Annotated in this window: 50 protein-coding genes and 1 riboswitch (1 of these 51 running past the window's edge); of the genes, 20 read left to right on the top strand and 30 right to left on the bottom strand. The window is 54.9% G+C overall.

Features of this window, described 5'->3' with window-relative positions:
• Positions 1–55: 55 nt before the first annotated feature.
• The gene (gene ampE, locus HX778_RS12380) at positions 56–910 is read right to left on the bottom strand and encodes a beta-lactamase regulator AmpE (protein WP_176982169.1); all 855 of its coding nucleotides are present in this window, start codon (positions 908–910) and stop codon (positions 56–58) included.
• Positions 907–1,470, bottom strand: coding sequence for a 1,6-anhydro-N-acetylmuramyl-L-alanine amidase AmpD (gene ampD / locus HX778_RS12385; protein ID WP_038475533.1), 564 nt, complete (start codon positions 1,468–1,470; stop codon positions 907–909). Before ampD ends, ampE begins: the two co-directional genes overlap by 4 nt.
• 83 nt (positions 1,471–1,553) lie before the next feature.
• Between ampD and nadC the strand changes: the two genes are divergently transcribed.
• The 4 genes from nadC to hofC all read left to right on the top strand — a co-directional run bounded on the left by nadC (position 1,554) and on the right by hofC (position 5,662).
• Positions 1,554–2,444 carry a carboxylating nicotinate-nucleotide diphosphorylase gene (gene nadC / locus HX778_RS12390; protein ID WP_176982170.1) on the top strand — a complete coding sequence of 297 codons (891 nt, stop codon included), beginning with the start codon at positions 1,554–1,556 and terminating at the stop codon, positions 2,442–2,444.
• Positions 2,445–2,629: 185 nt separating this feature from the next.
• The gene (gene ppdD / locus HX778_RS12395; RefSeq protein WP_176982171.1) at positions 2,630–3,085 is read left to right on the top strand and encodes a prepilin peptidase-dependent pilin; all 456 of its coding nucleotides are present in this window, start codon (positions 2,630–2,632) and stop codon (positions 3,083–3,085) included.
• Positions 3,082–4,461, top strand: coding sequence for a type II secretion system protein GspE (gene gspE / locus HX778_RS12400; protein ID WP_176982172.1), 1,380 nt, complete (start codon positions 3,082–3,084; stop codon positions 4,459–4,461). Before ppdD ends, gspE begins: the two co-directional genes overlap by 4 nt.
• Positions 4,454–5,662 (top strand): protein transport protein HofC, encoded by a 1,209-nt coding sequence (gene hofC, locus HX778_RS12405; RefSeq protein WP_176982173.1) that lies wholly within the window; start codon positions 4,454–4,456, stop codon positions 5,660–5,662. Before gspE ends, hofC begins: the two co-directional genes overlap by 8 nt.
• A 29-nt stretch (positions 5,663–5,691) precedes the next feature.
• On the opposite strand, the gene HX778_RS12410 is transcribed toward hofC, so the two are convergent.
• Positions 5,692–6,735, bottom strand: a complete 1,044-nt coding sequence (locus HX778_RS12410; protein ID WP_038475546.1) for a GMP reductase — start codon at positions 6,733–6,735, stop codon at positions 5,692–5,694.
• 275 nt (positions 6,736–7,010) lie between these two features.
• Here HX778_RS12410 and coaE point away from each other — a divergent pair, with 275 nt between their 5' ends.
• Genes coaE through yacG form a run of 3 tightly spaced genes read left to right on the top strand, consistent with a single transcriptional unit; the run spans position 7,011 to position 8,581 of the window.
• On the top strand, positions 7,011–7,631 hold the full coding sequence (gene coaE, locus HX778_RS12415) for a dephospho-CoA kinase (protein ID WP_038475549.1): 621 nt from the start codon (positions 7,011–7,013) through the stop codon (positions 7,629–7,631).
• Positions 7,631–8,374, top strand: coding sequence for a cell division protein ZapD (zapD, locus tag HX778_RS12420; protein ID WP_038475552.1), 744 nt, complete (start codon positions 7,631–7,633; stop codon positions 8,372–8,374). Before coaE ends, zapD begins: the two co-directional genes overlap by 1 nt.
• 9 nt (positions 8,375–8,383) lie before the next feature.
• Complete coding sequence (gene yacG, locus HX778_RS12425) at positions 8,384–8,581, top strand: DNA gyrase inhibitor YacG (RefSeq protein ID WP_038475555.1); 198 nt, start codon at positions 8,384–8,386, stop codon at positions 8,579–8,581.
• Here yacG and mutT read toward each other — a convergent pair.
• The 3 genes from mutT to secM all read right to left on the bottom strand — a co-directional run bounded on the left by mutT (position 8,578) and on the right by secM (position 12,305).
• Positions 8,578–8,967: an 8-oxo-dGTP diphosphatase MutT gene (gene mutT / locus HX778_RS12430; protein WP_038482955.1), complete on the bottom strand. Its 390-nt coding sequence runs from the start codon at positions 8,965–8,967 to the stop codon at positions 8,578–8,580. The genes yacG and mutT overlap by 4 nt on opposite strands.
• Before the next feature lie 62 nt (positions 8,968–9,029).
• Entirely contained in the window at positions 9,030–11,735 is a 2,706-nt protein-coding gene (gene secA, locus HX778_RS12435) for a preprotein translocase subunit SecA (protein WP_038475558.1), read from the bottom strand.
• A 63-nt stretch (positions 11,736–11,798) separates the two neighbouring features.
• Entirely contained in the window at positions 11,799–12,305 is a 507-nt protein-coding gene (gene secM, locus HX778_RS12440) for a secA translation cis-regulator SecM (protein ID WP_176982174.1), read from the bottom strand.
• 22 nt (positions 12,306–12,327) lie between these two features.
• Between secM and HX778_RS12445 the strand changes: the two genes are divergently transcribed.
• Entirely contained in the window at positions 12,328–12,843 is a 516-nt protein-coding gene (locus tag HX778_RS12445) for a DUF721 domain-containing protein (RefSeq protein ID WP_038475565.1), read from the top strand.
• A gap of 8 nt (positions 12,844–12,851) precedes the next feature.
• On the opposite strand, the gene lpxC is transcribed toward HX778_RS12445, so the two are convergent.
• The 20 genes from lpxC to leuO all read right to left on the bottom strand — a co-directional run bounded on the left by lpxC (position 12,852) and on the right by leuO (position 36,024).
• Complete coding sequence (gene lpxC, locus HX778_RS12450) at positions 12,852–13,769, bottom strand: UDP-3-O-acyl-N-acetylglucosamine deacetylase (RefSeq protein WP_038475568.1); 918 nt, start codon at positions 13,767–13,769, stop codon at positions 12,852–12,854.
• Positions 13,770–13,870: 101 nt separating this feature from the next.
• Positions 13,871–15,022 (bottom strand): cell division protein FtsZ, encoded by a 1,152-nt coding sequence (gene ftsZ, locus HX778_RS12455; protein WP_008461800.1) that lies wholly within the window; start codon positions 15,020–15,022, stop codon positions 13,871–13,873.
• 63 nt (positions 15,023–15,085) lie between these two features.
• Positions 15,086–16,342, bottom strand: coding sequence for a cell division protein FtsA (ftsA, locus tag HX778_RS12460; protein ID WP_008461798.1), 1,257 nt, complete (start codon positions 16,340–16,342; stop codon positions 15,086–15,088).
• Positions 16,339–17,175, bottom strand: coding sequence for a cell division protein FtsQ (ftsQ, locus tag HX778_RS12465; protein ID WP_038475571.1), 837 nt, complete (start codon positions 17,173–17,175; stop codon positions 16,339–16,341). The genes ftsA and ftsQ overlap by 4 nt, the downstream gene beginning before the upstream one ends.
• A 1-nt stretch (position 17,176) precedes the next feature.
• Positions 17,177–18,097, bottom strand: coding sequence for a D-alanine--D-alanine ligase (locus HX778_RS12470; RefSeq protein WP_038475575.1), 921 nt, complete (start codon positions 18,095–18,097; stop codon positions 17,177–17,179).
• Positions 18,090–19,565: a UDP-N-acetylmuramate--L-alanine ligase gene (gene murC, locus HX778_RS12475; RefSeq protein ID WP_038475578.1), complete on the bottom strand. Its 1,476-nt coding sequence runs from the start codon at positions 19,563–19,565 to the stop codon at positions 18,090–18,092. The genes HX778_RS12470 and murC overlap by 8 nt, the downstream gene beginning before the upstream one ends.
• A 70-nt stretch (positions 19,566–19,635) precedes the next feature.
• Positions 19,636–20,703 carry an undecaprenyldiphospho-muramoylpentapeptide beta-N-acetylglucosaminyltransferase gene (gene murG, locus HX778_RS12480; RefSeq protein WP_038475580.1) on the bottom strand — a complete coding sequence of 356 codons (1,068 nt, stop codon included), beginning with the start codon at positions 20,701–20,703 and terminating at the stop codon, positions 19,636–19,638.
• Positions 20,700–21,944: a cell division protein FtsW gene (ftsW, locus tag HX778_RS12485; RefSeq protein WP_038475584.1), complete on the bottom strand. Its 1,245-nt coding sequence runs from the start codon at positions 21,942–21,944 to the stop codon at positions 20,700–20,702. The genes murG and ftsW overlap by 4 nt, the downstream gene beginning before the upstream one ends.
• On the bottom strand, positions 21,944–23,260 hold the full coding sequence (gene murD / locus HX778_RS12490) for a UDP-N-acetylmuramoyl-L-alanine--D-glutamate ligase (protein ID WP_176982175.1): 1,317 nt from the start codon (positions 23,258–23,260) through the stop codon (positions 21,944–21,946). Before murD ends, ftsW begins: the two co-directional genes overlap by 1 nt.
• Positions 23,261–23,262: 2 nt before the next feature.
• A complete protein-coding gene (mraY, locus tag HX778_RS12495; RefSeq protein WP_038475590.1) occupies positions 23,263–24,345 on the bottom strand; it encodes a phospho-N-acetylmuramoyl-pentapeptide-transferase in 1,083 nt (360 codons plus the stop codon).
• Positions 24,339–25,697: a UDP-N-acetylmuramoyl-tripeptide--D-alanyl-D-alanine ligase gene (murF, locus tag HX778_RS12500; protein WP_038475593.1), complete on the bottom strand. Its 1,359-nt coding sequence runs from the start codon at positions 25,695–25,697 to the stop codon at positions 24,339–24,341. The genes mraY and murF overlap by 7 nt, the downstream gene beginning before the upstream one ends.
• A complete protein-coding gene (murE, locus tag HX778_RS12505; protein WP_176982176.1) occupies positions 25,694–27,181 on the bottom strand; it encodes a UDP-N-acetylmuramoyl-L-alanyl-D-glutamate--2,6-diaminopimelate ligase in 1,488 nt (495 codons plus the stop codon). Before murE ends, murF begins: the two co-directional genes overlap by 4 nt.
• Positions 27,168–28,934, bottom strand: coding sequence for a peptidoglycan glycosyltransferase FtsI (locus HX778_RS12510; RefSeq protein WP_038475599.1), 1,767 nt, complete (start codon positions 28,932–28,934; stop codon positions 27,168–27,170). The genes murE and HX778_RS12510 overlap by 14 nt, the downstream gene beginning before the upstream one ends.
• Before the next feature lie 15 nt (positions 28,935–28,949).
• Complete coding sequence (gene ftsL, locus HX778_RS12515; protein WP_038475601.1) at positions 28,950–29,312, bottom strand: cell division protein FtsL; 363 nt, start codon at positions 29,310–29,312, stop codon at positions 28,950–28,952.
• Positions 29,309–30,250: a 16S rRNA (cytosine(1402)-N(4))-methyltransferase RsmH gene (gene rsmH / locus HX778_RS12520; RefSeq protein ID WP_038475603.1), complete on the bottom strand. Its 942-nt coding sequence runs from the start codon at positions 30,248–30,250 to the stop codon at positions 29,309–29,311. The genes ftsL and rsmH overlap by 4 nt, the downstream gene beginning before the upstream one ends.
• Before the next feature lie 2 nt (positions 30,251–30,252).
• The gene (gene mraZ / locus HX778_RS12525) at positions 30,253–30,711 is read right to left on the bottom strand and encodes a division/cell wall cluster transcriptional repressor MraZ (RefSeq protein ID WP_038475605.1); all 459 of its coding nucleotides are present in this window, start codon (positions 30,709–30,711) and stop codon (positions 30,253–30,255) included.
• Positions 30,712–31,273: 562 nt separating this feature from the next.
• Positions 31,274–32,278 carry a catabolite repressor/activator gene (cra, locus tag HX778_RS12530; protein WP_038475607.1) on the bottom strand — a complete coding sequence of 335 codons (1,005 nt, stop codon included), beginning with the start codon at positions 32,276–32,278 and terminating at the stop codon, positions 31,274–31,276.
• A gap of 176 nt (positions 32,279–32,454) precedes the next feature.
• Positions 32,455–32,946, bottom strand: coding sequence for an acetolactate synthase small subunit (gene ilvN / locus HX778_RS12535; protein WP_038475609.1), 492 nt, complete (start codon positions 32,944–32,946; stop codon positions 32,455–32,457).
• Between the two features lie 2 nt (positions 32,947–32,948).
• Positions 32,949–34,673: an acetolactate synthase 3 large subunit gene (gene ilvI / locus HX778_RS12540; RefSeq protein ID WP_038475611.1), complete on the bottom strand. Its 1,725-nt coding sequence runs from the start codon at positions 34,671–34,673 to the stop codon at positions 32,949–32,951.
• Between the two features lie 406 nt (positions 34,674–35,079).
• The gene (gene leuO, locus HX778_RS12545) at positions 35,080–36,024 is read right to left on the bottom strand and encodes a transcriptional regulator LeuO (RefSeq protein WP_176982177.1); all 945 of its coding nucleotides are present in this window, start codon (positions 36,022–36,024) and stop codon (positions 35,080–35,082) included.
• Between the two features lie 618 nt (positions 36,025–36,642).
• On the opposite strand from leuO, the gene leuA reads away from it, so the two are divergent.
• Genes leuA through leuD form a run of 4 tightly spaced genes read left to right on the top strand, consistent with a single transcriptional unit; the run spans position 36,643 to position 41,331 of the window.
• Positions 36,643–38,220, top strand: coding sequence for a 2-isopropylmalate synthase (leuA, locus tag HX778_RS12555; protein ID WP_038475613.1), 1,578 nt, complete (start codon positions 36,643–36,645; stop codon positions 38,218–38,220).
• Positions 38,220–39,311, top strand: coding sequence for a 3-isopropylmalate dehydrogenase (gene leuB / locus HX778_RS12560; RefSeq protein ID WP_176982178.1), 1,092 nt, complete (start codon positions 38,220–38,222; stop codon positions 39,309–39,311). Before leuA ends, leuB begins: the two co-directional genes overlap by 1 nt.
• 2 nt (positions 39,312–39,313) lie before the next feature.
• Positions 39,314–40,714 (top strand): 3-isopropylmalate dehydratase large subunit, encoded by a 1,401-nt coding sequence (gene leuC, locus HX778_RS12565; protein ID WP_176982179.1) that lies wholly within the window; start codon positions 39,314–39,316, stop codon positions 40,712–40,714.
• An 11-nt stretch (positions 40,715–40,725) separates the two neighbouring features.
• Complete coding sequence (gene leuD, locus HX778_RS12570) at positions 40,726–41,331, top strand: 3-isopropylmalate dehydratase small subunit (RefSeq protein WP_176982180.1); 606 nt, start codon at positions 40,726–40,728, stop codon at positions 41,329–41,331.
• A 38-nt stretch (positions 41,332–41,369) separates the two neighbouring features.
• Here leuD and HX778_RS12575 read toward each other — a convergent pair whose 3' ends face one another.
• Both HX778_RS12575 and sgrT read right to left on the bottom strand, forming a co-directional pair.
• On the bottom strand, positions 41,370–42,548 hold the full coding sequence (locus HX778_RS12575; RefSeq protein WP_038475621.1) for a sugar efflux transporter: 1,179 nt from the start codon (positions 42,546–42,548) through the stop codon (positions 41,370–41,372).
• Positions 42,549–42,661: 113 nt separating this feature from the next.
• Positions 42,662–42,841: a glucose uptake inhibitor SgrT gene (gene sgrT, locus HX778_RS12580; RefSeq protein WP_038475623.1), complete on the bottom strand. Its 180-nt coding sequence runs from the start codon at positions 42,839–42,841 to the stop codon at positions 42,662–42,664.
• A gap of 87 nt (positions 42,842–42,928) precedes the next feature.
• Between sgrT and sgrR the strand changes: the two genes are divergently transcribed.
• From sgrR to thiQ, 4 genes are all read left to right on the top strand, one after another.
• On the top strand, positions 42,929–44,587 hold the full coding sequence (gene sgrR / locus HX778_RS12585; protein ID WP_038475625.1) for an HTH-type transcriptional regulator SgrR: 1,659 nt from the start codon (positions 42,929–42,931) through the stop codon (positions 44,585–44,587).
• Positions 44,588–44,636: 49 nt separating this feature from the next.
• Positions 44,637–44,738, top strand: a riboswitch (TPP riboswitch).
• A 31-nt stretch (positions 44,739–44,769) separates the two neighbouring features.
• Positions 44,770–45,753 (top strand): thiamine ABC transporter substrate binding subunit, encoded by a 984-nt coding sequence (thiB, locus tag HX778_RS12590; RefSeq protein WP_176982181.1) that lies wholly within the window; start codon positions 44,770–44,772, stop codon positions 45,751–45,753.
• Positions 45,729–47,339, top strand: coding sequence for a thiamine/thiamine pyrophosphate ABC transporter permease ThiP (thiP, locus tag HX778_RS12595; protein ID WP_176982182.1), 1,611 nt, complete (start codon positions 45,729–45,731; stop codon positions 47,337–47,339). The genes thiB and thiP overlap by 25 nt, the downstream gene beginning before the upstream one ends.
• Positions 47,323–48,021, top strand: a complete 699-nt coding sequence (thiQ, locus tag HX778_RS12600) for a thiamine ABC transporter ATP-binding protein ThiQ (RefSeq protein WP_176982183.1) — start codon at positions 47,323–47,325, stop codon at positions 48,019–48,021. Before thiP ends, thiQ begins: the two co-directional genes overlap by 17 nt.
• Here thiQ and HX778_RS12605 read toward each other — a convergent pair.
• On the bottom strand, positions 48,018–48,785 hold the full coding sequence (locus HX778_RS12605; protein ID WP_176982184.1) for a DedA family protein: 768 nt from the start codon (positions 48,783–48,785) through the stop codon (positions 48,018–48,020). The genes thiQ and HX778_RS12605 overlap by 4 nt on opposite strands.
• Before the next feature lie 209 nt (positions 48,786–48,994).
• On the opposite strand from HX778_RS12605, the gene polB reads away from it, so the two are divergent.
• The 3 genes from polB (at position 48,995) to rluA (ending at position 55,279) form a co-directional block, all read left to right on the top strand.
• On the top strand, positions 48,995–51,355 hold the full coding sequence (gene polB, locus HX778_RS12610) for a DNA polymerase II (protein ID WP_176982185.1): 2,361 nt from the start codon (positions 48,995–48,997) through the stop codon (positions 51,353–51,355).
• Positions 51,356–51,577: 222 nt separating this feature from the next.
• Positions 51,578–54,484: an RNA polymerase-associated protein RapA gene (gene rapA / locus HX778_RS12615; RefSeq protein ID WP_176982186.1), complete on the top strand. Its 2,907-nt coding sequence runs from the start codon at positions 51,578–51,580 to the stop codon at positions 54,482–54,484.
• Positions 54,485–54,619: 135 nt separating this feature from the next.
• Positions 54,620–55,279, top strand: a complete 660-nt coding sequence (gene rluA, locus HX778_RS12620; RefSeq protein WP_038475639.1) for a bifunctional tRNA pseudouridine(32) synthase/23S rRNA pseudouridine(746) synthase RluA — start codon at positions 54,620–54,622, stop codon at positions 55,277–55,279.
• A gap of 30 nt (positions 55,280–55,309) precedes the next feature.
• On the opposite strand, the gene djlA is transcribed toward rluA, so the two are convergent.
• Positions 55,310–56,122 carry a co-chaperone DjlA gene (gene djlA, locus HX778_RS12625; protein WP_038475641.1) on the bottom strand — a complete coding sequence of 271 codons (813 nt, stop codon included), beginning with the start codon at positions 56,120–56,122 and terminating at the stop codon, positions 55,310–55,312.
• A 181-nt stretch (positions 56,123–56,303) separates the two neighbouring features.
• Here djlA and lptD point away from each other — a divergent pair, with 181 nt between their 5' ends.
• On the top strand, positions 56,304–57,671 hold the 5' portion of the coding sequence (lptD, locus tag HX778_RS12630) for an LPS assembly protein LptD (RefSeq protein WP_038475643.1). The gene runs 996 nt beyond the window's last position; the window shows 1,368 of its 2,364 coding nt (coding positions 1–1,368); it begins with the start codon at positions 56,304–56,306; its stop codon lies beyond the right edge, outside the window.

Genomic DNA, 57,671 nt, shown 5'->3' on the forward strand with positions numbered 1-57,671 from the left:
ACTTTTGGGGTGCAGTCCAAATTATGCGGGGCGTTTTGTTACAAGCGTTCTGAACCTAGACCAACGTGCCGTAAATCGTCAGCAATGCGACGACAACGACAATCACCAGCGAAACCTTTTTCGCCAGAGAAACCGCAGCCTTCGGCGTTTTCATCTTATCCTGATGAGGTTCTCGTGCCAGCGAGTACTGCGCCAGCTGCGTCAGGACCTGATACTGAGAAGTATGCCTGTCGGCAAGAGAAGCAAACCACGCGGGAAGCGCTCGCTCGCCGTGGCCCAGCAGGGCATAAGCGACCCCAACCAGGCGAACAGGCACCCAGTCCAGAACGTGAAGAATGCCATCAATCCCCGAGAGCAGGCGCTCATGCGGTGTATGATGCCGGGCAAGCCAGGTCTGCCATGCACGTAAGAAAGCATAACCCGCAAGCGTGACCGGCCCCCAGACTCCGCCAACCACGAACCAAAATAGCGGGGCAAGATAGAAACGGAAGTTAATCCATAGCAACGCGTTTTGCAGCTCGCGAAGGTATTCGCGCTCGCTACATTCCGGCGGAACACCATGAATCAGCGTAAGTTCGCTCGCCATTGCATCACGCGCATGTACGTCATCATGGCTCGCGGCTTTAAGGTAAGAATGGTAATGCAGCCTGACCTGTCCTGCACCGATGCACAGCACGCCGAGCGCAATCCAGAACACCAGCAACGGGACGTTAAACAGCAGCCCATGCAAAGCGCGGGTAATCAGGAAAACCGCGGCCATAAACGCGGCGGTCATCAACAGCGTTTTTAACAGAGAAAAATGCTTCACCCGCCCAAAAAGCACTTCAAGGCGGTGATCTAGCTGCCAGTGCTCGCCCATCTTGAACAATCGCTCGCCCATCAGGACCAACAGCAGGGTAAACAGGGTCATGTGCTCTCCTTGTCGGTAGCCTTTTCAACCGCACCCAGAAAGCGCGGCCAGTCAAACGAAGGGCCTGGGTCGGTCTTACGACCGGGAGCAATATCGCTGTGGCCCGTCATGTTTTTCGCTATATCAGGATAGTGCTGAATCAGTAACTTAGCTAAAGCTGTCAGTTGCTGATACTGCGCCTCGGTGTAGGCCAGCGTATCGGTTCCCTCAAGCTCAATACCGATAGAAAAGTCGTTGCACTTTTCTCTTCCCTGATAGCTTGAAACGCCCGCATGCCACGCACGTTTATCGAAAGGGACATACTGAACAATTTCGCCGTCGCGGCGAATCAGGCAATGGGCAGAGACGCGTAAATGTGAAATACCGGCAAAGTAAGGATGAGCCTCAGGGTCGAGCGTCCCGGCAAAGAGTGCGTCAATCCAGGGGCCACCAAATTCCCCCGGCGGCAAACTGATATTGTGCACCACCAGCAACGAGGGATTTTCCTCTTCCGGTCGGCCGTCAAAATGCGGGGATGGCAGATGTTTTACCCCCACCAGCCAGCCGTCTTTAAGCTGCATGAGAGGTTCTCCTTAGAGTGGTACTTGAAGTCGCTTCAGAGTAGCATGAAACGATACTAACTTATTCATTCTGGAGTTTTATCATGCCGCCCCGCCGTTATAATCCTGACCGCCGACGTGACGAGCTGCTCGAACGAATTACCCTCGATATACCTCTCGCCGTAGCGCAGGCGCTGCGGGAAGATCTGGGGGGTGAGGTCGACCCGAACAACGACATCACGGCGCAGTTATTACCCCCAGAAAGCACGTCGCACGCGGTCGTCATCACCCGCGAAAATGGCATTTTTTGCGGTAAACGCTGGGTAGAAGAAGTCTTTATTCAGCTCGGTGGGGATGTGACGGTGACCTGGCATGTTGAAGACGGCACGGAAGTCACCAGCAATCAGCCTCTGTTTGAGCTTAACGGCCCGGCACGTGTTCTGTTAACCGGCGAACGAACCGCGCTAAACTTTGTGCAAACGCTGTCCGGCGTAGCCAGCGAAGTTCACAGCTACGTTGCGCTGCTTGAAGGCACTAAAACGCAGCTGCTTGATACCCGTAAGACGCTTCCTGGCCTGCGTACCGCGCTGAAATATGCGGTGCTTTGCGGCGGAGGCAGCAACCATCGTCTGGGACTGTCCGATGCTTTCCTGATAAAGGAAAACCACATTATCGCCTCCGGCTCTATTCGCCAGGCGGTAGAAAAAGCGTTCTGGATGCACCCTGACGTGCCGGTAGAAGTGGAAGTCGAGTCGCTTGATGAACTGGAGCAGGCGCTGAAAGCCGGGGCTGATATCATCATGCTGGACAACTTTACCGTCGACCAAATGCGTGATGCCGTCGCGCTGACGCAGGGGAAAGCGCGCCTGGAAGTCTCAGGCAACGTAACCAAAGAGACGTTGAGAACCTTCGCTGATACCGGCGTGGATTACATCTCTGTTGGCGCCCTGACCAAACACGTGCGTGCCCTCGACCTGTCTATGCGCTTCCGCTGACTCTCCATTGCTGCGGGCGTGCCTCCGGTTACGTCCGCAGTTTTGCGCGCCCGCTTCCATTTCGAATGTTGATCAACACAATCGCTATAACTACTGCGGAAGCTATTTCCCGAATCCTGATTTCCCCATTCGCTATTGCCTAACCCGTTTAGCACAGTGCTGCTCTCTAACCAAAGGAGCGGCAAATGAACAAGCAAAAAGGGTTTACGCTAATCGAACTCATGGTGGTGATAGGTATCATCGCTATTCTTAGCGCCATCGGCATTCCGGGGTATCAAAACTACCTTCGTAAAGCGGCATTGACCGATATGCTGCAAACCTTCTTACCCTATCGTACCGCCATTGAACTCTGCGCGATTGAACGGGGCGGAATCAGCAGCTGTAACGCAGGCAGTAACGGCATTGCGGAAACCAGAACGACGCGCTACGTCGGGGCAATGAGCGTAGCCAGCGGTATCGTGACGTTAAGCGGACAGGAATCGCTGAACGGGCTGACGGCAACATTCACCCCACAGTGGAGCGACACCAGCGGCGTAACCGGTTGGGTCAGGAGCTGCAATGCCGAAAACGGCTCCCCTCTAAAACAAGCCTGCGAGGACGTTTTCCGCTTTAACGAAAGCAAAGCAGGAGCTGGCGAATGAACGCAAAAGAGCAGCTTCATTCCCTTTGCCAACACTACAATGCCGTACTGGTAGAAGAGACCCAAAACGTATTACGGATTGCGACGCTTGAAGCCCCAAGTGAGCAGCTGTATGAGGCATTACGCTTTTTCTGTAACAAGCATATTGATGTAGAGATATGGCCCGCTGAAAAGCTGGAGAAATGGCAAACCCACGAATTCACACAACCCTCAGAGAAAGATCACGGCAGCTCGGTGGTCACGCTATTAAATACAACCCTCGCCGCCGCAGTGCAGCAGCGGGCCTCCGATATCCATTTTGAACCCTTCGAGAACGCCTTTCGCATTCGACTCCGCATTGATGGCGTCCTTCAGTGCCAACCGCTGCTGCCGCAGGCAATGATTGCGCCCGTCACCGCCAGGCTCAAAATTTTGGCGAACCTGGATATTGCTGAAAAGCGATTGCCGCAGGACGGACAAATGGATTATCTCGCCGAAGGCGTGAAAGCCTCGTTCCGCGTCTCGACGCTACCTTGCCGCCATGGTGAAAAAGTTGTTTTAAGGATCCTCCAGCAAGGCAAACAGAGTATGGATATGCACTCGTTGGGCATGTCGGAAGGCGAAACAGAGCAATTCAGGCATTCACTCGATGCCCCTCAGGGCATGATTTTGGTTACCGGGCCTACCGGCAGCGGAAAGACCATAACGCTTTATAGCGCCCTGGCGGCGCTTAACCGGCCGGACATAAACGTCTGTAGCGTGGAAGATCCGGTAGAAATCCCTCAGGAGGGACTCAACCAAACGCAAATAAACCCCAAGGCCGGGCTCACCTTTCAAAGCGTCCTTCGCGCCTTATTGAGACAGGATCCGGACGTCATTATGATCGGTGAAATCCGGGACGGAGAAACGGCAGAAATCGCCATCAAGTCGGCCCAGACCGGACACCTGGTTTTGTCGACGCTTCATACTAACTCTACCGTTGAAACGCTTGTTCGGCTGGAGCAAATGGCGGTTCCTCGCTGGATGATTGCTTCAGCCGTGAATATCATCGTGGCCCAAAGGCTGGTGAGAAAACTTTGCCCCAACTGCAAAAAACGTAGCGAAACGCCCATCAGATTACCCCGCCATCTTTGGCCTTCTGAGTTGCCACAATGGCACGCTCCTGGATGCGAAAGATGCTACGGGGGATATTATGGGCGTACGGCGTTATTTGAACTGCTCCCTTTATCTGCAGCCCTGCGGGTAGCAATAGCTCAGGGTGAACCTGCGGCTAAGATTGAAGCGTTAGCCAAAGAGCAAGGCATGCGTACGCTGTTCGAGAGCGGCTGCCTTGTGGTCGAACAAGGGCACACCTCTTTGGCAGAGGTTTATCGGGTGTTAGGAGTGCCAAATGCCTAAGCCCCAGCTCTGGTCCTGGGAAGCCATTGACGCCGAGGGGCAGTTGAGGACCGGCGTAATGCTAGCCGGTGAACGTACCTTGTTGGAGGAAGAGCTTCACAAGCAGCAGCTTCAGCTACTCAGTGTTAAAAAATCCTTTATAGCAGGAAGTGCCTGCTGGCACATTCAGCAGAAGATAGACGTTATCCGGCAGCTTGCGGCTCTGCTTCACGCCGGCATTGCCTTAACGGACGCGCTGCGGCTCATTGCGCGTCAGCACCCAAAACCTGAATGGTCAGCTTTATTGCAGCATATTGAACAGCAGGTATCACAGGGCATTCCGCTTTCAGAAACGCTTAAACAGTGGCTCCGTATCTTCCCGCCACTCTTTATCGCCTTATTGCATACCGGTGAACTGACCGGCAGGCTTGCAGAATGCTGCGAGCGGCTGGCCGAGCAGCAAGAACAGCAATATAAACTCACCAAAAAGGTGATGAAAGCCCTTCGCTATCCGCTTTTTATTTTTCTGGTCGCACTGCTGGTTACCGCAGGCATGGTGGGGTTTGTTCTGCCAGAATTCGCTAATATCTACCGCTCTTTTAATGCTCCCCTACCCGCCATTACCCAGGCCGTCATGAGCATTTCAGCGTGGGCAACGACGCAGAGTGGCTGGTGGATTTTGGCCGCTATCATTCTTGCCGTTACAGGCTGGTGGCTTCGTCGTACTCGCCCCAGTCTTCGGGATAAAGAGCAATTATTGCTGCTAAAAATACCGGTGATTGCGCCATTGAGGCGCGGTCAATTACTGAGCCAGATATTCACCGTGCTTACGCTCTCACAACATTCCGGCGTGCCCCTGTTACAGGGGCTTGAGGCGGTTGAGAAAACGCTAACACAGCTTTTCTGGCAACGACAGATAGCGGACATACGCAAGCAGGTTTCCGAGGGCCAACCATTATGGCGAGCGCTGGAGCAGTCGGGCCATTTCACGCCGCTTTGCCAGCAGTTGGTTCGCATCGGTGAGGAATCAGGGTCGCTGGATTTGATGCTCGAACGCTTAGCGCGCTGGCATTATGAGAAAACGCAGGAACTGGCCGAAAACCTTGCCGCAACGCTGGAGCCAGTCATGATGCTGGTCATTGGCTTGATCATTGGCACGCTGGTGATTGCGATGTATCTGCCTATTTTCCAGATGGGAGAGGCCATGAGCGGAGGAGGATGACGCAGCCGCAGCTGCGCCATCAATGCTTATCAGAGGCTATTGAAAACGCGGTTTTCCTGCTCCGCCACGCGGATGAAGGTGGTGCGTTTAGTCAGCTCTTTCAGGCGAGATGCTCCCACATAGGTGCAGGCTGAACGCAGGCCGCCGAGAATATCACGAGCGGTATTTTCAACCGGGCCACGCAGAGGCAGCTTAACGGTTTTTCCTTCTGCGGCGCGGTACTGCGCAACGCCACCAACGTGGCGGGTCATTGCAGACTCAGAGCTCATGCCGTAAAACAGCATAAATTTCTCACCGTCCTGCTCAACAACGGTACCGCCGCTTTCTTCGTGCCCTGCCAGCATGCCGCCCAGCATGACGAAGTCTGCGCCGCCGCCAAAAGCTTTAGCTACGTCGCCAGGGACCGTACAACCACCGTCGCTAACGATCTGGCCGCCAAGTCCGTGTGCTGCATCAGCACATTCAATTACCGCAGAAAGCTGAGGATAACCCACGCCGGTTTTAACGCGGGTGGTGCATACGGAGCCCGGCCCAATGCCGACTTTAACAATATCAGCGCCGGACAGGATCAGCTCTTCGCACATCTCACCGGTCACTACGTTACCGGCACAGATAACCTTCTCAGGCCAGGCTTCGCGAGCTTTGCTGACAAATTGCGTAAAGTGTTCTGAGTAGCCGTTTGCCACGTCGATGCAGATAAATTTCAGCGCCGGATTAAGGGCAAGAATCTGCTTAGTTTTGGCAAAATCTGCATCGGAAGTGCCGGTTGAAACCATGATATGACGCAGCAGGTTTTCCGGGGTCGTCTTAACAAAGTTGCTCCACTCTTCAACCGAATAGTGCTTATGTACTGCGGTTAGAATGTCGAAAGAGGCCAGCGCTTGCGCCATCGCGAAGGTGCCGACGGTGTCCATGTTTGCCGCAATAATTGGCACACCAGACCACGCAATACCAGAATGCTTGAATGTGAATTGGCGTTCCAGCTCAACGTCAGAACGGCTTTTGAGGGTGGAGCGTTTTGGGCGGATTAAAACGTCTTTAAAACCTAACTTCAAATCTTCTTCAATACGCATGTTGCAAATCCCTGGGTCGAATGGCGATGAACACATAAATACGATCGGCGAAACAACGGCCAACCCCAGTGACGCTATCATACGCAGTAATAATGGCTCCGCAAGACTGCGAAAACCGACTTTTTTACGCTACAATCGTTTAAATTTACCTGGTAAACGGTAAAAAGACCGTAGACGGGAAATTCTTTGTTTTTACGTGATGCCAACTCGCCTAAAAACATTCGCCAGAACGAATTTTATCTTATTGATAAATAAAGCATCAGGATCGATTATTTATGGTTTATACGGTTGCACTTACGGGAGGTATTGGCAGTGGTAAAAGCACCGTCGCCGAAGCCTTTTCCCGCTCAGGCATTACCGTCATCGATGCAGATGTGATTGCCCGCCAGGTTGTTGAACCCGGCCAACGTGCGTTAGCTCTCATTTCTCAACATTTTGGTCCAAAGATCCTTCTGGAAGATGGCTCTTTAAATCGCCGGGCGCTACGAGAAGAGATCTTTAGTTCCCCGCAGCAAAAGCAGTGGCTCAATAATCTACTGCATCCCTTAATCCAGCAGCAAACCCGCGATGAAATTGCTCGCGCCACCTCACCTTACGTGCTGTGGGTCGTTCCGCTGCTGGTCGAAAACAATCTGCAACAAAGAGCTAACCGGGTTTTAGTGGTGGACGTCTCCCCTGAAACTCAGATTGCGCGTACCATGCTGCGGGACAATGTCTCTCGCGAGCACGCGCAGCAGATCCTGGCCGCTCAGGCGTCCCGGGAAGCTCGTCTCGCCGTTGCAGATGACGTAATTAATAATGACGGCAGCCCACAAGACGTTGTCGTGCATGTTGACCGCCTGCATCGCCAGTACCTGAAACTGGCTGCACAGGCCGCACAACAGGAAACAAAATAATGAACACTCAGGTTCTTTTCGAACATCCACTGAATGAGAAAATGCGCACATGGCTGCGTATTGAATTTTTGATCCAACAGCTACAGTCCGCGCTCCCCGTCAGCGACAGCGCTAAGGCACTGCATTTTTTTCGTAACATCGGCGACTTACTGGATGTGTTTGAAAGGGGCGAAATCCGCACCGAGATCCTTAAAGAACTGGGCCGGCAGCAGCGCAAACTGTTGAGCTGGTCGGAAGTCCCTGGCGTTGATATGCAGCGTATCGACACGCTGCGCAGCCAGCTGGAAAGTTGCGGCAGCGTGTTAATGGCCGCGCCGCGTATCGGGCAAGTACTGCGAGAAGATAGGCTGATTGCGCTGGTAAGACAGCGTCTTAGCATCCCTGGAGGCTGCTGTAGCTTTGATCTGCCCACGCTGCATATCTGGCTTTATCTGCCGCAGGAGCAGCGAGATGCTCAGGTCGATTTCTGGCTGAAGACCCTCGAACCGGTAAAACAATCGCTCGATCTGCTGCTGGATATCATTCGTAACTCGGCGCCGTTCCGTAAACAAACCAGCCTTAATGGCTTCTACCAGGATAACGGCGATGATGCCGACCTGCTGCGCCTGCATCTTAGCCTTGGTGACCAGCTTTATCCGCAGATTTCCGGCCATAAAAGCCGCTTTGCGATTCGTTTTATGCCGCTGGACTCGGAACACGGCCTGGTGCCTGAACGTCTCGATTTCGAACTGGCCTGCTGCTAAGGAAAAAACATGAGCGAAGAGACCATCGTCAACTGCCCCGGCTGCGGTAAAGCCGTTATCTGGAACGAGAGCAGCCCTTATCGGCCATTCTGCAGCAAACGCTGCCAGCTTATAGATCTTGGAGAATGGGCCGCAGAGGAAAAACGTATTCCAAGCAGCGGCGACCTTTCTGAAAGCGAAGGCTGGAGCGAAGAGCAGGAGCGCTAAGCGTTCAGCAGCTTTAAAATAACGGGCTCATTGGCTGGCGGAAACTCGTCGGCGATGAGCTCACTTTGAGCAATCCAGCGCCCAGGCTGTCCTTCTTTTCCCCAGGGTTCCCCTTCCCACTGTTCAACCAGATAAAACCACAGCGAAATATGGCGATCGGGAAACTGATATTCCAGGGTTTCAAACAGGCTGGCACTTTGCGCCACAATGCCGGTTTCTTCCTGTAGTTCACGGATCACCGCCTGCTCTGGCGACTCTCCAGCCTCAATTTTCCCGCCGGGAAATTCCCATTTATTAGCCATGTGTGCATCGGCAGCACGTTGCGTAATGAAGATTTCACCCTGTTGATTACGGATAATGCCGACGGCGATTTGCAGTTGCTTCATATTCTCAAACTCCACGCGTAAAAAAGGCGCAGCAAGCTGCGCCTTTCCAGGGTTGTCAGACCTTAGCTCAGACGGCCATGGCACTGTTTGTATTTTTTACCGGAACCGCATGGGCAAGGATCGTTACGCCCAACTTTACGATCGCCGGTTTCAGCTGCCAGCGCCTGCGCAGCCTGAGTTTCATCATCCACATGGCTCAGCTGCTGCATACGTGCCAGACGCTCAGCTTCTTCGCGACGCTGCTGCTCCATCGCTTCCACTTCTTCCGGCATGCGCACCTGGACTTTGCTCAGGGTGCTGATCACTTCATATTTCAGTGACTCCAGCATCGCGGCAAACATAGAGAAGGACTCACGCTTATATTCTTGCTTCGGATCTTTCTGCGCGTAGCCACGCAGGTGAATACCCTGACGCAGGTAGTCCATCGCCGCCAGGTGCTCTTTCCACAGAGAATCCAGCGTTTGCAGCATGACGCCTTTTTCGAAGTGGCGCATCATTTCAGCCCCGACAACTTCTTCTTTGCGCTGATAAAGCTCAATTGCCGTCTGCAGAATACGCTCACGCAGCGTTTCTTCGTGCAGTTCAGGCTCTTTATCCAGCCATTCTTTGATTGGCATCTCGAGGTCGAAGTCGTTTTTCAGGCGCTCTTCCAGACCTTCTACGTCCCACATCTCTTCCAGAGACTGAGGCGGGATATGCGCATCAATGGTGACCTTAAAGACGTCTTCACGAATGCTGGCGATGGTTTCACTCACGTCGCTAACGTCGAGCAGCTCATTACGCTGGGTGTAGATTGCCCGGCGCTGATCGTTCGCAACGTCGTCGTATTCCAGCAGCTGTTTACGAATATCAAAGTTACGGCTTTCGACCTTACGCTGTGCGTTAGCTATCGCCTTGGTCACCCATGGGTGTTCGATAGCTTCACCCGGCTTCATGCCCAGCTTACGCATCATGTTGGAAACGCGGTCTGAGGCGAAGATGCGCATCAGAGCATCTTCCATCGACAGGTAGAAACGGGAAGAACCGGCATCACCCTGACGACCAGAACGGCCACGCAGCTGGTTATCGATACGGCGAGATTCATGACGCTCGGTACCGATAATATGCAGACCACCTGAAGCCAGCACCGCATCGTGACGAACCTTCCAGTCCGCTTTAATTTGGGCAATTTGCTCTGGCGTTGGATTTTCCAGCTCGGCAATCTCTTCCTGCCAGCTGCCGCCCAGCACGATATCCGTACCACGACCCGCCATGTTAGTGGCGATAGTTACCGCAGCAGGGTAGCCCGCCTGAGCAACAATACCCGCTTCGTTGGCGTGGAACTTGGCGTTCAGAACATTGTGTTTGATACCGGCTTTAGTCAGCTCATTGGAAACCACTTCAGATTTCTCAATGGAGATGGTCCCCACAAGCACCGGCTGACCATTCGCGGTACGCTCTTTAATGTCTTCAATGATGGCGCCAATTTTATCCAGCTCGGTCATGTAGACCAGATCCGGCATGTCCTTACGGATCATTGGGCGGTTGGTCGGCACGACAATGGTGTCGAGCTTATAAATGGAGCTGAATTCGAACGCTTCGGTGTCTGCGGTACCGGTCATCCCTGCCAGCTTCTCGTAAAGACGGAAGTAGTTCTGGAAGGTAATAGAAGCCAGCGTCTGGTTTTCGTTCTGAATATCGACGCCTTCTTTCGCTTCAACGGCCTGGTGAAGACCGTCGGACCAGCGGCGACCCTGCATGGTACGGCCGGTGTGTTCATCAACGATAATGACTTCGCCATCTTTTACGATGTAGTCAACGTCACGGGTGAACAGCGCATGGGCGCGCAGTGCAGCGGTTACGTGGTGCATTAACATGATGTTGGCAGGAGAGTACAGAGACTCACCCTCTTCCATCATACCTTCTTGCACCAGCAGTTCTTCAATCAGCACCAGACCACGTTCGGTCAGGTTAACCTGGCGAGACTTCTCATCCACGGAGAAGTGGCCTTCACCCTGGAAGGTGTCGGAGTCTTCTTTTTCCTGGCGTATCAGGTGCGGGATGATTTTGTTTACGCGTTTGTACAGCTCAGAACTGTCTTCAGCCGGGCCGGAGATAATCAGCGGAGTACGTGCTTCATCGATCAGAATGGAGTCAACCTCATCCACCAGCGCATAGTGAAGTTTACGCTGCACGCGCTCTTCCGGGCTGAAAGCCATGTTGTCGCGAAGGTAGTCAAAGCCGTATTCGTTGTTGGTACCATAGGTAATGTCCGCGGCGTAAGCTTCACGCTTGGCCGGAGCAGGCATGCCTGGCAGGTTGATACCTACGCTCAGGCCCAGGTACTCGAACAGGGGACGGTTGTTTTCGGCGTCACGCTGTGCCAGATAGTCGTTCACGGTAACTACGTGAACGCCTTTTCCGCTCAGGGCGTTCAGGTAAGCCGGCAGCGTCGCGGTCAGGGTTTTACCTTCACCAGTACGCATTTCTGCGATACAACGGTCGTTCAGGACCATACCACCAAGCAGCTGTACGTCGAAGTGGCGCATGCCGAAGACGCGCTTACTCGCTTCGCGAACCACGGCGAAGGCCTCTGGGATCAGGTTTTCCAGCACTTCGCCCTTTTCCAGACGAGCACGGAACTCATTGGTTTTAGCCTTCAGCTCATCATCAGTGAGCTTTTCCATCTGTGGTTCCATGCCGTTAATCATGGTCACCACTTTGCGCATACGGCGCAGGGTACGATCGTTACGACTACCGAAAACTTTGGTTAATAATTTGATTAGCATAATAAATTCTCAAACGCCTGCCGTCAGTGCGGTCAATAAATTGTTGTTAGTTAAGAAGATGAGTTAACTGAGGCGAAGCGGACCTGCGCGGATGCCCTGCATCTGACGGATCCACGCAACGGTGCTGAAAACTTCAGCCGCTGGCGATGCCTGGAACGCAGTCTGGCGAACAATTACGGGAGGTTTGCTTTCCTGCGTCAGCAGTGCGCTGAGCGTGTCCAGCAGAGCAAGGTGTTGTGCCTGAAGCGGCACGCTTTCCTGGGCCACCGGCAAAGCCTGGGGGACCATAGCAAAGGAAAGATGACGGATAACGGTGCGGATTGCATGCTGCTGCCAATAGTCCACACTGAAGGAAGGACGGCGCGTGCTCTCCTGCAATAAAACAAGGCTATCAAAACGTAGCTGACGCGCAGGATCGTGGCGACTGGCTGAAGCTTCAGCGGGGATACCGGTTTCTGTGTTACCGTTGAGCGCAGGCATGCCAAAACTCGCCGCGACCATCCCCAACAGGAGATGCGGCCAGAAATAACGTCTGCCAAATTGTCGCCAACGATTTAGAATACCAATCACTTTTTCCGCCGGAGCTTAATGTATGCGCGACAGTCGCCCGCAATCTTTAGAAAATCTGTTCGACGATGCCGGCCAGGAAAGCATGCTGCAGAACGTTCAGCAACGCGCCGTTGTTCTTCTGCGGCTAAACCGGGCAGTGAAAGGCATTTTGCCTGCTCCACTGCACCCCTGGTGTCGGGTTGCCAACTTTCGCCAGGGCATTCTGGTACTTGAAACTGCAAATGCCAGCTGGCTGATGCGTTTACGTTATGAGCAAGCCACGCTGCTCAGTGCATTACGCGCCCAAATCTTACCATCATTGACTTCAATCGACATCAGGATTAATCCATCGCTGGCGGTAAAAGGGCAGGAATCAGTACAAGAAAACACCACTCAGACAGGGAGTGAGAAATACGAAGTGAACCGTCAACTGAGTGAGCAGAGCGCGGAAGCGTTGAGAGAAGTGGCTAAACGTAGCCCGGAGAAATTGAGAGCAACAATAGAACGACTGGCTTCACTGGCCGGAGAGGGTACCAGCAAAACCAGTCGTAATAGATAGCTTAAGCGTTACGCCAGCACCAGGTTAGGTGCTTTAAACGCCAGCGGAAGTTCGGCTTCATCTTCGAAGGTCGCCCATTCCCAGGCTTCCTGCTTAGCCAAAACAGCCTGCAGCAGTTTGTTGTTCAGCGCGTGACCCGATTTAAAGGCGGTAAATGCGCCGATAATATTGTGGCCGCACATGAACAGATCGCCAATGGCATCCAGCATTTTGTGACGAACAAATTCATCTTCAAAACGCAGGCCGTCTTCGTTCAATACGCGATAATCGTCAACAACGATGGCACAATCGAAGCTGCCGCCCAGGCACAGGCCGCGGGACTGCAGATATTCGATATCACGCATAAAACCGAAGGTACGCGCACGGCTAATCTGACGCATAAATGCTTCAGCAGAGAAGTTCATGGCGTAGCGCTGGGTGCTTGCATCAATCGCCGGATGGTTAAAGTCGATGGTAAAATCCAACGAGAAACCATTAAACGGTGACATTTCAGCCCATTTATCGCCATCTTCCACGCGAACCGTCTCTTTAAGACGTATAAATTTCTTGGCCGAGTTCAGCTCGTCAATCCCTGCATCAAGCAGCAGATAGACAAACGGCGCCGCACTGCCGTCCATGATAGGAATTTCTGGCGCATCAACTTCAATCACGATGTTGTCGATGCCCAGCCCTGCCAGGGCAGCGTTGAGGTGCTCTACGGTAGAAATCCGCACATCATGCTCATTGACCAGACAAGTACAGAGCATGGTATCACGCACGGATTTGGCATCAGCCGGGAAATCTACCGGAGGATTCAAGTCAGTGCGACGATAGATGACCCCGGTATTTGCCGGCGCAGGGCGCAACGTCAGTGTGACCTTCTTGCCGGTATGTAAACCGACGCCAGTCGCCTGAACGATACGTTTAAGTGTCCTTTGTTTGATCATCGTATAATCTCGCCATATTACTAAGCTAGCCGAGAGTGTATATCACTAACGGCAGGCCAGTTTAGCACAAAGAGCGGATATGCCCAACTTCCGGTTTATTCTTAATCAGCTTGCTTACGCAGGAACGCTGGAATATCCAGATAGTCAGGCTCTTTCGCTGTTTGTGGCGTATTGTCGTTAACCACTTTAGCGGCCGGTTTCTGCTCTTGAGTCAGCGGAGCCATACCGTGCTGCTGGTAGCGATCCATCACCGGCTGCTGTACCTGCTTGTTAGTCACCAGGGTAATCTCAGGACGTTTATCCATGCCGATACCGGTAGCAACAACGGTTACGCGCAGCTCGTCGTTCATCTCTGGATCCAGAGAAGTACCGATAACCACGGTTGCATTGTCGGACGCGAACGCACGAATGGTGTTACCCACGGTTTCGAACTCATCCAGACGCAGGTCGAAGCCAGCGGTGATGTTAACCAGCACGCCGCGAGCACCAGACAGGTCGATATCTTCCAGCAGCGGGCTGGAGATAGCCATTTCTGCCGCTTCTTCAGCACGGTCTTCGCCACTAGCCACGCCGGAGCCCATCATGGCGTAACCCATTTCGGACATCACGGTACGCACGTCCGCGAAGTCAACGTTCATCAGGCCCGGACGAGTGATCAGTTCGGCGATACCCTGCACCGCGCCTTTCAGCACGTCGTTTGCCGCACCGAACGCGTCAAGCAGAGAGATACCACGACCCAGCACTTTCAGCAGCTTGTCGTTCGGGATAGTGATGAGGGAGTCAACGTGCTTGGACAGCTCAGCGATGCCCTGCTCGGCAAAAGCCATACGCTTTTTGCCTTCGAAGTTGAAAGGCTTGGTCACGACCGCAACGGTCAGGATCCCCAAATCTTTAGCCACTTCAGCCACAACAGGTGCAGCGCCGGTGCCGGTGCCACCGCCCATACCTGCGGCGATAAACACCATGTCTGCCCCGTCCAGCGCAGCGCGTAAAGCTTCGCGGTCTTCTTCCGCAGCATTACGACCCACTTCTGGATTTGCGCCCGCGCCCAGACCTTTAGTGATCCCATTACCAATCTGGATCGTCTGGCCGACTGCCGTTTTACGCAGCGCCTGAGCGTCAGTATTAACCGCAAAGAATTCAACGCCTTCGATGCGCTCGCGCACCATGTGTTCAACGGCATTACCGCCGCCGCCACCGACGCCGATGACTTTAATCACCGCGTCGTTGGTCAGTTCCATAGGTTCAAACATAGTTTCTCTCCGTTTTGTGCCTGTCGCCTGAGACCGCTAATTGTCTCCGGTCTCTTATAAAAATTAAAATTCTTTTCTCAGCCAGCTATTCAGTCGCTTAAACCATGAGCCAACAGAGGTCCTTTTTTCCACTTCAGCCTCACCACTGAGATGCGATTCCTTCCCGTAGTGCAACAACCCTACTGCGGTCGAGTAATACGACTCCTGGGCATAGTCAGTAAGGCCAGTAATATTCAACGGCTGACCGATACGCACCTGCGTATGGAACACACGCTGAGCACAGGCTGCCAGGCCTTCAATTTGTGCCGCGCCGCCGGTTAACACAATCCCCGCCGCCAGGTGATGTTTAACACCCTGCTGGCGAAGCTGTTCCTGTAGCTGCAAAATCTCTTCGTTGACCAGGTTGAGCAGCTCGGTATAACGAGGCTCAATCACTTCGGCCAGCGTCTGGCGCTGCAGGCTACGAGGTGGACGACCACCAACGCTCGGGACTTCGACGTTCTCGTCTTTCCCGACAATAGAGCCCAGCGCACAACCATGACGCACTTTAATCGCTTCCGCATCGCTCGGTGGCGTGCCGAAGGCGTAGGCGATATCGCTGGTCACCACGTTCCCCGCATAAGGGATAACTTTGGTGTGACGCAAAGCACCGCCGGTATAGACCGCCATGTCCATGGTACCACCGCCGATATCGACAACACAGACGCCCAGCTCGCGCTCATCTTCGGTCAGTACCGCATAGCTCGCGGCCAGACCGGCAAAAATTAATTGGTCAACTTTCAGACCACAACGTTCAACCGCTTTAACGATGTTTTTCGCCATATCGTTATGGCAGGTAATCAAATGCACTTTCGCCTGCATACGAACGCCGGACAGCCCAACCGGATTCTTGATCCCTTCCTGGTAATCAATAGCGTATTCCTGTGGAATCACATGCAGAACGCGGTGTTCATCACGAACACGCACTGATTTTGCCGTATGCACCACATTTTCCACATCTTCCTGCGTCACTTCCTCTTCCGAAATCGGCACCATGCCTATCTCGTTTTGGCAGCTGATGTGCTTGCCCGACAGCGCCAGATAAACAGAAGAGATCTGGCAGTCTGCCATCAATTCAGCCTGGTCAATAGCCCGCTGTACGCACTTAACTACCGACTCGAGGTCATTTACCCCGCCTTTGTCCATACCACGCGATGGGCAGCTACCCACGCCAATAATATTGACCATACCGTCGGGCAGAACTTCCCCTACTAAAGCGGCAACCTTGGCGGTGCCAATCTCCAGTCCAACTACCAGTTTTCTGTCCGTCGCCTTGATCATTGTTGTTCTGCCTGTGCCTGATTCTGTTGCTGATTCGGATTAGGTACCGGAGGAGGAAGAGCCTCCCAACCTACCGCGGCGCCTGAATCGTATCGCAGGTCGACATAACTGATCCGTTTGTTATCAGCCTGCGCCTGCTGCTGCAGAACCGGATAAAGTTCTACAAAACGATCCAGACGTTTCATCGTATCGCCCCGACCAAGGTTGAGCTTAATTCCGTTATTCAGCGTCAACTGCCAGGAGCGGCGGGCGGTCATAGCCGCCTGTTTCAACGTAAACTTATCCTTTGCCAGCACTACGCCCATGTCACGGTAACCTTGCAGAACTTCATTTTCGCTGCCTTCCGGGCCGGAGAGCATCGGTAAAGTCTGCTTGCTGGTGCGTTCTGCTGGCACGCTGAAGGAATTTCCCTCCGCGTCAACCATATGCTGGTCATTCCAACGTGCTATCGGCACATATTCAACCAGATGAATCTTCAATTCGTCCGGCCACTGCTTTCTAACGCTTGCTTGTTTGATCCACGGCAGGCGTTCTATCTGCTGTTGGATAATATTCACGTCCTGGGTCATAAAAGTACCCGGCGGCCCCAGGGCCAGAATAGACTGGCGAATATCATCATTGCGCGTGTAGTGACGTTCTCCCGTCACCACCAGCCTGGAGAGCGGCAAACGCTGGGCGTCTTCCATCCAGCCCACCACAATCCAACCGCCGATAAACACGCTCAACAGTACCGCGCACAGGAAGATCATTCCTGCCAGACGGGACCCATTGCTGCGTCTCGAGCTGGTATTTTCCTCGGCACGATTACGCGCATTCAGTGCAGCCTGCGACATATCAGTCCGCCAGTTCCAAAATACGTACAACTAATTGTGAGAAGCTCATCCCCGCCTCGCGAGCCGCCATCGGCACCAGGCTATGGCTGGTCATCCCTGGAGAGGTATTCACTTCTAACAGGTAAAATTGCCCGTCGCTGTCCAGCATCACATCGACACGGCCCCAGCCGCTGCAGCCAATAACCTGCCACGCCTGCAGAACTAATGCCTGTAATTCCTGCTCTCTTTGCTCAATTAATCCACCCGGGCAGAAATATTGAGTTTCATCAGAGAGATACTTCGCTTCATAATCATAGAAGGTTCCAGCGGGTTGGATGCGAATAGACGGTAAAATTTCATCGCCTAAAATCGCAACCGTATACTCCGGGCCGCTCAACCACTTTTCAATCAGCACTTCTTCATCGTGTTCAAAGGCAAGCTCAAGCGCCGCAGGCAGGGCCTCTGCGTGGTCGACCTTCGACATGCCGACGCTGGAACCTTCACGGCTCGGCTTGACGATAACCGGCAATCCCAACGCGGCAACACGCTCAACCAACGCGCCGCTCAGGCCCGCAGCAATATCCTGGCGATTAACGGCAACCCACGGCGCAACAGGTAAGCCAGCACCCTGCCACAGCAGTTTGCTGCGCAGCTTATCCATCGTTATCGCCGAAGCCATCACGCCGCTGCCGGTATACGGCAGCGCCAGAAACTCCAGCAGCCCCTGCAAAGTACCGTCTTCACCACCGCGACCGTGCAGCGCGATAAAAACTTTGTCAAAGCCCTGAGCCTTCAGCTCCAGCACCGACTGGCTTTGCGGGTCGAACGCGTGAGCATCAATGCCTGCTTCTTTTAACCCGGCCAGCACCGCGCTGCCGGACTGCAGGGAAACCTCGCGTTCTGCGGAATTGCCCCCCAGAAGAACGGCGATCTTATCAGCCATGATGCCCTTCCTCTTTAGTTTGAGGCTGCAACTTGATTTCAGCCAGGTTTCGGGCGATTTTGCCGATATTCCCGGCACCTTGAACGAGAATCAAATCATTTCCCGTCAAAACAGGCGCTAAAATTTCAGCCACTTCTGCATGATCGGATACCAAAATAGGATCAACCTTGCCGCGGCCGCGAATTGTGCGGCATAAAGAGCGGCTGTCGGCGCCAGGAATCGGCGCTTCACCAGCGGGATAAACTTCCAGCATCACCAGGGAGTCAACCTGGGACAGCACGCCAGCAAAGTCATCGTACAAATCACGCGTACGCGTATAGCGGTGCGGCTGGAAAACCATTACCAGATTTTTGTCTGGCCAGCCGGCACGTGCTGCTTTAATCGTGGCATCCACTTCCGTTGGGTGGTGACCATAGTCGTCCACCAGCATGGCGGTGCCTGTTTTACCGTTGACCGACTCCAGCGGATATTCGCCCAGGAAGTCGAAACGGCGACCCGTCCCCTGGAAACTTTCCAGCGCACGAAGAATGGCTTCGTCTTCGATGCCCTCCTCCGTTGCGACAGCAACCGCCGCCGCCGCATTCAGCGCGTTATGGCGGCCCGGGGCGTTCAGCACCACATGCATGTCAGGCTTGTCCTGACGCACGATGGTGAAAAATCCCTGCGCGCCTTTCTGCTGGTAATTCTCAACGCGCACGTCCGCATCGTCGCTGAAACCGTAAGTGGTAGTCTGACGGCCAACACGCGGCAGCAGCTCGCGAATCACCGGATCGTCCACACACATCACTGCTCGACCATAAAACGGCAAATTGTGCAGGAAATTAATAAACGTCTGCTTTAAATTTTCGAAGTCGCCCTGGTAGGTATCCATATGATCGGCTTCGATATTGGTCACAATTGAGACCATCGGCTGCAAATGCAGGAACGAAGCATCGCTTTCGTCGGCCTCTGCAATAAGATAACGACTGTGCCCCAGGCGAGCATGCACGCCAGCCGCTTTCACCAGGCCACCGTTCACAAACGTCGGATCCAGACCTGCTTCGGCATAAATGCTCGACACCATCGCCGTCGTTGTCGTTTTGCCGTGCGTACCCGCGACGGCAATGCCGTGGCGGAAGCGCATCAGCTCGGCCAGCATTTCAGCACGACGGATAACCGGAATACGGGCTTCATGGGCGGCAACAATTTCCGGGTTATCCGCAGAAATTGCTGTGGAAACAACAACAACGCTTGCATCACGCACGTTTTCCGGGCGATGGTTGAAATAAATCGTGGCACCCAGTGCCGACAACTGCTGCGTGACCGGGTTCGGCGCCAGGTCGGAACCGCTGATCTGATAACCTTCGTTAGCCAATACCTCAGCAATGCCGCCCATACCGGCGCCGCCGATGCCAACAAAGTGAATGTGCCGGACGCGACGCATCTCGGGCACGATTGAACGCAGTTTCGCCAGTTGTTGTGTATTCATTCTCTAAACCTGCAAGCGGCATGCCGCCATTACATCAAATTTACAGGGGGCAATTTGCCTCCCACAAGTATTACGCGCGCGCTGCGGCGCTGACTTCATTTGCTACACGTTCGGTTGCATCAGGGATGGAAGCAGCACGCGCCCGCTCGGCCATTGCCAGCAGCGTTGCTCTGTCCCATTCGGCCAGGGTACGGGTAACGGCATCCACGGTAAACTGCGGCTGCTCCAGTATTTTCGCGGCTCCGGCCTTTTCCAGAGGCAGCGCATTCCAGTACTGCTGCCGATCTTTGTGCTGGAACGGAACAAACAGCGCGGGCAGGCCCGCTGCCGCGATTTCACTCACGGTTAACGCCCCTGAGCGGCAAACCACGACGTCAGCCCATTCATAGGCAGCCGCCATGTCATCAATAAACTCGGTAACCTTATGCTGCGGCTGGCCGGCTTCGGCATATGCCTGCTGCACAACCGCCTGGCCGCCTTTTCCGGTTTGATGCCAGATAGTCACCGTTTCACCCAGGCGTCCGGCAACCTGCGGCATAGTTTGGTTCAAAACGCGCGCGCCCTGAGAGCCGCCCACAACAAGCACCCGCACCGGGCCTTCTCGCCCGGCAAAGCGCACCTGCGGCAGCGGTAACGCCAGTACATCGTTACGCACCGGGTTGCCAACAACATCGGCCTTAGGGAATGCGCCTGGGAAGGCTTGCATCACTTTGGTCGCGATCTTCGCCAGCCATTTGTTCGTCAGCCCGGCAATGCCGTTCTGTTCATGCAGCACAACGGGAATGCCCAAAGACCAGGCAGCAAGGCCACCCGGCCCGGAAACATAGCCGCCCATGCCTAATACCACATCCGGCTTCCACGCCTTCATGATGGCGCGAGCCTGACGCCAGGCGTTAAATATACGCCCAGGAGCCAGCAATAAGGCCTTCACGCCTTTGCCACGCAGGCCTGAGATGCGAATAAAGTCAATCTCAATACCGTGTTTAGGCACCAGATCGGCTTCCATACGGTCCGCGGTACCAAGCCACCGAATATCCCATCCTTCAGCCTGAAGATGATGAGCCACGGCCAGCCCGGGGAATACGTGCCCGCCGGTACCGCCCGCCATCACCATCAACCGCTTCGCTTTGCCCGTCATTTGGCACTCCGTGTAAACGCCTGAGCTTTAGCCAGACGCGTTTCATAATCTATTCTCAACAGCAGCATGATTGCCGTGGACATAATCAGCAGGCTGGAACCGCCGTAACTGATAAGCGGCAACGTCAGGCCTTTGGTTGGCAGCATACCCGCCGCAGCCCCGACGTTAACTAACGCCTGGAAGCTAAACCAAATGCCGATAGAACACGCCAGGAAGCCGGAGAAACGCTGATCCAATTCCAGAGCACGTTTGCCGATCGACATCGCACGAAAAGCGACGAAGAATACCATCAAAAGTGCAAGCACCACACCGATATATCCCAGCTCCTCACCGATGATTGAGAAGATAAAGTCGGTGTGCGCTTCGGGCAGATATTCCAGCTTCTGGACCGAATTCCCCAGCCCTTGTCCCCACAATTCACCGCGCCCAAAAGCCATCAGTGATTGCGTTAACTGGTAGCCGCTGCCGAAAGGATCTTCCCATGGGTTCCAGAACGAGGTTACGCGGCGAATACGGTAAGGCTCAGCGAGGATTAGCAGGATAACCGCCGAAATCCCCATGCCGATAATGGCGATGAACTGCCACAGCTTTGCCCCCGCCAGGAACAGCATCGCCAGCGTGGTGACAAACAGCACAACCACGGTACCGAGGTCAGGCTGGGCCAGAAGCAGAACGGCCATCACCAGAATCACGCCCATTGGCTTCAGGAAGCCGCGCAGGTTATTTCGAACTTCATCAACCTTGCGCACAAGATAGTTTGCGAGATAACAGAACAGCGACAGCTTGGAAAACTCAGCGGGCTGGATACGCAGCGGGCCGAAGGCAATCCAACGCGATGCACCGTTAACCGAGCTGCCGACGACCAGTACAATCAGCAGCATCACGATAGAGGCCAGCAGCATAGCCGTACTGTGGCGCTGCCAGAAATCCATCGGCAGGCGTAGCGTCACCATCGCCAGCACGAACGCGACGATGATGTATAACCCGTCGCGTTTTGCGAACAGGAAAGGATCGTTGGCCAGACGCTGGCCCACCGGCATCGACGCAGAGGTCACCATAATAAAGCCGATCGCCGCCAGACCGAGGGTCAGCCAAAGCAGCGTGCGGTCATACAGCACCATGCTGTTGGCGTCGGCCTCACGGGAGCCCATTACCCACCCTTTTAACGCCGAAGCGACCCAGGCCAGGATGCCAAATCCTGGTACACGGGGAACGCGCAGGCGAGGGAGAGATAAACGCATCAGCCGAGCTCCTTCGCAAGTTGAGTAAACATATCGCCGCGTTGTTCGAAGTTTTTGAACTGATCGAGGCTGGCGCAGGCCGGAGAAAGCAGCACCATATCGCCAGATTCCACACGGGCCGCGGCAAGTTTCATTGCCTGCTCCATGGTTTCTGTCTGCTCGGCAATATCCGGGCGTAACTCGGCCAGTTCGGCACCGTCACGACCAAAGCAGTACAGGCGCACGCGGTCGCCCTGCAGGTAGCGAGCCAAAGGCGAGAAATCAGCGGACTTACCGTCTCCCCCCAGCAGCAGATGCAGCGTGCCCTCAACATGCAGGCCGTTCAACGCGGCTTCGGTACTGCCGACGTTGGTCGCCTTGGAATCGTTAATCCAGCGCACACCGTTACGCTCCCAGGCCAGCTGGAAACGGTGTGCCAGACCGGTATAGGTGGTCAGCGCTTTCAGGCTGGTAGAACGAGGCAGCTTCACCGCATCCGCCAGCGCCAGAGCTGCCAGCGCGTTGGTATAGTTGTGCTGCCCGACCAGCTTCATCTCTTTGGTGTTGAGGATCTTCTCCCCTTTCACCCGCAGCCAGGTATCACCCTGCTGGCGGTTAAGATGATAATCACCGACGTCGACACCGAAGCTGATGCAGCGCTCGTCTGCACCACGCACCGGCATGGTCAGCGCGTCGTCCGCGTTGACCACACAAACTTTGGCATTTTCATAGATGCTCAGCTTCGCCGCACGGTATTGCTGCATCCCAAACGGATAGCGATCCATATGATCTTCCGTTACGTTCAGAACGGTCGCCGCCGCGGCCTTCAGGCTATGGGTGGTTTCCAGCTGGAAACTGGAGAGTTCGAGCACATAGAGCTCACAGCCTTTATCCAGCAGCATCAGCGCTGGCAGGCCAATGTTTCCGCCCACGCCCACGTTCACGCCCGCCGCTTTCGCCATCTCTCCCACCAGCGTGGTCACTGTGCTTTTACCGTTGGAACCGGTGATCGCGACAATCGGCGCCTGGGCTTCACGGCAAAACAGTTCGATATCACCGACTATTTCGATACCAGCGTCTGCCGCCGCGCTCAATGACGGCGTGGCAAGCGCAATGCCCGGACTTGCGATAATCAAATCCGCCGCCAGGAGCCAGTCTTCATTTAACGAGCCGGTATGGCGCTCAACGTTCTCAGGCAGCTTATCAAGACCAGGAGGGGAGATACGGGAGTCCATCACGCGCGGCGTAACGCCGCGAGCAAGGAAGAAATCCACGCAAGACAGGCCGGTAAGGCCTAACCCGATGATAACGACGTTTTTACCCTGGTAATCTGCCATATTTAGCGAACCTTCAGCGTAGCCAGGCCAATCAGCACCAGCATCAGCGAAATAATCCAGAAGCGCACAATGACGCGCGGCTCCGGCCAGCCTTTCAATTCATAGTGGTGGTGAATCGGCGCCATACGGAAGATGCGCTGTCCCCGGAGCTTGAACGAGCCAACCTGCAGGATAACCGACAGGGTTTCAACCACGAATACGCCGCCCATAATCACCAGCAGGAATTCCTGACGCAGCAGTACCGCGATAGTCCCCAGCGCACCGCCGAGAGCCAGAGAACCTACGTCGCCCATGAAGACCTGAGCCGGATAAGTGTTAAACCACAGGAAACCTAAGCCAGCACCGACAATGGCCGTACAGACGATAACCAGCTCACCCGCGTGACGCAGGTAAGGAATGTGCAGATAGCCCGCGAAGTTCATGTTCCCCGTCGCCCACGCGACCAGCGCAAAACCAGCGGCCACGAACACGGTCGGCATAATCGCCAGGCCATCAAGGCCATCGGTCAGGTTTACCGCGTTACCGGTACCGACAATGACAAAGTAGGCAAGCAGCACATAGAACAGGCCAAGCTGCGGCATCACGTCCTTGAAGAACGGAACAACCAGCTCGGTCGCAGGCGTCCCTTTCCCGACGGCATACATTGTGAAGGCAACCACCAGCGCAATCACCGACATCCAGAAGTACTTCCAGCGAGCGATCAGCCCTTTAGTGTCCTTCCGAACTACTTTCCGGTAATCATCAACGAAGCCAACGATCCCGAAGCCTATCAGCACGAACAGTACGCACCAGACGTAAGGGTTAGAGGGATAGGCCCACATCAGCACGGAAACCACAATGGCGGTCAGGATCATGATCCCGCCCATCGTTGGCGTCCCTTTCTTGCTGAAATGCGACTCAGGACCATCGTTACGAACAACCTGCCCGAAGGAGAGCTGTTGTAAACGCGCGATCATACGCGGCCCCATCCAGAGGGAGATAAACAGAGCGGTCAGCAGGCTGACAATGGCGCGAAACGTCAGGTAAGAAAAGACGTTAAAACCGGAATAATATTTGACCAAATGTTCGGCCAGCCAAACTAGCATGCTTGTTTCTCCTGTAATGCGCGAACCACCTCTTCCATGGCCGCACTACGTGAACCTTTCACCAAAATGGTTAAAATTGAATGTTCCGCAATCAGCGCCTGTAAACGCGCGACCACGGCCTGTTTATCGGTAAAATGCTCACCAACATCTGATGCGTCGCTGAGCGTCTTGCTCAACACACCCACGCTCAGAACACGGTCAATACCTGCGGCCTTTGCCGCTTCGCCAACCTGACGATGACAGGCCTCGGCTTCATCACCCAGCTCACCCATGTCGCCAACTACCATCACGCGGTAGCCCGGCATTTCTGACAGCACCTGCGCCGCCGCGGTCATTGAGCCCACGTTAGCGTTGTAGCTGTCGTCCAGCAGCAGCTGGTTCTCAGCAAGCTGAATAGGGAACAGGCGACCGGGCACGGCTTTCAGCTCGGTAAGCCCGGCTTTAACCGCTTCCAGCGTTGCGCCAACGGCCATCGCCAGTGCGGTCGCCGCCAGAGCGTTAGCAATGTTGTGGCGGCCAGGTAATGGCAGCACAACGTCGACATCGCCCTGCGGGGTTTGCAGAGTAAACCCGGTGCCATGAGAAGTGATATGAACGTTGGTCGCGGTAAAGTCACTTCCGGCCGCATTCGGAGAGAAGCGCCAGGTTTTGCGATCGCCCACGATCGTCTTCCAGTTCAGCCAGTCGTTGTTATCGGCGTTAAGGATCGCCGTGCCGTTCGCCGCAAGGCCGGTAAAGATCTCGCCCTTCGCTTTCGCCACGCCAGCCAGAGAACCAAAACCTTCAAGGTGCGCAGCAGCCAGGTTGTTGACCAGAGCCGCTTCCGGACGGGTTAACCCCACGGTCCAGGCGATTTCCCCCTGGTGGTTAGCGCCCAGCTCGATAACGGCATAATCGTATTCTGGCGTCAGGCGCAGCAGCGTCATCGGCACGCCAATATCGTTATTCAGGTTACCTGCGGTATAGAGCGTATTGCCGCACTGGCGCAGAATAGATGCCGCCATTTCCTTCACGGAGGTTTTGCCGGAAGAGCCGGTTAACGCCACAACGCGAGTAGGCACCTGCTGGCGAACCCATGCACCCAGCTCGCCAAATGCAAGACGGGTATCGGCCACAACCAGTTGTGGCACATCAATATCCAGCTTACGGCTAACCAGTAATGCGCCGGCCCCACCTTTCACCGCATCGGCGGCAAAGTCATGGGCGTCAAAACGTTCGCCTTTCAGCGCGACAAACAGGCAGCCAGCCGTCAGCTTGCGGGTGTCGGTTGTGACGTCGATAATATCCGCATCTGCGCCGTGCAGCTGCCCGTCGAGAATGGACTCCAGTTGCTTCAGAGAGACGCGAATCATGCGACAACCCCCAGCAGACGTGCAGCCGTTACGCGGTCGGAGTAATCCAGACGGCGGTTACCGACAATCTGATAATCCTCGTGGCCTTTACCCGCCAGCAGCACGACGTCATTTTCTTTCGCCTGCATGATGGCGTTGGTCACCGCTTCTGCGCGCCCCAGTACTACGTGTGCACGCCCGGCGTCCAGCATGCCGGTCAGGATATCGTCGACGATGGACTTCGGTTCTTCGGTACGTGGGTTGTCATCGGTCACCACCACCACATCGGCGTATTGCTCAGCAATACCGCCCATGATTGGCCGCTTACCTTTGTCACGATCGCCGCCGCAGCCAAATACGCACCAAAGTTTGCCGGAGCAGTGCAGACGAGCAGCCTGCAGGGCTTTTTCCAGCGCATCAGGCGTGTGGGCATAATCCACTACCACGGTAGGTTTGCCAGCGACGCTGAACACTTCCATGCGGCCACAAACCGGCTGGAGGCGTGAAGCGGTTTGAATTAATTCGTCGAGCGGGTAGCCCAACGCCAGCAGCGTTGCCAGAGCCAGCAGCAGGTTGCTAACGTTAAACGCGCCCATCAGGCGGCTTTCAATTTCGCCTTTGCCCCACGATGAGCTGAAGCGGATAGTCGCCCCACCATCGTGATAAATAACTTCGTCAGCTTTCAGCCAGCGGCCATGAGCGCCCGGCTCAAGGTTATTTTCCATGGTGACCGCAACGGCATCCGGCAGGCGAGCAAGCCAGCGGTGACCCACTTCGTCATCGGCGTTAACGATCGCCTGGCCGCAGTCATGCTCGGAGAACAGCAGCCACTTAGCGGCCTCGTAATTCGCCATATCACCATGATAATCAAGGTGATCGCGGCTTAAATTGGTAAATACGGAAGCAGCAAATTTCAGCGCTGCCACGCGATGCTGAACCAGGCCGTGGGATGAAACTTCCATGGCGCCAAAGGTCGCATTTTGTTCTTTCAGGCTCGCCAGCACGTGCTGCACGTCTACCGCAGAGCCGGTGGTGTTTTCTGTCGGTACAACCTGCCCCAACAGGCCGTTGCCCACGGTCCCCATCACGGCGCTGGTTTCACCCAGTAATTGCGCCCACTGCGCCAACAGCTGAGTGGTTGTCGTTTTTCCGTTAGTCCCTGTTACGCCAACCAGGCGTAAAGCTTCAGAAGGCTGATGATAGAAACGCCCCGCCAGCGCAGACAGCCGCTGATGCAGCTGGCTCAGGTAAATAACCGGCACGCCGTGCATCTCGCGAACTTCACCATCCGCAGCTTCACCGTCCGCTTCTGCGATCACGGCAGCCACACCCTGTGCTATCGCCTGCGGGATATAACGACGCCCGTCCGCCTGATGACCAACCACGGCCACAAAAAGATCGCCCGCAGCCGCCACGCGGCTGTCGAGTGTCATCTCTCGCAGCGCTCTCGCAGGGAGTCCAGCTACCCACGGAGCAAGAAGGTCGCTCAAATTACGATCTGCCACCTGAAGCCTCTTTCTGATTAATTACAAATTCGCTTTTTTCACCGGTTGCCAGCGCATCCGGCTCTATGTTCATGGTGCGCAGTACGCCGCCCATGATTGCACCGAACACAGGTGCAGAGATGGCACCGCCGTAATATTTACCGGCCTGTGGATCGTTAATCACTACGACCAGAGCAAAACGAGGATTGCTGGCTGGCGCAACGCCTGCGGTGTAAGCAATGTATTTGTTGATGTATTTGCCGTCCGGCCCGACTTTTTTCGCGGTACCGGTTTTGATAGCGATACGGTAGCCCTTGATGGCCGCTTTCACGCCGCCACCGCCGGGCAGCGCCACGCTTTCCATCATGTGAAGCACGGTGCGAACGGTTGATTCAGCAAAGATACGCTCGCCGGGAACCGGCGGGTCAACTTTGGTTATCGACAGCGGCCGGTAGACACCATAGCTGCCGATGGTTGCGTAGACTCGCGCTAACTGTAACGGGGTTACCATTAGCCCGTAGCCGAAAGAGAAGGTGGCCCTCTCTATGTCAGACCACCGTTGTTTTTGAGGATATAAGCCACTGCGTTCCCCGACCAACCCCAAATTGGTCGCTTTTCCCAGTCCAAAACGTGAGTAAGTGTCTACTAACGCTGAGGAGGGCATCGCTAACGCCAGTTTTGAAACCCCGACGTTACTCGACTTCTGTAGTACCCCGGTAAGGGTCAATTCGTTGTAGCGCCCGACGTCTTTGATCTCATGACCATTGATTCGGAACGGCACGGTGTTAAGCACGGTATTTTCCTGAACCACACCACGCTGTAGCGCGGTCATCACCACCATCGGCTTAACGGTGGAACCCGGTTCAAAAATGTCGGTAATGGAACGGTTACGCATCACATCTTTTGCCGTGCCGGTCAGGTTGTTCGGGTTATAGGACGGGCTGTTTGCCATCGCCAGAACCTCACCAGTGCTCACGTCAACTAAAACGGCGCTGCCCGATTCGGCCTTGTTAAAAGCAACGGCGTTATTCAGTTCACGGTACACCAGCGCCTGCAGGCGTTCATCAATGCTCAAAGCCAGGTTATGGGCGGCCTGGCTGTCAGTGGAGGAAATGTCTTCGATAACGCGCCCGAAGCGGTCTTTACGCACAATGCGCTCGCCGGGCTGGCCGGTGAGCCATTTATCAAAGCTTTTTTCTACCCCCTCGATCCCTTCACTATCGACGTTGGTAAAGCCGATGAGGTGAGCAGTCACTTCGCCTGACGGATAGTAGCGGCGAGATTCCTGCCGCAAATGGATCCCAGGAAGCTTGAGCTTCTTGATGTAGTCGCCAATATCCGGGTTAACCTGGCGAGCGAGATAAATAAACCGCCCATTTGGGTTGCTGTTCACGCGGGAAGCAAGCTGGTCGAGAGGAATTTTTAGCGCATCCGCCAGGGCCTTCCAACGGTTGTCCAGCGTCACGCCACCGGCGTCGTGTAATTCTTTCGGATCGGCCCAAATCGCATTTACCGGCACGCTAACGGCCAGAGGGCGGCCAGCGCGATCGCTAATCATACCGCGAGAGGTAGATACCTCCTGCACACGAAGTGAGCGCATGTCACCCTGCCGCACCAGCATGTCCGGACTGATTATCTGTAGCCAGGCAACACGACCCAGCAGGAAAGCCAGCGCCAACAGAATGCAACCGCAGAGCAACGCAAAACGCCAACTGATAAAGTTGGCCTGTTCTTCCTGACGTTTTGGTTTAAGCGTTTTTGCCGCTGCTCTCATCTGTCGCACTATTCCTTATTGCTGAACTACGATGTTTTCCTGCGAAGGATCGACATGCTGCAGCTGCAGCTTTTCCGTCGCGATCCGTTCAACCCGGCTATGATCGCCGAGCGCATTTTCTTCAAGAATCAGGTTGCGCCATTCAATATCCAGCGCGTCACGCTCAAGCACCATCTGCTCACGCTGCGCGGTAAGCAGACGGGTATGGTGCGCCGTCGTGACCACGGAAACCGCGGTAACGATAATCGCGGCGAACAAACAAAGTGCCAGTTTCCCATGACGAAAAAGATCGCCACCAATCACGGTAGGCAAAGCATGACGCTCATTGCTGCCGAGCTGCGTAACTCTGCTTAGGGTCTCTGTCACTCGGTTGATCATGCGTTAGTCCTCTCTGCGATACGCAAAACGGAACTGCGTGCACGCGGGTTCTCCGCCACTTCATCTTCACCCGGCATCATTTTGCCGATCGCTTTGAGCTGGCGACCGCCCAGCTTATTCAGCTGTGCTTCCGTCATGGGTATACCCGCCGGAACCTGCGGACCGCGGCTCTTTTCACGCATAAAGCGTTTAACGATGCGATCTTCCAGCGAGTGGAAGCTAATGATCGACAAACGACCGCCAACCGCCAACGCTTCCAACGAGCCATTCAACGCTTTTTCAATTTCATCCAGCTCGCTGTTGATCCAGATACGAATAGCCTGGAAGGTGCGGGTCGCCGGATGCTTGAACTTATCTTTGACCGGCATTGCAGCAGAGACGACCGCCGCCAGTTCTTTAGTGCGTGTCATCGGCTCTTCGCGGTTACGCTCGACGATGGCACGCGCAATACGTTTGCCAAAGCGTTCTTCACCAAAGGTTTTGATCACCCACGCAATATCCGCTTCTTCCGCCGTCATCAGCCATTGGGCTGCGGATTGACCGCGCGTTGGGTCCATACGCATATCCAGCGGCCCATCGCGCATAAACGAAAAACCGCGCTCCGCATCATCCAGTTGAGGAGAAGAGACGCCGAGATCCAGCAAAATGCCATCGATCTTACCGTCCAGTTCGCGCTCACGAGCGTAATCTGCAAGCGCAGAGAATGGGCCATGAATGATGGAGAAGCGTGGATCATCAATAGCAGCAGCTGCGGCAATAGCCTGCGGATCGCGGTCGATCGCCAGCAACCGTCCTTGCTCACCGAGCTGGGACAGGATCAGGCGTGAGTGGCCACCGCGACCAAAAGTGCCATCAATGTAGATGCCGTCAGGACGAATATTCAGGCCGTTAACGGCCTCATCCAGCAGCACCGTAGTGTGTTTAAAATTTTCCATCATTTCTAAAGTGACAAGTCCTGCAGACGATCCGACAAGGTGTTTGTCGAACCCTGCTCAGCGTCGATATCTTCCTTGACCTGTTGATGCCAGGTCGCTTCATCCCACAGCTCAAACTTATTGAACTGGCCGACCAGCATTACTTCTTTGGTGAGCCCGGCGTGCTGACGTAAAACTGGCGCCAGCAGCAGTCGCCCGGCGCTATCCATCTGACATTCACTGGCATGCCCCAACAGCAGGCGCTGCACGCGGCGCTCTGCGGGGTTCATGCTCGACAGACGGGCAAGCTTTTGTTCAATGATTTCCCACTCGGGAACGGTATAAAGCAGCAGGCAGGGGTGATGGATGTCGATGGTACAAACCATCTGACCTTCTGAGGTTTCGATCAGCTTTTCCCTGTAACGGGTAGGCACGGCAAGCCGCCCCTTGCTGTCGAGATTGACTAACGTTGCCCCACGGAACATGCCAGCCTCACCCTTTAATGACCCATTTCACCACTTTACCCCACAAATTCCCACATAAAGGAGTTTACGGAGGGGAGGAAAACCTTGTCAAGCCAGCCAGGTCGCCTGCGGGAATAAATTCCCGCGCCTAAGCGATTGATTAATGGCTGGCGTGAAAAAACTCGCATTGGCGAGGCAAAATTAACGTTATGAATATTTGAAAGAAAAAGACCAATAAACATCAACAGCGTTAAAACGACCGAAGACTTACTTTGAGAAATATTAAGTACTCAGTTTGCGACGCGGGCGGCATTTTAAGGTATTTCAAGGCGGGTGAACAGCGGCAGATGCCCGTCTGGCTTGGGTTTGACGCGGTTTTGAAGAAAAGAGAGGTTGCTAATGATTAATAATCCAACATTTCTTATCAACGGGTGTGTAACAAAATAATACAAACGAGGAATTTATTTCGCGGTGAGGATTTTTTTTACCAGATTTTTCCCGCCTAATTAATTACCTTAAAAAATAAGGGTAAATATACGGGAAAAATCTTAATTAAGTTTAAGCGTGACGTAACGCCTCTTTGTCAGTAACGACTTAAGCTACCACGGCGATAAAGATTTCGGCGAATCCGGGTTAACCCAGGCTTTGGCTTACGCGGCTCATCAAGGCTTGCCAGTACCAGCTCAAGCACCCGCTCCGCCACATCCCGATGACGCTGCGCAACCGCCAGCACCGGGCACTGCAGGAAATCCAGGAGTTCATGATCGCCAAAGGTGGCGATGGCCAACTCTGACGGCAGTCGCCCCTGCCGGCGAAGCGTCACATCCATAACGCCCTGCAGCAACGCAAAAGAGGTTGTGTACAGCGCGTCAGGCATCGTATTCGTTTCCAGCCATTTTTCGAAAAGCTGGGCGGCAGCTTCACGTTCATAGCTGTTGGCATAGAGGTAGTTAACCGTGCGCGGATCGTCTTTCCATGCGGTGCGGAATCCCTGCTCACGCAGGAAACTGACCGACAGTTCAGGCAAGGCACCGAGGTAAAGGATATTGTCGCCAGGGAACTTACGCAGTTCCTCCGCCAGCATTTCCGCATCGTCCTGATCGGCGCCGACGACGCTGGTGAAATGCTCGCGATCCAGGGCGCGATCGAGCGCGATTATCGGGAACGAATCATTCGCCCAGCGCTGATAAAAAGGATGCTCAGGAGGCAAAGAGGTCGATACGATAATCGCATCAACCTGCCGCTGCAGAAGGTGTTCAATGCAGCGCATTTCGTTGTCAGGCTGATCTTCAGAACAGGCGATCAGCAGCTGATAGCCACGCTGACGAGCCTGGCGCTCAAGGTAATTTGCAATACGGGTGTAGCTGGTGTTTTCCAGGTCAGGGATCACCAGACCGATAGAACGCGTGCGTCCTGCGCGTAGCCCTGCGGCCACTGCATTAGGGTGGTAGTTATGTTCTCGTACCACAGCCATGACTTTCTCAACGGTTTTATCACTAACGCGATACTGTTTAGCTTTCCCGTTGATGACGTAGCTTGCCGTGGTGCGCGACACGCCAGCCAGACGCGCGATTTCATCCAATTTCACTGTAGCCCCTTACTCTCCAGGTGATCCATAACCATACCCTGGTCATGGTTAACAACATTTACATCTAAGCGCAGAATAATAACTCCGGCAACCGCTTTTGCGGGGTGTTGTTTTCTTATTTGCAAAAAAAAGCCCGGCAGTGATTACCGGGCATGTGAATCAGATCACATTCGTCGCTAGCGCATGATCTTATCGCCGCGCGAAACGCCGACAATGCCCGAGCGGGCGACCTCGACAATTTTGGCCACATCGCGGATCGTATCCAGGAATGCGTTGAGTTTATCGCTGGTGCCAGCAAGCTGAACGGTGTACAGCGTTGGCGTCACATCGATAATTTGCCCACGGAAGATTTCCGCGCTGCGCTTCACCTCTTCGCGCCCGTATCCGCTGGCCTGCACCTTCACCAGCATGATTTCACGCTCGACGTAAGCGCCCTGCCCCAATTCACTCACACGCAGGACATCCACCAGCTTATGCAGCTGTTTCTCAATCTGTTCCAGCACTTTCGCATCGCCGACGGTTTGAATCGTCATGCGGGAAAGCGTTGGGTCATCCGTGGGCGCAACGGTGAGGCTCTCGATGTTGTAGCCGCGCTGAGAGAACAGACCAATGACCCGGGACAGCGCGCCTGATTCATTTTCCAGTAATACAGATAAAATTCGGCGCATAATCAGGTTCTCTCCGTTTTGCTTAACCACATTTCATCCATTCCGCCGCCGCGAATCTGCATAGGATAAACGTGTTCAGTACCATCAACCGTCACATCAACAAACACCAGGCGGCCACCGCGAACGGTTTCCAGCGCCTGGGCAAGCTTGCTTTCAAGCTCTTCCGGCCTGGTGATGCTAATCCCAACATGCCCATAAGCCTCTGCCAGACGGACAAAGTCCGGGAGAGACTCCATATACGACTGGGAGTGACGGCCTGAATAGATCATGTCCTGCCACTGCTTGACCATACCGAGATAGCGGTTATTGAGGTTAAGGACCAGAACCGACAAGCCGTACTGAAGCGCGGTGGAAAGCTCCTGAATGTTCATCTGAATACTGCCATCACCGGTGACACAAATAACCGTCTCATCCGGGAGTGCCATCTTGACGCCAAGAGCGGCAGGAAGACCAAAGCCCATCGTGCCCAGGCCACCGGAATTTATCCAACGGCGCGGCTTATCAAACGGATAGTAGAGCGCGGCAAACATCTGATGCTGACCCACATCAGAGGTCACATAAGCCTCGCCGTTTGTCAGGCGATAAGCCGTTTCAATGACTGCCTGCGGCTTAATCGCCTCACTGGTGCGGTCAAATTCAAGACACTGACGAGCCCGCCAATGCTCTATCTGCTGCCACCAGTCCCGAATGTCATCCCCGGACTGCTGCGTTTCTTCCTGAGCAAGCAACTCCAGCATCTGGGTAAGAGCCTGATGGGCATCGCCCACAATCGGAATATCCGCTGCGACAGTTTTGGAAATAGACGTTGGGTCGATATCAATATGCAGTACCGTCGCATTCGGGCAGTACTTAGCGAGGTTGTTGGTAGTACGGTCATCAAAGCGAACGCCTACGGCGAAGATCACGTCCGAATTATGCATCGTCATGTTCGCTTCATAGGTGCCATGCATGCCAAGCATGCCCAGAGCCTGTCGATGCGTAGCCGGGAACGCCCCCAGCCCCATTAACGAAGAAACAACCGGAATATTGAGTTTCTCAGCAAGCGCCAGCAGCTCTGCATCACATGCTGAATTGATAGCGCCACCGCCCACATACATCACCGGCTTTTTAGCCGCAATAAGGGTCTGCAGGGCACGTTTAATCTGCCCTTTGTGGCCCTGTGTCGTAGGGTTATAAGAACGCATACTGACAGCTTCAGGCCAGGCATACGGCAGCTTATTCAGCGGGCTCATGATGTCTTTCGGTAAATCCACAACAACTGGCCCTGGTCGGCCGCTTGAGGCCAGCCAGAACGCTTTTTTGATGATGCCCGGAATATCTTCAACCTGCTTAACTAAGAAGCTGTGTTTCACCACCGGGCGGGAGATACCGACCATATCGCACTCTTGAAAGGCGTCGTAGCCAATCAAAGACGTTGCAACCTGCCCGGACAACACCACCATAGGAATAGAGTCCATATAGGCTGTGGCGATGCCGGTAATCGCGTTGGTAGCACCGGGACCGGAGGTGACGAGTACGACCCCCGTCTCACCCGTTGCACGTGCAAGGCCGTCAGCCATATGCACTGCGGCCTGCTCATGACGCACCAGTACATGATCAATTCCGCCCATAGTATGAAGCGCGTCGTAAATATCGAGTACCGCGCCTCCCGGATAGCCGAATACCTGCTTAACGCCCTGATCGATTAACGACCGGACGACCATCTCGGCTCCTGACAACATCTCCATGGTTTTGCCTCCAGGCTCACGTTTGTGACCGCACGCAGAAATCATTTTCGCGCCGTCGTTGCGACAGGTTGTGTGTCTGCCTGTATCTTTGTTATAGGTTTAGCCCATTAACATAACCGCTCGGGATCCGACAGGCAATTACCTGCCCCGGCTAGTGAGAGATAAGAATTTACTCTCACCGCTACAAAAACCACGCATAACGGAGCGATCGACTGAATCCGGAGGGTGGCTGTTGACGAATATGTCAAAGATGCGGGCAAATACAGCTCGTTATGTATTAATTTAGCATTTTAGTGTTGCCGGAAAGGGAGCGTCAGGAAGTGCTAAAGTAGAAAATATTGTTTTTTTATAAAAACAAAGAAAAAACGGGCTGTTTAGACCCGCAAATCAAAAGACGTTACCTCGTTTATTGGCAGCAGCTTTTCGCTATCTGATTCTGCATCCACAAATGCCCCTTATCCTGCCCCGCAGAGCCATACCACGATAAATAACAGGTAAGCTGTTTCTTCATGAAAGGCACAGGGAATACCTTAAGATTCAGATCAGTAGACACACTATCAACCAGCCAGCGTGGCGCAACTGCCACCATTTTGGTCTGCGAAACCACGTTCAATACGCAGGTGATCGCCATCCCCTGATAGGCAATAGCGCTTTGCTTATTCAATGTGTCATACCAGGGCAAACTGAATGAACCGTAGCATTCAGGCGAAACCACCGCATGCTGTTGATGATAAAAGTCTCGTACGGTCAATGGCGAACGAAAGCCAGGATGTTCTTTTCCCGTCACTAAAACGACTTCATCTTTGAAAAGAGGAATTTTTTTAAAACCTGGACGTATAGTTTCGTCATAGCAAATCAAGAAATCAACTTCCTGATAACGTAACTGTCTTTCAATATCCTCGTTAAAAGAAGATTTAAAAATTAACTGAACATGAGGTGCAGTGTGTTTAATTGCATCCAGAACGAGCGACATTATTTTGCTGTCCAGGGGGCTCGCCACGCAAAGCGTAAACTGCCGTTTGCTTCTCAGGGGTTCAAAATCGCCTTCGGGCAGTTCATTCTGGACCATCTGTAAAGCATCACGAACAACATCATAAAGCTCAAATGCTCTTGCCGTGGGTTGTATCGTTCGCCCATCGCGTACAAATAACTCATCGTTAAACGTAACCTTCAGGCGAGACACCGCGTTACTGACTGCTGGCTGAGACATCCCCAACAACCTGGCAGCTCCTGTAATGCTTTGCGCTCTCATCACCGTGTCAAACACCGTCAACAGATTTAAGTCTACATGACGCAACCTTGGCTTTATTGTATCCAGAGTCCCCAGACTCTTATTCAACTGATAATCCATTTTCTACTCCAGTAATGAATTGGGTTCCATTCCACAATGCATAAATTGGAAGTTCCGTTGTTTATGGTCATCTGGTAAATATTATTTTTAGTAAATCATCTTACAAACACGCTTAATAACAATGCAGCATACAGATATAGCGTAAGACGCCATCATTATAAAGAAGCTAAAACTTTATGATGAGCAAGTTTTCCCAATTGATGAGTAATACATAAGTTCTACCACATTCATAAGGTGAATTTATGAAATTAAACGTATTATCAGACAGAGCTATAACTTTTCATCTTAATTAATATATTAAGAAAACTCTTTTTCCCGGTGTTTTTCACTGAATACGCCTCGCAAACTCAACGTCCCAGCGCCCCCTCTATCGGCCTAAGGGTTGACACCTGCAGTGAGATCAAGTACCAATAAATACATCACGAAATTGCACAGGGCTTGAAACATGAATCGCACCTTCCGCCTACTTGGTCTACTACTAAACGCATCTTATTTGCGCGGTAGACTGGTGGGCGACAATCAGCGTTGATTCAAGCCTCCAGACAGAAAAAACCCGCGCCAATGCGCGGGTTTTTTTATGCTCTCGCGAAGGCGCCCAAAGAGATAAAGGACCGAACCATGAGCCAGCAAGTCATTATTTTTGATACTACATTGCGCGACGGTGAACAGGCTTTACAGGCAAGCCTGAGCGTGAAAGAGAAGCTGCAGATTGCTATGGCGCTGGAGCGTATGGGCGTAGACGTAATGGAAGTCGGTTTCCCCGTTTCTTCTCCTGGCGATTTCGAATCCGTACAGACCATCGCCCGCAACATTAAAAACAGCCGAGTTTGTGGTTTGGCTCGCTGCGTAGAAAAAGACATTGATGTTGCCGCTGAATCTTTAAAAGTTGCTGAAGCCTTCCGAATCCACACTTTCATCGCCACCTCCCCTATGCACATTGCGACTAAGCTGCGCAGTACGCTGGACGAAGTGATTGAGCGCGCTATATATATGGTGAAACGCGCCCGTAACTATACCGATGACGTAGAGTTTTCCTGTGAAGATGCTGGCCGCACGCCGATTGCCGATTTGGCCCGCGTAGTGGAAGCCGCTATCAGCGCTGGCGCCACCACCATTAACATTCCTGATACCGTCGGCTACACCATGCCGTTTGAGTTTTCCAACATCATCACCGGCCTGTACGAGCGAGTGCCAAATATCGATAAAGCAATTATTTCCGTGCACACCCACGACGACCTGGGTCTGGCCGTAGGTAATGCCATGGCCGCAGTCCATGCGGGTGCTCGCCAGGTTGAGGGGGCGATGAACGGCATCGGCGAGCGGGCGGGTAACTGCTCGCTGGAAGAAGTGATCATGGCTATCAAAGTGCGCAAAGACATCATGAACCTGCACACTAACATCAATCACCAGGAAATCTGGCGCACCAGCCAGATGGTCAGCCAGATCTGCAACATGCCTGTTCCGGCAAACAAAGCCATCGTCGGCACCGGCGCCTTCGCTCACTCCTCCGGTATCCACCAGGATGGCGTGCTGAAAAATCGCGAAAACTACGAAATCATGACGCCGGAATCCATCGGCCTGAACCAGGTACAGCTGAACCTGACTTCACGCTCCGGCCGTGCGGCCGTGAAGCACCGCATGGACGAGATGGGCTATAAAGAGGCCGATTACAACCTGGATAATCTGTACGACGCCTTCCTGAAGCTGGCGGACAAAAAAGGTCAGGTCTTCGACTACGACCTGGAAGCACTGGCCTTCATCAACAAGCAGCAGGAAGAACCAGAACACTTCAGCCTGGATTATTTCAGCGTGCAGTCTGCCTCTAACGGCATTGCTACCGCCTCCGTGAAGCTGGTTTGTGGCGAAGAGATTAAAGCCGAAGCGGCAAACGGCAACGGCCCGGTCGATGCTGTTTATCAGGCGATTAACCGCATCACCGATTACAACATTGAACTGGTGAAATATAGCCTGAGCGCCAAAGGCCAGGGCAAAGATGCGCTGGGCCAGGTCGATATCGTGGTGGATTACAACGGCCGCCGCTTCCATGGCGTGGGTCTGACAACCGACATTGTCGAATCCTCTGCTAAAGCGATGGTGCACGTGCTGAACAACATCTGGCGCGCCGGTGAAGTCGAAAAAGAATTGCAACGCAAAGCTCAACATCAGAATAAAGAACAAAATCAGGAAACCGTGTAATGTCGAAAAATTATCATATTGCAGTTTTGCCGGGTGACGGTATTGGCCCGGAAGTGATGGCTCAGGCCTTGAAAGTACTGGATGCTATTCGTCACCGTTTTGATCTTCGCATCAGCACCAGCACCTATGACGTCGGTGGTGCCGCCATCGATCGCCACGGCAGCCCGCTGCCGCCGGCCACGGTCGAAGGCTGCGAGCAGGCTGATGCTATTTTGTTTGGCTCGGTAGGCGGCCCTAAGTGGGAGCATCTGCCACCGGCCGGGCAGCCCGAGCGTGGCGCCCTGCTGCCGCTGCGTAAGCATTTCAAACTGTTCAGCAACCTGCGCCCGGCTCGCCTGTACCAGGGGCTGGAAGAGTTTTGCCCGCTGCGCGCCGACATCGCGGCAAACGGCTTCGATATCCTGTGCGTTCGCGAACTGACCGGTGGGATCTACTTCGGGCAGCCTAAAGGCCGTGAAGGCAGCGGTATGCATGAGAAGGCCTACGATACCGAGGTTTATCATCGTTTTGAGATTGAACGTATTGCGCGTATCGCCTTTGAATCCGCCCGTAAGCGCCGCAGCAAAGTGACCTCTATCGATAAAGCAAACGTGCTGCAAACGTCGCTGTTATGGCGTGAAATCGTCAACGAAATCGCCAAAGAATACCCTGATGTGTCGCTGTCCCACATGTATATCGACAACGCCACCATGCAGTTAATTAAAGATCCGTCCCAGTTCGACGTGCTGCTGTGCTCCAACCTGTTCGGCGACATTCTGTCCGACGAATGCGCCATGATCACCGGTTCTATGGGCATGTTGCCTTCCGCCAGCCTCAACGAACAGGGCTTTGGCCTGTACGAACCCGCAGGCGGCTCCGCACCTGATATCGCGGGCAAAAACATTGCCAATCCTATCGCGCAGATCCTGTCCCTGGCGCTGCTGCTGCGCTACAGCCTGGATGCCGAAGAAGCCGCCCAGGCTATCGAAAGCGCCATCAATCGCGCGTTAGAAGAAGGCCATCGCACCGGTGATTTAGCCCGCGAAGGCAACGCAATCAGCACCGACGAAATGGGCGACATCATTGCCCGCTACGTAGCTCAGGGGAAGTAATCATGGCCAAAACCTTATATCAGAAGTTGTACGACGCCCACGTCGTGTATGAAGCCCCGGAAGAGACGCCGCTGCTGTACATCGACCGCCATCTGGTGCATGAAGTGACTTCCCCACAGGCCTTTGACGGGCTGCGTGCCCACGGCCGCCCGGTTCGCCAGCCGGGGAAAACCTTCGCCACTATGGATCACAACGTGTCGACCCAAACTAAGGATATCAACGCCTCCGGCGAGATGGCACGTATCCAGATGCAGGAGCTGATGAAGAACTGCGCAGAGTTTGGCGTTGAGCTGTACGATTTGAATCACCCTTATCAGGGCATCGTTCACGTCATGGGGCCTGAACAAGGGATTACGCTGCCGGGCATGACCATCGTGTGTGGCGACTCCCACACCGCAACCCACGGCGCATTCGGCGCGCTGGCTTTCGGCATCGGTACCTCCGAAGTCGAACACGTGCTGGCGACGCAGACCCTGAAACAGGGTCGTGCGAAAACCATGAAAATTGAAGTGAAAGGCAAAGCGGCTCCGGGGATCACCGCCAAAGATATCGTGCTGGCGATCATCGGCAAAACCGGCAGCGCCGGCGGCACCGGCCACGTGGTTGAATTTTGCGGCGACGCTATCCGTGCCCTGAGCATGGAAGGCCGCATGACGCTGTGCAACATGGCTATCGAAATGGGAGCCAAAGCCGGGATTGTCGCACCGGATGAAACCACCTTCGAATATGTTAAAGGCCGCCTGCATGCACCAAAAGGTACTGACTGGGATGAAGCCGTCGAATACTGGAAAACCTTTAGCACCGACGAAGGCGCGAAGTTCGACACCATCGTAACGTTGGACGCCGCCGACATTGCCCCGCAGGTCACCTGGGGAACCAACCCCGGCCAGGTTATTTCTGTTACCGACAACATCCCTAACCCAGAATCCTTTAGCGATCCGGTTGAACGCGCATCGGCCGAAAAAGCGCTGGCTTATATGGGCCTGAAGCCGGGTATTCCGCTGACCGAAGTGGCTATCGATAAAGTCTTTATCGGCTCCTGTACCAACTCACGCATCGAAGACCTGCGTGCTGCCGCAGAAATCGCCAAAGGCCGTAAAGTCGCGCCAGGCGTGCTGGCGATGGTTGTACCGGGCTCCGGTCCGGTAAAAGCTCAGGCTGAGTCAGAAGGGCTGGATAAGATCTTTATTGAAGCCGGTTTTGAATGGCGCCTGCCGGGTTGCTCAATGTGCCTGGCAATGAACAACGACCGCCTGAATCCGGGCGAGCGCTGTGCCTCCACCAGCAACCGTAACTTCGAAGGCCGTCAGGGCCGCGGGGGGCGCACCCATCTGGTCAGCCCTGCAATGGCCGCCGCTGCCGCTGTGGCCGGTCATTTTGCCGATATTCGTACACTGAAATAAGAGGAACCACCATGGCAGAGAAATTTATCCAACATACCGGCCTGGTCGTTCCGCTGGACGCGGCGAACGTCGACACCGATGCCATTATCCCGAAGCAGTTTTTGCAGAAGGTCACCCGCACCGGCTTTGGCGCTCACCTGTTTAACGACTGGCGTTTTCTGGACGATGCCGGGCAGCAGCCTAACCCGGAGTTCGTTCTGAACTACCCGGAATTTAAAGGCGCTTCTATCCTGCTGGCGCGTGAAAACTTCGGCTGCGGCTCTTCCCGTGAGCACGCCCCGTGGGCACTGACCGATTACGGCTTCAAAGTGGTGATTGCGCCAAGCTTCGCCGATATCTTCTACGGCAACTCGTTTAACAACCAGCTGCTGCCGGTCATTCTGAGCGACGAACAGGTGGACGAGCTGTTTAAGCTGGTCGAAGCCCAGCCGGGCATTAAGTTTGTCGTCGACCTGGAGGCCCAAACGGTTCAGGCGGGTGAGAAAAGCTATTCGTTCGAACTCGACAGTTTCCGCCGCCACTGCATGCTGAACGGCCTGGACAGCATCGGCCTGACGCTACAGCACGAATCCGCCATTTCCGGCTACGAGAAAAAGCTGCCTGCATTTATGCAGTAAGCTGTTTTCCCCTCTTCCACATGGGAGAGGGGAAGCCCTCAAATGTTCTTCACCCGGCTGGTGAGAAACAGGGCAACAACCGCAAGTCCTGCCATCAGCCAGTACACAGAGTAGTGACCAAAACCTTCCGCCAGCGCCCCCTGCAGTACGCCGGCTAAAATCACGCCCGTTGAAATGCTGTTGGTGAACAGCGTTGTCGCAGAGCCCGGCCTTCCCGGCATCAAATCCTGGAACCACAGCATCCCAATCCCGGCAATAATCCCGATAAACACCGCGTTAAACAGCTGCAACACCACCAGCGCAGTTTTAGAGTGAAACAGGATCAGCCCAAGGTAAAACAGCACGCCCGCAGCCACCGCCGCCACCATCATGTTACGTTTCCCAAAGCGCTTCACGTAGTAGCCGGCGAGGATCATGGCGGGGATCTCCAGCCCGGCGGCCGTGCCCATCAATAAGCCCGCCAGCTCATCCGGCAGCCCGAGATCCTGGCTTATCCACAGCGGCATATCGATGATGTACATGGTGTTGCAGGTCCACATCAGCATCGAAGCGACAAACAGCATCCGCACGTTGCTGTCCTTCCAGCCGCTGACCTCCGTTATCGCCACTTCGGCGGAGGGCTCGGCTCGGGCAACCGAAGGCAGAGCAAACACAATCAGCAGCAGCGAGATAACAAATATCCCGGCAGCAATAAGAAACATGGTGGTGAAGCCATACTTTAGCGCCAGCATAAAGGAAAGCGGCGGCCCGATAACCCAGGCAAGGGAAAGCTGCGCACGCATGATCGAGCTGAACATCACCACTTCACGAGCGGAACGATCGGCATATTCACGCGCCAGGGCAAAAATCTGCGGCATAGCGGTATTGGCGATGGAGGCAAACATCACGCCGAGCGTAATCAGCGTCAGATAATGCCGGTTGAAGGCAAAAAGAACGCTGTTTGCCACCGCCATCGCGCAGCAAACCATAATCAGTTTGCGACGATCTCCCCGGCTATCCGATCTTTTTGCCAGCAGCAGGCTTACGGCGATCCCGGCAATCGCATTAACGGTATAGAACAGACCAACCCAGAAGGGCCGAACTTCAACTTCGCGGGTTAAAAAGAGGCTGAGCGTCGGGGCCTGCAGCGCACCGGCCACGCCAATCATAAAAGACACGGCCATAAAGGCAGCATAAACGGGGTTAAAACGACGTGCGCGGGTCAAAAACCAGAGCATGAGCTGTCCTTAAAAGGAGGGTGTAGTCAGAGGTATTCGCTAAATGCGTAAAGATTAAACGAAAAAAGCCAGCAGTAAACAGCTGCTGGCGTGGTAAAAGCACCAATACTCAGTCACACATGAGTCGGCGTGTTGGCGTTCTCGGGCATCGGGGTTGTAACCTCCCACTGCATCAAGTCTTCGAGCATCCTTAGTCTTTGCTCCACCGTCAGGCGAGCCAGCCATCCAGAACAAACAAACTGCGTTGCGGCAAAGTACTGTTGGAAAAACCTCGCAGGTGATGACCGCTTCATAAACACCTCCTCGCTTCATCGCTGATGATTATTGACGTAATATAGGGAAAGTTAAATTGATGAGTTTCCGCCGGGAGTTCCTCTTTTATGTCCTCATCTCGTCTGCAACAACAGTTCATCCGCCTGTGGCAATGCTGCGAAGGCAAGCCTCAGGAAACCACGCTGAATGATTTAGCGGAATTGCTCAACTGCTCCCGCCGTCATATGCGGACCTTACTCAACGCCATGCAGGAAAAAGGCTGGCTAAGCTGGCAGGCAGAAGCAGGGAGGGGCAAGCGGTCACAGCTCACCTTCCTTTATACGGGGCTGGCGCTCCAGCAGCAGCGGGCGGAAGACCTTCTGGAACAGGATCGAATCGATCAGCTGGTGCAGATCGTCGGCGACAAGGCCGCGGTGCGGCAGATGCTTATCTCTCATTTAGGGCGCAGCTTCCGCCAGGGCCGGCATATTCTTCGCGTCCTTTACTATCGCCCGCTGCTGAATCTGCTGCCCGGTTCGGCGCTCAGGCGCTCCGAAACCCACATTGCCCGCCAGATTTTCAGCGGCCTGACGCGAATAAATGAGGAAAATGGGGAACTCGAAGCGGATATTGCCCATCACTGGCAGCAAATTTCCCCTTTACGCTGGCGTTTCTTCCTCCGCCCCGGCATTCATTTCCATCACGGCCGTGAGCTGGACATGCTGGATATCATCTCTTCCCTGCAGCGCATCAACACCCTGCCGCTGTTTGCCCACATCACGCAGATAACCTCGCCGACGACCTGGACGCTGGATATTCACCTCAGCCAGCCGGATGACTGGCTGCCGTGGCTGTTGGGCAGCGTGAACGCCATGATCCTACCGCGCGAATGGACAACGATGTCCGATTTCGCCAGCCAGCCGGTCGGTACAGGGCCTTATTCTGTCGCTCGGAATAACCGTAACCAGCTGAAGATTCACGCTTTTGATGATTATTTTGGCTTCAGGGCGCTGATAGACGAGGTTAACTTCTGGGTCTTGCCCGAGGTGGGTGAAGAGTCGAGCTGTGGCGTGCAGCTTCAGGGCATGCCGGACAGCGAGAAAGCCGTAGAAAGCCGCCCGGAAGAGGGGTGCTACTATTTGCTGTTTGATAGCCGCTCCAGACTTGGCCTGCATGAAAGCGTCCGCCAGTGGATTGGCCATATTCTCTCGCCGGTTAACCTTATTTACCGCGCTGCCGAGCAGTACCAGCAATACTGGTTCCCTGCCTATGGCCTACTGCCGCGCTGGCACCACTCGCGCCCGGGACCTCTTACCGCCAAACCTGCCGGGCTTGAAAGCATCACCCTCACCTACTATCGCGATCACGTAGAGCATCGGGTGATCAGTAACATCATGACCGAACTGCTGGCCGAGCAGGGCGTGAAACTGATTATTCAGGAGATCGATTATGCTGAGTGGCATCAGGGCGACGCCGAAAGCGATATCTGGCTGAACAGCGTGAACTTCACCATGCCGCTGGAATATTCCCTGTTTGCCCAGCTTTATGAAGTCCCGCTGATTCAAAAGTGCATCCCGATCGACTGGCAGGGCGATGCCCGCCGCTGGCACAGTAAAACGCTGGCGCTGCCGGAATGGAGCAGGCAAATGCTCGAGCGCAATGACGTTATCCCGTTGATTCACCACTGGTTACGCATTGAAGGCCAGCGCAGCATGCGCGGCGTGCGCATGAACACGCTGGGCTGGTTTGATTTTAAATCAGCCTGGTTTGCTCCGCCTGGCCCCTAACGTTTTCGTAACACAGCTTTCGCAATCCGGGGGAAGTCAGTAGAATCCCTCCTGCTCAACGGGGTGCCAGGACAGTTTGTCCGAGCTGAGATAATACCCGTCGAACCTGATCCGGATAACGCCGGCGAAGGGATTTGAGACACTCCGCTCAATTCCTTTGCCCCCTTTTATTGAGGTGCAAAGTGTTCAAAAAATTTCTGCCGCTGCTGGCGCTGGTTGCCGCGCCCGTTTTCGCCAGGCCCGTATTAACCGTCTACACCTACGACTCGTTTGCCGCCGACTGGGGCCCTGGCCCGGCGGTGAAAAAAGCGTTTGAAGCCGACTGTCACTGCGAACTGAAATTCGTGGCGCTGGAAGATGGCGTTTCGCTGTTGAACCGCGTGCGCATGGAAGGCAAGAACAGCAAAGCAGACGTCGTGCTGGGATTGGATAACAACCTGCTGGACGCGGCCTCGCAAACCAAACTGTTTGCCCCTTCTAACGTCGAAACCAGCGCCCTACAGGTGCCCGGCGGCTGGAAGAACAGCACCTTCGTTCCTTACGACTACGGCTACTTCGCTTTCGTTTACGACAAGAACAAGCTAAAAAATCCGCCGAAGAGCCTGAAAGAGCTGGTTGAAGGCGACCAGAAATGGAAGGTGATATACGAAGATCCGCGCACCAGTACGCCGGGGCTTGGCCTGCTGCTGTGGATGCAAAAAGTCTATGGCGATAAAACTCCGGAAGCCTGGCAAAAGCTGGCGAAGAAAACCGTCACCGTAACCAAAGGCTGGAGCGAAGCTTACGGCCTGTTCCTGAAAGGCGAAGCCGATCTGGTGCTGAGCTACACCACGTCGCCGGCCTACCACATCATCGAAGAGAAGAAGGACAACTACGCCGCGGCCGACTTCAGCGAAGGGCATTATCTGCAGGTTGAAGTCGCAGGCCGACTGGCGAACAGCAAGCAGCCAGAACTTGCCGAGAAGTTTATTAAGTTCATCACCACGCCTGGTTTCCAGAACACCATTGCAACCGGCAACTGGATGTACCCGGTCACTAGCGTGGCGCTGCCTGCTGGCTTCGACGGGCTGGTAAAACCAAAAACCACGCTGGAATTTACGCCTCAGCAGGTCGCCACCCAGCGCGCAGAATGGATTAATGAATGGCAACGCGCCGTCAGCCGCTAATACCCGGCTGGCTGTATCCAGGGCTATTTGCCGCGATGCTTATCGTGGCGGTAGCCCTGGCGGCTTTTCTGGCGCTGTGGCTTAACGCCCCGCAGACGGATGTCTTTGCTCTTTTGCAGGACAGCTACCTTTGGCACGTCCTGCGCTTCTCGTTCTGGCAGGCGTTTCTTTCTGCGGCACTCTCCGTTTTCCCGGCGATATTTTTAGCCCGGGCGCTGTACCGACGCCGTTTTCCTGGCCGAATGGCGCTGCTGCGGCTTTGTGCCATGACGCTGGTTCTGCCGGTGCTGGTTGCGGTTTTCGGCATTCTCTCCGTTTACGGGCGTGAAGGCTGGCTGGCAACGCTAAGCGGCTGGCTTGGTCTGGAATGGCGTTTCTCCCCTTATGGGCTGCAGGGAATTTTGCTGGCGCACGTTTTCTTTAATATGCCGATGGCGACCCGCCTGCTGCTTCAGGCGCTGGATAACATCCCCACCGAGCAGCGCCAGCTTGCCGCTCAGCTGAATATGCAGGGCTGGCACTTTTTCCGTTTTGTCGAATGGCCCTGGCTGCGCAGGCAAATACTTCCGGTAGGGGCGCTGATTTTCATGCTTTGCTTCGCAAGCTTCGCCACCGTGCTTTCGTTGGGCGGCGGCCCGCAGGCGACCACCATCGAACTCGCTATTTTTCAGGCGCTAAGCTACGACTACGATCCGGCCAAAGCGGCGCTGTTGGCCCTGCTGCAAATGGCATGTTGCCTTGGCCTGGTGCTGCTCAGCCAGAAGCTAAGCAAGGCAATTCCTGTCGGCGTAAGCCAGCTTCAGGGCTGGCGCGATCCGCAGGATTCTCTGCGCAGAAAGATCTGTGACGCCCTGCTTATCCTTGTGGCCTTGCTTCTTCTTCTACCGCCGCTGTTGGCGGTAATGGTGGACGGCATTAATGGCAGCATGGGCAACGTACTGCAGCAGGCCGCACTGTGGAACGCGCTTTGGACTTCGCTGCGCATTGCCGTTGCCGCCGGGCTGATTAGCGTGACGCTAACCCTGATGCTGCTGTGGAGCGCTCGTGAGCTGCGGCTTCGCAATCGTATTTTCGCCGGCCAGGCCATTGAGCTTAGCGGCATGTTGATTCTGGCGATGCCGGGCATTGTGCTCGCCACCGGCTTCTTCCTGCTGCTCAATAATACCGTGGGCCTGCCGCAATCTGCCGATGGCATTGTGATTTTTACCAACGCCCTGATGGCGATTCCCTACGCCCAAAAAGTGCTCGAAAATCCCATGCGCGACGTCGCCGAGCGCTACTCGCAGCTTTGCCAGTCGCTGGATATTCGGGGCTTTAATCGTCTGAGGCTCATTGAGTTAAAAGCTTTGAAACGCCCGATAGCTCAGGCGCTGGCCTTTGCCTGCGTGTTGTCGATTGGCGATTTCGGCGTGGTGGCGCTGTTCGGTAACGAAGATTTCAGGACGCTACCTTTCTGGCTGTACCAGCAGATCGGATCCTACCGTAGCCAGGACGGCGCGGTCACGGCGCTGCTCCTGCTGCTGCTTTGTTTTATGCTGTTTACTTTGATTGAAAAACTTCCGGGGCGAGATGCTAACTCTGACTGATGTAACCTGGCTGTACCAGCACTTACCGATGCGTTTTTCTCTGAAGATTACGGCGGGTGAGCGCGTAGCGATCCTTGGGCCGAGCGGCGCGGGGAAAAGTACGTTGTTGAGCCTGGTTGCCGGGTTTCTGCAGCCCGCGAGCGGCAGCATTATCATTAACGGGGTGGAGCATACCCGGACGCCACCTTCGGCTCGCCCGGTTTCCATGCTCTTTCAGGAAAATAATCTGTTTAGCCACCTGACGGTTCGGCAGAATATCGCCCTGGGAATGCACCCGGGGATGAAGCTCAATGAGGCTCAGAAGCAGCGGCTGCTGGAGATAACGGCACGCGTAGGGATGACGGAGATGCTGGATCGCCTGCCGTCTCAGCTTTCCGGCGGCCAGCGGCAGCGTGTTGCGCTGGCTCGGTGCCTGGTTCGTCAGCAGCCTGTTTTACTGCTGGATGAACCCTTCTCCGCGCTCGATCCCGCGCTACGTAAGGAGATGCTGCAGCTGCTCGACGAGCTTTGTCAGGAACAAAACATGACGCTGCTGATGGTATCCCACAGTATTGAAGATGCCGCCAGAATCGCCGGGCGCAGCATCGTGGTAAAAGACGGGCGTATCGCGTGGGACGGCGAGACAGACACTCTGCTAAGCGGCGAGGCAAACGCCTCGACGCTGCTGGGCATCAGCAATTAGTGCGACAGCACCTTCCACAGAATATCCCAGTAAACCGGCATCAAAGGGTGCTGCAACATCGCCACAAAACTGCCCACGCCCGCCACCAGCATTAGCGGTGCCAGCCAGTTCAGACGAGAACGCGGCAAAAAGCGCGTCAGGCGGTCCGTGCCACGTGTGCCGCTGCGGTACCAGCGCCAGCACAGCCACGCGGCCAGCCACAGCAGCAACGCCACCGCCAGCAGCAGCCATTTGAAGCTGGCGCTTTTCATGTCAGCAGGAATATCGATCGCCGCCCCGGCGAGGATCCCCGGCAGAAAATAGAGCGGCGGCCAGAACAGGCAGCCAATGATATTGGGCGGCAAAAACTTCGCCAGCGGCAGATCCAGCATCCCGGCAACCATCGGCACCAGCGGGCGCGTGGGGCCAACAAAGCGTCCCACCAGGATGGTAAACATGCTGTGCTGATGCAGGGCATGCTCGGTTTTATCCAGCAGCGCCTTGTTCTTTTTCATAAAGGACCAGCGGTGCAGCGGGCCTTTGAAGCGCTGTCCAAGCCAGAACGAGATCCAGTCCCCCAGCAGGCAGCCGACGATTCCGGCCCCCCAGGCATAATAAAAATTAACCTGACCGCTGCCGATCAGCGCACCAAGCCCGGCCATCATCACCGTGCCCGGCAGGATAAGTCCCACCAGCGCCAGCGACTCAAGAAAGGCCACCAGCATCACCGCGATTAGCGAATATGCAACTGACTGTGTAATAAAGTGTTCCAGCAAGGATTCCATAAGCTTTCCGTCGGTAAGCGAGCGGGCGATTCTCCAGAATTAACGTGATGGGCGTCAAGGTCTCATTTATATGAATAAAGAATAGACGGTAAAGTTCCGGACTTTTCGCACTCTGCGTCAACGCACCACCGACAATACTGTATATAAATGCAGTAACTCACGGGCTTTTGCGCTATAATCGAAACACTTTTCCTGAGAGAGAATGCAGCGTGTCTCAAGCTCGTCAGGGGTTTCTGCTGACCAGACACTGGCGAGACACCCCGCGCGGTACCGAAGTCGATTTCTGGCTGGCCACGGACGATGGCCCGCTTAAGGTGCGTCTGCCGCCGCAGGAGTCCGTCGCCTTTATTCCCCAGCTGCAGTTAGCTCAGGCTCAGCGCCTGCTGGCCAGTGAAAGCCAGTTTCGCCTTACGCCTCTGGAACTTAAAGATTTCCATCGTCAGCCAGTAGCCGGCTTGTATTGTCAGCAGCACCGCCAGTTGATGAGGCTGGAGAAACTGCTGCGTGACGGCGGCGTGACGGTCTATGAGGCGGATATTCGCCCTCCAGAGCGTTTCCTGATGGAGCGCTTTATTACCGCCCCGGTCTGGTTTAGCGGTAATGCTCAGGGAGACGTGCTGCTTGATACCCGCCTGAAGCCCGCACCAGAATATCGCCCACCGCTAAAATGGGTGTCTCTCGATATCGAAACCAACCGCCACGGCGAGCTCTACTGCATCGGCCTTGAAGGCTGTGGGCAGCGCCATGTCTATATGCTGGGGCCGGAAAACGGCGACGCCAGTGGCCTGGATTTCACGCTGGAATACGTCGCCAGCCGCCCGCTGCTGTTAGAAAAACTGAATGCCTGGTTTGCCGAACATGACCCGGACGTGCTGATAGGCTGGAACGTGGTGCAGTTTGACCTTCGCGTGCTGCAAAAAATGGCGGAACGTTACCAGGTACCGCTACGTTTAGGGCGGGGCAACAGCCTTTTAGAATGGCGCGAGCACGGCTTCAAGCAGGGCGTTTTCTTTGCCCAGATTGCGGGCCGGGTGATTATCGACGGCATTGAAGCGCTGAAATCTGCGTTCTGGAGCTTTTCCTCGTTCTCCCTGGAAACGGTTTCCCGTGAGCTGCTGGGCGAAGGAAAGTCGATTGATAATCCGTGGGACAGGATGGATGAGATCGACCGCCGCTTTGCCGAGGACAAGCCCGCGCTGGCCACCTATAACCTCAAAGACTGCGAGCTGGTCACGCGTATTTTCCACAAGACCGAGCTGATGCCCTTCCTGCTGGAGCGCGCGACGGTCAACGGACTCCCGCTGGATAAGCACGGAGGCTCGGTAGCCGCGTTCAGCCACCTCTATTTCCCGCGTATGCATCGTGCGGGCTACGTTGCGCCTAATATGGGTGAAGTTCCGCCCCAGGCAAGCCCAGGCGGCTACGTCATGGACTCGCGCCCAGGCCTGTATGACTCGGTGCTGGTGCTCGATTATAAAAGCCTGTACCCCTCGATTATCCGCACCTTCTTAATTGACCCGGTCGGCCTCATCGAGGGCACCGCTCAGCCAGACGCTACGCATGCCGTTGAAGGCTTTATTGGCGGCTGGTTCTCCCGCGACAAACACTGCCTGCCGGAGATCGTGAGCCAGATTTGGCATGGCCGGGACGAGGCAAAACGCCACGGCAACAAGCCGCTATCTCAGGCACTCAAAATAATCATGAATGCCTTCTACGGCGTGCTGGGCACCAGCGCCTGCCGCTTTTTCGATCCGCGGCTTGCTTCGTCTATCACCATGCGTGGCCACGAGATCATGCGCCAGACCAAAGCGTTGATTGAATCTCAGGGCTACGACGTTATCTATGGCGATACGGACTCCACCTTCGTCTGGCTGAAAAAAGCCCACGGTGAAGAAGAGGCCGCACAGATTGGCAAGAGGCTGGTTGAGCACGTCAACGGCTGGTGGCGCGAGCACCTGAAAACCACGCAGAACCTGGACTGCGCCCTTGAACTTGAGTACGAAACTCACTTCTGCCGTTTCCTGATGCCCACCATCAGGGGAACTGACCAGGGCAGTAAAAAGCGCTATGCCGGGATGATTCAGGAAGGTGATGCGCAGCGCATGGTGTTTAAAGGGCTCGAAACGGTGCGCACCGACTGGACGCCGCTTGCCCAGCAATTCCAGCAAACGCTCTACCTGCGGATTTTCCGCGGAGAACCCTATCAGGACTTCATCCGGGACACGATTACCAGCCTGATGGCGGGCGAGCTGGATTCACAGCTAATTTACCGTAAACGGCTGCGTCGCCCGCTGAGCGAATACCAGAAAAACGTTCCGCCGCACGTCCGCGCGGCAAGGCTTGCCGATGAGCATAACCAGCGGCTGGGCAGACCAGCGCAATACCAAAACCGTGGCACGATAAAATATGTCATGACCATGAGCGGCCCGGAACCGGTTGATTATCAGCAGTCTCCGCTGGACTATGACCACTATCTGACGCGTCAGCTACAGCCCGTTGCCGAAGGGATTTTACCCTTCCTTGAGGATGACTTTGCTACACTGATGACGGGACAAATGGGGCTATTTTAAAAATACTGTACATAACTCAGCTTACGGCAAGGCGCTAAGAGAGGGCAGCCCACGCCGCCGTAATTTGAAGCATGACGAGTGCGTGACGAATCCGTTGCCATCCAGTACCATAGCGCCCTTTCTTCGAATCCTTAGACCCAATTTTAAACAACTGCGCCACCTGTGCGCGGTTGCCATGCTATTGCCTGCAAATTTAAGTCACTGAAATAGAGCCGAAAACTTATGCCTTTTACACTTGGTCAACGTTGGATCAGCGATACCGAAAGCGAACTGGGACTGGGAACCGTGGTGGCGCTGGATGCGCGTATGGTCACCCTGATCTTCCCGGCAACGGGTGAAAATCGTCTGTACGCCAGAAATGACTCCCCGATCACCCGCGTCATGTTTAACCCGGGCGATGTGATTACCAGCCATGAAGGCTGGCAGCTGAAAGTTGATGAAGTTAAGGAAGAAAAGGGTTTACTCGCCTACCTCGGCACGCGTCTCGATACCGAAGAACAAGACGTTCTGCTGCGTGAAGTATTCCTCGACAGCAAGCTGGTATTCAGCAAGCCGCAGGACCGTCTGTTTGCCGGGCAAATCGACCGTATGGACCGTTTTGCCCTGCGTTTTCGCGCGCGTAAGTACCAAAGCGAACAATCTCGCCAGATCTGGAGCGGCCTGCGCGGGATGCGCACCAGCCTGATCCCACATCAGCTGAACATCGCCCACGACGTCGGTCGTCGCCACGCTCCGCGCGTTCTGCTCGCAGATGAAGTCGGGCTGGGTAAAACCATTGAAGCCGGGATGATAATCCACCAACAATTGCTGGCCGGTAGCGCCGAGCGCGTGCTGATTGTGGTGCCAGAAACCCTGCAGCATCAGTGGCTGGTAGAAATGCTGCGCCGCTTTAACCTGCGTTTCGCCCTGTTTGACGATGAACGCTACGCGGAAGCCCAGCACGACAGCAGCAACCCGTTTGATACCGAACAGCTGGTGATTTGCTCGCTGGACTTTGTGCGCCGCAATAAGCAACGACTGGAAAATCTGTGCGAAGCGGAATGGGACCTCCTGGTCGTCGATGAAGCCCACCACCTGGTGTGGAGCGAAGACGCGCCAAGCCGAGAATATCAGGCCATTGAACAGCTTGCCGAGCATGTACCCGGCATCCTGCTGCTGACCGCAACGCCTGAACAGCTGGGTATGGAAAGCCACTTTGCGCGCCTGCGCCTGCTGGATCCAAACCGCTTCCATGATTTTGCGATGTTTGTTGAAGAGCAGCAAAACTATCGCCCGGTTGCCGATGCCGTCGCCCTGCTGCTGGCGGGCAATCGCCTGACAGACGAGCAGCTGAATACCATGGGTGAACTGATTGGCGAGCAGGATATCGAGCCCCTGCTGCAAACCGCCAACAGCGACCGCGATGGCAGCGAAGCCGCGCGCCAGGAGCTGGTCTCCATGCTGATGGACAGGCACGGCACCAGCCGCGTGCTGTTCCGTAACACCCGTAACGGCGTGAAGGGCTTCCCGAAACGCGAGCTGCATACTATTCGCCTGCCGCTGCCCACGCAGTATCAGACGGCGATTAAAGTTTCCGGCATCATGGCCGCGCGTAAATCCGTGGAGGATCGCGCCCGCGACATGCTGTATCCGGAGCAGATTTATCAGGAGTTCGAAGGCGATACCGGCACCTGGTGGAACTTCGATCCGCGCGTCGAATGGCTGATGGGCTACCTGACCAGCCACCGCTCTCAGAAAGTGCTGGTCATCTGCGCCAAGGCCGCGACGGCGCTTCAGCTGGAGCAGGTTCTGCGCGAGCGCGAAGGTATCCGTGCCGCCGTCTTCCATGAAGGCATGTCCATCATCGAACGCGACCGCGCCGCGGCCTGGTTTGCGGAAGAAGATACCGGCGCTCAGGTCCTGCTGTGTTCCGAAATTGGCTCAGAAGGCCGTAACTTCCAGTTCGCCAGCCAGCTGGTGATGTTTGACCTGCCGTTTAACCCAGACCTGCTGGAACAGCGTATCGGCCGTCTGGACCGTATCGGCCAGGCACACGACATCCAGGTTCACGTTCCCTATCTGGAAAAAACCGCTCAGTCAGTGCTGGTGGAGTGGTTCCACGCGGGCCTCGATGCCTTCGAACATACCTGCCCGACCGGCCGCACGATTTATGACAGCGTCTATCCGCAGCTGATCGAGTATCTTGCTGCCCCGGAAAATACCGAAGGTTTTGACGCCCTGATCAAACAGTGCCGCGAGCAGCACGATGCCCTCAAGCAGCAGCTTGAGCAGGGGCGTGACCGCCTGCTGGAAATTCACTCCAACGGCGGTGAAAAAGCGCAGGCGCTGGCTGAAGCCATTTCAGAACAGGATAACGACACCAACCTCGTTAGCTTTGCGATGAACCTGTTCGACATCGTCGGGATTAACCAGGACGATCGCGGTGATAACATGGTGGTTCTGACCCCATCCGATCATATGCTGGTGCCGGACTTCCCGGGCCTGCCGGAAGACGGCTGCACCATCACCTTCGAACGCGACGTCGCGCTGTCCCGCGAAGATGCGCAGTTCGTCACGTGGGAACACCCCATCATCCGCAACGGCCTGGATTTGATCCTTTCCGGTGATACCGGCAGCTGCGCCCTGTCTCTGCTGAAAAACAAGGCGCTACCGGTCGGGACGCTGTTGCTGGAGCTGGTTTACGTTGTTGAGGCCAAAGCGCCAAAACAGCTGCAGCTCAATCGCTTCCTGCCGCCGACGCCGGTGCGCATGCTGGTGGACAAAAACGGCACCAACCTCGCGGCGCAGGTGGAGTTTGAAAACTTTAACCGCCAGCTCAGCGCGGTTAACCGCCATACCGGCAGCAAGCTGGTGAACGCCGTGCAGTCCGACGTTCACGCTATTCTGCAGGTGGCGGAAGAGATGGTTGCCGATGCGGCACAGGCGCTGATCGACGCGGCACGTGAAGAAGCGGATGAGAAGCTCAGCGCGGAACTGTCCCGTCTGGAAGCGTTGAAGGCCGTTAACCCTAACATTCGTGACGACGAGCTGGCGGCTATTGAAACCAATCGCCAGCAGGTGATGGAAGCCCTGAGCCAGGCTAACTGGCGTCTCGACGCGCTGCGCCTGATTGTCGTGACGCACCAGTAAATATGCGTCGCTTTACTCAAATCATTCGAGTTGCAGCAAGGCGGCAAAAGAAAGAATTCCCAGGAGCTTACTAAGTAAGTGACTGGGATACATGAGAGCAGCCAACGCGGCTGCAGCTTGAAGGATGCAGAGTAAATGCTGATGGAACCTTACAATCCGCCTCTTGATCCCTGGCTGGTCATTCTTTATCAGGATGAGCACATCATGGTGGTTAACAAGCCAAGCGGCCTGCTGTCCGTTCCGGGGCGTCTTGAGGAGCACAAAGACAGCGTGATGACGCGAATTCAGCGCGACTTCCCGCTGGCGGAATCGGTCCATCGGCTTGATATGGCAACCAGCGGCGTGATTGTCGTGGCGTTGACCAAGGCGGCAGAGCGGGAGTTAAAGCGCCAGTTCCGCGAACGCGAACCTAAAAAGCAGTACGTAGCCCGCGTTTGGGGCCATCCGCGGCCGGAAGAAGGTTTGGTTGATTTGCCGCTGATTTGCGACTGGCCTAATCGGCCAAAGCAAAAGGTGTGTTATGAAACGGGAAAATCTGCGCAGACCGGGTATCAGGTGCTGGACTACGCGGCGGATAATACCGCCCGTATCCAACTGAAGCCGATTACCGGGCGATCGCACCAGCTCCGCGTTCACATGCTGGCGCTTGGGCATCCGATTCTCGGTGACCGCTTCTACGCCACGCCGGAGGCGCTGGCAATGGCACCAAGGCTTCAACTCCATGCCGAGATGCTGACCATCACGCACCCAGGCTACGGCACGCCAATGACCTTTAAAGCTCCGGCTGACTTCTAAAGAAAGGCCTCTCATTTGAGAGGCCTTTTTCTATTTAAACCCTTTTGAGGTTTTAATCAGGTCGTATGCGCCCTGAATTTCCTGCGCTTTTTGCTTCGCCATCTGCATCATTTCAGGCGGCAGACCTTTTGCCACCAGCTTATCCGGGTGATGTTCACTCATTAACTTGCGGTAAGCACGCTTAATAACCGTTGGTTCATCGCTGCTTTTTACCCCAAGCACCTTGCAGGCATCCTCCAGCGTCGGCCCTCTTTGCTGCTGAGCGAAGCCGCCCTGGGATTGCTGATACTGCCCGCCGCCAAACTGCTGACCGCCCTCCATCATGCGCAGGAACTGGTCGAACTGGCCGCGAGAGATACCCAGCTCTTCGGCTATCACATAAAGCACCTGACGCTCATTTGGATGCAGTGAACCGTCGGCAAACGCGGCCTGGATCTGGATTTCCAGAAACATCCGAATGAGGTCCGAGCGGCCAAAACAGACGCTTCGCATCTGCCTCATTTTCTCTCTGAGCGGGTAGTTATTTTCTTTCCCGGCACGGAATGCACGCTGCGCCGCTGCGCGGCCCTCTCCGTGAAGCTGCATTCTGTCCATCAGTAAAGAAGCAATTTGAATATCCGCCTCTGTCACCCGACCTTTCGATTTGGTGAGATGCCCCATCACTTCAAAGGTGGTAGAAAAAAATAGCGCCTGGCGCTGCTGCTGGTTAGCAAACCAGGCCCCGCGACGGCTGCGGGCTTTATCGAACATGTGGCCGACAAGAAAACCTATCACCACGCCCCAAAAGCCGCCGCCCGAGATTAAACCCAAAGCAACACCGAGTACTTTTCCCCAATACTGCATATACTCCCCAAATCGTCATGCTGTCGTCTAGAATTTGCTTTATCATACCCGCCATTGATAGCGGTGCCTAACGGCATACTGCTAACGGGCTGGATTAACACTAGCGCTGTGGTGATGAGTACGTTAGTCTCTGACCGTTTGCCTTCGCTATACCCTGATGACGGAACAACAAATAACACGTATGAAAAAACGTATTCCCACCTTGCTGGCCACATTGATTGGCTCAGCCCTTTATAGCCAACAAGGTATGGCTGCCGACCTTGCCTCGCAGTGTATGTTGGGTGTCCCAAGCTACAATCGTCCTTTGGTGCAGGGCGACGGCAATAACCTGCCGGTCACCATCCAGGCCGATCACGCCAAAGGTGACTATCCGGATAACGCTGTTTTTACCGGGAATGTTGACGTCCAGCAAGGCAACAGCCGCCTGCAGTCAGACGAAGTTCAACTTCATCAGAAGCAGGTTGAAGGCCAGCCGGATCCGGTGCGCACCGTCGATGCCTTAGGTAATGTGCATTACGATGACAATCAGGTCATCCTGAAAGGTCCGAAAGCGTGGTCGAATTTAAACACCAAAGATACTAACGTCTGGAGCGGGGATTACCAGATGGTTGGCCGCCAGGGTCGCGGTACCGCGGACCTCATGAAGCAGCGTGGCGACAACCGCTATACCATCCTCGAAAACGGGACGTTTACCTCCTGTCTGCCGGGTTCTAATACCTGGAGCGTGGTCGGCACCGAAGTGATTCAGGACAGGCAGGAAGAAGTGGCGGAGATTTGGAACGCCCGCTTTAAGCTGGGCCCTGTGCCGGTCTTCTACAGCCCTTATCTGCAGCTCCCGATTGGCGATAAACGCCGCTCGGGCTTCCTGATCCCTGGCGCTAAATACAGCACCAACAACGGGATTGAGTTCGCTCTCCCGTATTACTGGAACATTGCGCCAAACTTTGATGCCACCATTACGCCTCACTATATTGATAAGCGCGGCGGCATTCAGTGGCAGAACGAATTCCGCTATCTGACCCAGGCGGGTACAGGCCTGATGGAGTTTGACTATCTGCCGTCTGATGACGAATACAAGAACGAGCCGGGCGTGCCTCAGGGTGAAAAAGATCGCCGCTGGCTGTTCTACTGGAACCACAGCGGGGTGATGGACCAGGTGTGGCGCTTCAACGTCGACTACACCAAAGTCAGCGACTCACGCTACTTCAACGACTTTAGCTCCCAGTACGGCAACAGTACCGACGGTTACGCCACGCAAAAATTCAGCGTCGGCTACGCCATCGAAAACTTTGACGCCACGCTGTCGGCTAAGCAGTTCCAGGTCTTTGCTAACCAGCTGGGTGCAGGGACAAGTTCTTACCGCGCTGAGCCGCAGTTGGATCTCAACTTTTATCAAAACGACGTAGGTCCGTTCGATACCCGAGTCTATGCTCAGGCCGTCAAGTTCACCAACGTAAACAGCAACATGCCGGATGCTACGCGCCTGCATCTCGAGCCGGTCATCAACCTGCCGCTGTCCAACGGCTGGGCAAGTCTGAATACAGAAACC

Origin of the sequence: Cedecea sp. P7760 (genome assembly GCF_013386425.1) — a bacterium.
Taxonomy (GTDB): domain Bacteria; phylum Pseudomonadota; class Gammaproteobacteria; order Enterobacterales; family Enterobacteriaceae; genus Cedecea; species Cedecea selenatireducens.

Bases quoted from the DNA above. Each gene is read 5' to 3' on its own strand.
- ampE (WP_176982169.1), bottom strand. From the start codon at position 910: ATGACCCTGTTTACCCTGCTGTTGGTCCTGATGGGCGAGCGATTGTTC.
- ampD (WP_038475533.1), bottom strand. From the start codon at position 1,470: ATGCAGCTTAAAGACGGCTGGCTGGTGGGGGTAAAACATCTGCCATCC.
- nadC (WP_176982170.1), top strand. From the start codon at position 1,554: ATGCCGCCCCGCCGTTATAATCCTGACCGCCGACGTGACGAGCTGCTC.
- ppdD (WP_176982171.1), top strand. From the start codon at position 2,630: ATGAACAAGCAAAAAGGGTTTACGCTAATCGAACTCATGGTGGTGATA.
- gspE (WP_176982172.1), top strand. From the start codon at position 3,082: ATGAACGCAAAAGAGCAGCTTCATTCCCTTTGCCAACACTACAATGCC.
- hofC (WP_176982173.1), top strand. From the start codon at position 4,454: ATGCCTAAGCCCCAGCTCTGGTCCTGGGAAGCCATTGACGCCGAGGGG.
- HX778_RS12410 (WP_038475546.1), bottom strand. From the start codon at position 6,735: ATGCGTATTGAAGAAGATTTGAAGTTAGGTTTTAAAGACGTTTTAATC.
- coaE (WP_038475549.1), top strand. From the start codon at position 7,011: ATGGTTTATACGGTTGCACTTACGGGAGGTATTGGCAGTGGTAAAAGC.
- zapD (WP_038475552.1), top strand. From the start codon at position 7,631: ATGAACACTCAGGTTCTTTTCGAACATCCACTGAATGAGAAAATGCGC.
- yacG (WP_038475555.1), top strand. From the start codon at position 8,384: ATGAGCGAAGAGACCATCGTCAACTGCCCCGGCTGCGGTAAAGCCGTT.
- mutT (WP_038482955.1), bottom strand. From the start codon at position 8,967: ATGAAGCAACTGCAAATCGCCGTCGGCATTATCCGTAATCAACAGGGT.
- secA (WP_038475558.1), bottom strand. From the start codon at position 11,735: ATGCTAATCAAATTATTAACCAAAGTTTTCGGTAGTCGTAACGATCGT.
- HX778_RS12445 (WP_038475565.1), top strand. From the start codon at position 12,328: ATGCGCGACAGTCGCCCGCAATCTTTAGAAAATCTGTTCGACGATGCC.
- lpxC (WP_038475568.1), bottom strand. From the start codon at position 13,769: ATGATCAAACAAAGGACACTTAAACGTATCGTTCAGGCGACTGGCGTC.
- ftsZ (WP_008461800.1), bottom strand. From the start codon at position 15,022: ATGTTTGAACCTATGGAACTGACCAACGACGCGGTGATTAAAGTCATC.
- ftsA (WP_008461798.1), bottom strand. From the start codon at position 16,342: ATGATCAAGGCGACGGACAGAAAACTGGTAGTTGGACTGGAGATTGGC.
- ftsQ (WP_038475571.1), bottom strand. From the start codon at position 17,175: ATGTCGCAGGCTGCACTGAATGCGCGTAATCGTGCCGAGGAAAATACC.
- HX778_RS12470 (WP_038475575.1), bottom strand. From the start codon at position 18,097: ATGGCTGATAAGATCGCCGTTCTTCTGGGGGGCAATTCCGCAGAACGC.
- murC (WP_038475578.1), bottom strand. From the start codon at position 19,565: ATGAATACACAACAACTGGCGAAACTGCGTTCAATCGTGCCCGAGATG.
- murG (WP_038475580.1), bottom strand. From the start codon at position 20,703: ATGACGGGCAAAGCGAAGCGGTTGATGGTGATGGCGGGCGGTACCGGC.
- ftsW (WP_038475584.1), bottom strand. From the start codon at position 21,944: ATGCGTTTATCTCTCCCTCGCCTGCGCGTTCCCCGTGTACCAGGATTT.
- murD (WP_176982175.1), bottom strand. From the start codon at position 23,260: ATGGCAGATTACCAGGGTAAAAACGTCGTTATCATCGGGTTAGGCCTT.
- mraY (WP_038475590.1), bottom strand. From the start codon at position 24,345: ATGCTAGTTTGGCTGGCCGAACATTTGGTCAAATATTATTCCGGTTTT.
- murF (WP_038475593.1), bottom strand. From the start codon at position 25,697: ATGATTCGCGTCTCTCTGAAGCAACTGGAGTCCATTCTCGACGGGCAG.
- HX778_RS12510 (WP_038475599.1), bottom strand. From the start codon at position 28,934: ATGAGAGCAGCGGCAAAAACGCTTAAACCAAAACGTCAGGAAGAACAG.
- ftsL (WP_038475601.1), bottom strand. From the start codon at position 29,312: ATGATCAACCGAGTGACAGAGACCCTAAGCAGAGTTACGCAGCTCGGC.
- rsmH (WP_038475603.1), bottom strand. From the start codon at position 30,250: ATGATGGAAAATTTTAAACACACTACGGTGCTGCTGGATGAGGCCGTT.
- mraZ (WP_038475605.1), bottom strand. From the start codon at position 30,711: ATGTTCCGTGGGGCAACGTTAGTCAATCTCGACAGCAAGGGGCGGCTT.
- ilvN (WP_038475609.1), bottom strand. From the start codon at position 32,946: ATGCGCCGAATTTTATCTGTATTACTGGAAAATGAATCAGGCGCGCTG.
- ilvI (WP_038475611.1), bottom strand. From the start codon at position 34,673: ATGGAGATGTTGTCAGGAGCCGAGATGGTCGTCCGGTCGTTAATCGAT.
- leuO (WP_176982177.1), bottom strand. From the start codon at position 36,024: ATGGATTATCAGTTGAATAAGAGTCTGGGGACTCTGGATACAATAAAG.
- leuA (WP_038475613.1), top strand. From the start codon at position 36,643: ATGAGCCAGCAAGTCATTATTTTTGATACTACATTGCGCGACGGTGAA.
- leuB (WP_176982178.1), top strand. From the start codon at position 38,220: ATGTCGAAAAATTATCATATTGCAGTTTTGCCGGGTGACGGTATTGGC.
- leuC (WP_176982179.1), top strand. From the start codon at position 39,314: ATGGCCAAAACCTTATATCAGAAGTTGTACGACGCCCACGTCGTGTAT.
- leuD (WP_176982180.1), top strand. From the start codon at position 40,726: ATGGCAGAGAAATTTATCCAACATACCGGCCTGGTCGTTCCGCTGGAC.
- HX778_RS12575 (WP_038475621.1), bottom strand. From the start codon at position 42,548: ATGCTCTGGTTTTTGACCCGCGCACGTCGTTTTAACCCCGTTTATGCT.
- sgrT (WP_038475623.1), bottom strand. From the start codon at position 42,841: ATGAAGCGGTCATCACCTGCGAGGTTTTTCCAACAGTACTTTGCCGCA.
- sgrR (WP_038475625.1), top strand. From the start codon at position 42,929: ATGTCCTCATCTCGTCTGCAACAACAGTTCATCCGCCTGTGGCAATGC.
- thiP (WP_176982182.1), top strand. From the start codon at position 45,729: ATGGCAACGCGCCGTCAGCCGCTAATACCCGGCTGGCTGTATCCAGGG.
- thiQ (WP_176982183.1), top strand. From the start codon at position 47,323: ATGCTAACTCTGACTGATGTAACCTGGCTGTACCAGCACTTACCGATG.
- HX778_RS12605 (WP_176982184.1), bottom strand. From the start codon at position 48,785: ATGGAATCCTTGCTGGAACACTTTATTACACAGTCAGTTGCATATTCG.
- rapA (WP_176982186.1), top strand. From the start codon at position 51,578: ATGCCTTTTACACTTGGTCAACGTTGGATCAGCGATACCGAAAGCGAA.
- rluA (WP_038475639.1), top strand. From the start codon at position 54,620: ATGCTGATGGAACCTTACAATCCGCCTCTTGATCCCTGGCTGGTCATT.
- djlA (WP_038475641.1), bottom strand. From the start codon at position 56,122: ATGCAGTATTGGGGAAAAGTACTCGGTGTTGCTTTGGGTTTAATCTCG.